Here is a 54,858-nt window from a genome sequence, read left to right as displayed (position 1 = left end):
TTAGTTATACTGATTTGATAAGGAACGCAAATGGATAACTCAATTTATTCTTATTGGTAAAAACCAAGATCGTCGATATATAGTTTATCGCCACCGCCGTTGTTAAACTCTTGGAACACGATTTCGTTGATGGTTCCTGGATTCCCACCTATTTCCGACCATGGAATGTTGAAGGTTGTCCAGCCTAGATTATTAAACGATATTTCTTTACCTGCGCCGTAGTTTCCGTTGACAACGATTTTAAATTTCCCTGTTTCTTGAGTGCTTTTCAGCGAAACTCTCAAACCTGCGAAACCTGCAGTACTTGCTGGAGCTGCGAACAGTGGAAATTTGAATCCTACATAACCGCCGTAATTGGCTTCGATTGAAGACTCGCCCTGAATTTTTTCGGCGGTACTTGCAGTAAATCCGCTGCCATCCCAAGGTCCGAGCCAGTTTTCTACAAATGAAGCCGGAGCATCGTCGTAAATTCCAGTTCCAATAACTTGCGGCGCAGTTCCGTCGCCAGAAAGGGTTGTTACAGTAACTTGTTTGAATTGTGAATTTGGAGGAAGCGTGAAGGTAATTTTATCGAAAGCTACCGATAATATCGTTGCAGGCGTATCTCCAACGGTAACTTCTGGATTGATAAAATAGGATCCATAGATCGTTACTGTATCACCTGTTTGTGCATTTACGGGATTGATGCTGCCTACCTGTGGTGCTGGTGGTGCGATGGTGAAATCGTATTCGGCAGAACCGTTTTCTGTTTCAATTCGCAACTTATTGCTTTGGTCTTGGTATGGCGTGGCCAGAGGAACCGTTACAAAGATTGTTGTATCGGTAACAAGATTTGGATTGAAAGCCGCTTCGAAATCGTTGAAATAGATTTTTTTCAAACCGGTAAAACCCTTTCCTTGAATAACATACACGTTATTTGCAAACCCAACATTGGTTGGCTCTAATTGCGACGGGTTGCCGTCGGCATCAACTGCTGCACTAACTTTATCGATTACAGGTGCAACCGCTACGGACGAATCGTCGGACGAGCAAGCAACGTTTTGGATTAGCACCCCAAAAACGAGCATCCAACTCAAAAGTTTAAAAATTGATTTCTTCATGATAATTAGAAAGTTTAATTAAAAGTATAAGGTACCGGTGGCTCTGTAAGTTTTGGATTTTTAGCCACGTCGTTAGTAGGATAAGGCAAGATAAAGTCGCTTTCTTCTGGAGTAAAAGACTGTGCAGTTACACGATCACCACGGTTTTGAGCCGACATGATGGCGATAGCTTGTGCGCGAGGAATTCTTCCTAAATCGAACCAATAATCTCCTTCGAAGGCAAGCTCTTTTCTGCGCTCGACGAAAATATCGTTAAAAGTGATTGAAGTAGCTGGCGATAAACCTGCGCGGGTTCTTACGGCATTAAATGAACTTAGTGCAGAGGCATCAGAAGTACTTCCACCACCAGCTAATATAGCTTCGGCATGAATTAAGAGAAGTTCGGCATAACGCATGATGTACGTATTGTTTTCCATCATAGCCCATGGATCAGCGCTACCTGTAGCATTACCATTTACGATACCAATACAGTATTTCTTGATTGCTGCTCCGGCATTTTGACCGCCAATTTGATCGGCTGGTGGTACAACCAGCGGTCCGAAATCTGATCCAATTTTTGCAAGCACATTTGGATATACAGCACCTGGAAACATAATAGTTTCTCTTCTTCGTAAATCTTCCGTAGTATAAAGAGATAAAATATCTTGTGAAGGTCCGAATACGCCGCCGTAAGAAGCATTTGATGTACTTACAGTTCCGTTGCTAATGCCAAATTGCGTATTGCAGTTGCTTGCGTTTCCATACACACCGACATTTTTCCACTGAAGTGCGAAAATAGACTCTTCGTTATTGTTGTTTGGAAATGTAAAAAGATCTGCAAATGATTTATTCGGCAACTGTGCACCACCAAGTAGTTTAAATTCACCTGAACTGATTACGTCTTCGGCCATTGCTCTTGCTTCGGCATACTTCTTTTGATAAAGGTACACTTTAGCCAACATCGACTTAGCAGAGCCTTTAGTAACTTTTGCATTCTCTGCATAATTTCCGCTGCGTACACGGTCGTACAATTTTTCGATGGCAGTTAAATAATCTCTTTCGATTAAAGTATAAACGTCTTCTACGCGGTTGGTGTTGATTAAAGGATCGTTCACGTAGTCTACGTTGTTTTCGATGATTGGAACCGCCCCCCAAAGACGCACTAGGTAGAAATAGGCTGTTGCGCGCATGAAGTATGCTTCGCCCACGGTATTTTGCAATACTTCTGGAGAAACGCCACTGCCTACGCGCGCCTCTAAGTAGTTAATTATGGAATTGGCTTGTGCCACATTTGCCCACAAAGATTGCCATCCAACTAATAATTCGCCATCGCTACCTGTGATAGAGAAATTACGCATGGCATTCACATCAGGTGAGTACGACATCATGTTACCAGAGCCTACTTCTGCAATAGCGAAAAAGAATTTATTGTGAAAATAAAACCAAGTACGATTGTACATCGCATTTGTAGCCTTAGCAACTTGCTCATTCGTGGCATAAAAAGACTCAAGCGCAATTGAATCTTCTGGCGGTCTGTTGGTAAAATCGTCGTTACAAGACGAAAGCAGGAGCGCAGACAAAAGTAGCGCTGAAAAGAATTTGCTTTTTAAAGAATATATAGAATTCATATGCTTAATTAATTAAAATTCGATGTTAACGCCTAATGAATACGTTCGCGGTGTTGGATAGCGGCCATTGTCGACATTACTCAACAATACATTTTGGTTAAAAGATCCAATTTCTGGATCATAACCGCTGTACTTCGTAAACGTGTACAAGTTTTGAACAGAACCATAAATGCGTACTCGGCTTATTTTCAATTTAGAAATGGATGCCGACGGCAGGTTATAACCCAAAGTAAGGTTCTGAATTCTCAGATAAGAACCATCTTCCACATAGCGATCTGAAATCTCTTGATTCGGGTTAGAAAGCGAGTTAATTGGTCGTGGAATATTGGTATTTGTATTATCCGCAGAATAAAAATTTGCTGCTTCCACAAACATGTTCTGCCATAATGTGTTGTTTGCTATACCATTTCTGTAAGTTAAATTCAAGATGTCATTTCCAACTGAACCTTGACAGAATACTGATAAATCGAAATTTTTGTATCTAAAGTTGTTGGTGAAACCAAAAGTGAAATCTGGATGCGGATTGCCGATAAAAGTTCTATCGAGATCGTTAATCTCTCCGTCGTCGTTAATATCTACATACTTCACATCGCCGAGGTATGTTTGCCCCGGTACCGGACCAAAACCTTGCCCAAATTGTACTGGCGCATCCACAAATTGTTCATCAGAAGTAAAAAGCCCATCCGTTTTGAAGCCCCAAAACATACCAATAGGCATACCTACAACTGTGTTTGTAGCAGAAACAGGTAAAAATCCATTTGTATTTACCGTTTGATTTAATGATAGACCTGCGAGAAGCGAGTTTACATTGTTTTTATTAAGTAGAGAAAACTAAATTGCTGGTCCAATTGAAATCTGTTTTCGATTTTAAATCGAAGTTTACAGTTATATCGTAGCCCACATTTTGAACTTCTCCAATGTTAGAATAGGGTGCACTTATTCCCCCGTTGAATGCGTCGCCTCCTGTTAAATAAAATGGAAGTGGCACTACAAATAGAAACCCGTCAGACAATTTCTTATAATAGTCTATAGATACAGATAAGCGACTGTTAATAGTCGTAAAATCCAATCCTGCATTGGTTTGCCGCATCGATTCCCAAACTAAATTTGGATTATTGAAATTTGAGATCAAGAAACTATCCGATTGCGGACCTAATTGTGCTGAATACGCGTTGTTAGGAATTTGCTGATTTCCAGTTTCTCCATAGCCCAAGCGAATTTTAATGTTGTCCACATATTTGCGAAGTGGCTGCATAAAACTCTCGTTTGATACTTTCCAACCCAACGCAACCGCAGGGAAATATCCTTTTTGATTATCTGTTGTTGGGTCGAATTTAGAACTTTGATCTTGTCTGATCGAAGCAGTAAAGCTATACTTATCCTTGTAATCGTACATGATTCGCCCGAAGTAAGATACCAAAGATTGACTACCTTTATAGCTGGTTACTTGACGCAAATCTGGATCGGATAAATTCAAACCATAGATATCATTTGTCTGAAATCCTTCTGCATTTGCAAGGATACCTTCCCAATGAGAGTCGTTAGCTTCCTGCCCTGCCAAAAGGGTAAATCTGTGGCTACCAAGAGAAAAATCGTAAGTTAATGTGTTAGAAATGTTTGTCGCGTACCAATTTTGTCTTCTTTCGATTAAGTCGGCGGTAAGATTCACTTGCGAACCTCGATCGTAAGAAGGCGTAAATTCGGTATTTTCAGAAAACTCCGTGTTGGCGTTTCCATCGATGCGGTAACGTAATCCTTTTGCGAGAGTTATTTCCGCGAAAGCGCTACCCATGAAATTCTTTCTAATCAATTTGTTATCCTTAATCAAAGCTTCTGCAACCGGATTAAAGTATGCCACGTTCTGACCTGCTGGTGGTGCTGCAAAATCACCATCTAAAGTACGAACCGGAATATCGGGAGCTTGAAGTAACGTATTCGTAATTAAACCCACGAAGCTCTGATTCACAGTGATATTCTCGTTCGAAATACCCGCATTTACATTCGCTCCTACCTTTAACCAATCTTTTACGCGAGAATCAACGTTGATACGAGCCGTATAGCGCTTGTATCCAGAACCTATAATTACGCCCTCTTGATTAAGATATCCTCCTGATAAATAGTAATTCGTTCCGTCTTTTCCACCTGAAAAAGACAAATTATGACTAATTACACGTGCTGTTCTGTAGACTTCGCCCTGCCAATCCGTACCATCTCCTAATAATTCTGGAAATGCGAACTCAGCTCGTAGGGGTTGCCCAAAAACTTCTGCTAAACGATTTTGGTGTCTGGCATATTGCTGTAAATTCATTACATCTAATTCCTTTGATATTGAAGTAATCCAGGTAGAATTTTCGTACGAAATCTTACCTGTACCTTTTCTTCCCGATTTCGTTGTAATGATGATAACACCGTTTGAACCTCTTGATCCATAGATCGCTGTTGCAGAAGCATCTTTAAGAACGTCAATCGATTCGATATCATTGGGATTGATCAACGACAGCGGACTTGCAGCGACTGCTCCAGAACCACCGCTTGAGCCAAAATCATTTCCAGCAATAGGACGACCGCTGGTAGCTTTTCCTGTGGCATCGCCCGTTATTTGAACTCCGTCAATTACATATAAAGGTTCATTAGTACCTGAAATAGAAGTAACTCCGCGAACACGAACGTTTGCAGCTGCGCCAGGCTGACCGCTACCGTTTGTAACCGAAACTCCAGCAAGCTTACCTTGAAGCATTTGATCTACAGAAGTTTGCTTCAAATCAGCAATGTCACGTCCTTTGATAGAAGAAACTGAAGAATTTACATCATTCCTTTTCACAGAACCATATCCAATAAGAACAACCTCTTCTAAGTTTTCGGCCGATTCTTCCAGTTGAACAACAATTTTTTGTCTGTCTCCAACGGTAATTTCTTTTGTCTTAAAACCAATAAAAGAAAACACCAAAACATCGGTTGGTTTGGCATTAATTTTAAAGTTACCATCGAGATCGGTCATTACGCCGTTGGTAGTACCTTTTACAGCAATCGATACCGCAGGCATACCAAGGCCTTTGTTATCAGTAACAGTTCCCGAAATCTGCGATTGCGAAAACGCTGTAGCAATACATCCGAAAAACATCAAAATCACATACAACTTAAGTTGTTTGTAACCCTGACGAAAAGCATGTCGTGATTCATTCATGATTTTTTGTCTAGATTTAGTTAATGGTTTGATTAATTAGCATTTTTTCAAGTTTTAAATTCTACTATTTGTAATTAAGCAGAGTTAAAATTGACGATTATAAAATTATCTAGACATCAACCTCAGATGTTAATATTATTTTATCATTTAGTACTATTATTTTCTCTATCGATTTCGTAAAAAATTTGATAGTATTTGACAAAATAATACCAATAAAAAATGAAGCTATAAGAAGCGCTTCATTCCATAAAACTCGTCGCGGTACTGACTTGGAGTAGTCTTCTTCAAACTTTTAAAAATACGATTGAAGTTCGCGATATTGTTGAATCCGCACTTAAAAGCAATCTCTGAAATACTCCAATCGCGTTCGATCAACCAGCGCGCAGCATAGCCAACTCGAATGTCGTTTACGTAGTTCACAAAAGTTTTTCCGGTGCGCTTTTTTATGAATCGATTAAACGAAACTTTGCTCATCGAAACGAAGTCGGAAACCTCATCGAGTGTAATCTTATCTGAAAATTTACGCTGCACGTAATCGTAAACCAACTTCATTTTATCGGAATCATCAAAACGATCGGTTTCAACCGTGTATGTAGACAACAACTTCTGATTCCTTGAATTTGCCATGTCGTGCAAAAGCGAAATCGTCTCTAAAAAATAATCCATTCCATCTAATTTAGAGAGATTTAAGATGCGTTCTTTTAAATCGATTGCCGTTTTCTTCGAAAATAAAATGCCGTGATTTGCCCGATTAAACATCTCTTTTATAGGTAGCATAATCCTTCTGGATAAAAGCGCTTCATCAAATAAATCACCATGAAACTGAATCGTTATTTCATGAATATTCTTATTCTTGCAATGATACAGTTCCCAGCCGTGCGGCAAATTAGGCCCAACGAGAACCAATTCAATTTCGTCGATTTCATCGATGTGATCACCAACAACCCGCTTGACTCCTTTTCCATTGAAAATAAAGTTAATTTCAAACTCCGGATGAAAGTGAATAGGAAAATCGAAGGTGTCTTTAACTCGGTCGAAAACAAGAAAACTGTCGTCTTTAGACAAGGGTGTAATCTCTCTGTGAAACGTTTGCATAACTAATTAGTGTGAGAATGACTGCAATTATATGATATAAAAATGATAAAATAATATCATTTTGCCTGAACATCAAAAACTAAATTTGAAAATCTTAAATTTTGACACACATATTTTAAGTAAAACACAAACTTTTACCACATAAATTTCAGATATCCGAAAAAATTAAAAAATAAATGAAAAGGTACTCCTTATATAATGTAGGAATTAGTTTGGCGCTTCTGTTTCTAGTGAGTAATTGTCAGGCACAAAAACAAGTGATTACGCCTGCAAACAAAAATGCTACTCCCGAAACCCGTTTGCTGCTTCAAAACTTAAAAATTCTTGCAAAGAAAGGTGTTATGTTTGGCCACCAAGACGCGTTGGCCTATGGAGTAACTTGGCGTTATGAGGAAGGACGATCAGACATTAAAGATGTTGTAGGCGATTATCCTGCTGTTTACGGTTGCGATTTAGGCGGTATGGAACACAACGAGGTAAACGACATCGACGGAGTTCCTTTCGCCAAAACAAAAAAATGGATTACCGAAATTTACGACCGGGGCGGAATATCAACGTTTAGCTGACACATGGATAATCCGTTGACTGACGGCGACTCCTGGGATGTAAAACCTAATTCACTCAGCAGCATTTTACCCGGCGGCAACAAACACGAGCTTTATAAAAAATGGCTCAACAACGCCGCTAATTTCTTAGGAGATTTAAAAGGAAGCGACGGAAAAATGGTTCCAATTCTATATCTCGCGTTTCACGAACTTACCGGAAATTGGTTCTGGTGGTGCCAAAATGTTGCAAGCGCTGCTGATTTCAAAGCAATTTGGAAATTTACTTTCGATTACCTTGTTAAAGAAAAGAAACTAAACAACTTACTGTTTGTTTACAATACTGCCGATTTTCAATCAATGGAAGCTTTTGAAGCCTATTATCCCGGCGATAATTACGTTGATTTAGTCAGCTACGACAAATACGCCAACCAAGGAGGCAAAACGCTTCCAGAATGGGTTACTGATTGTCGTAAACAACTAGAAATCATGGCAAAATTCGCTGAAAAACATAGAAAAGTTATCGCAATTGCAGAGATTGGTTACGAACAAATTCCCGAACCAACTTTCTGGACACAATCGCTGCAAAAAATAACAGACGGATTTCCCGTTTCTTTTGTTTTAGTTTGGCGAAACCACGGCTGGCAAGAACACGAAAAAAAGATGCACTACTACGCGCCTTAAGCCGGACATCCTTCAAATCCTGATTTTCAAAAATACTACGACCAAACCAACACCTTTTTCCAGAAAGATCTAAGTAAGCTCAAGATTTATTCTGAACTTTTAAAGCAATAAATCGGCCGCTATGAACCTAACCACTTTTGATATTTCTATAATTGTCGTCTATTTTATTATGATGGTTGTCATTGGCATCATCATGAAAAATCAAGCGAAAAAAAGCAAAGACAGCTATTTGCTTGGCGGAAAAAAGTTGCCTTGGTACATGCTTGGTCTAAGCGACGCCAGCGACATGTTCGATATTTCAGGAACGATGCTACTGGTGAGCATGGCCTTTCTGTACGGATTTAAAAGCGTTTGGATTCCTTGGATGTGGCCCGTTTTCAATCAGGTCTTTCTGATGGTTTTTCTCAGTAAATGGCTTAGAAGAAGTAACGCAACCACAGGCGCCGAATGGCTTGGAACACGATTCGGATTTTCAGACAAAGGCGTTCGCGGAAGTCATGCCATCGTTGTGATTTTTGCGCTCATGCTTTGTATTGGTTATATGGCATACGCTTTTGTTGGCGTTGGCGAATTTCTCGAAATTTTTATACCCTACGAAACCATTAAAGAAGTCGTTCCTTTTCTCGACTTTTCAATCGACACCAATCCAGTAACCAACCCGAACTTCGCTGCCGAATTAGATCATGCAAAAGATTTTACGGCCCAATTCTATGGAGTAAGCATTTGTTTAGTCGCTACATTTTACAGCATTATCGGCGGTATGCACGGGATCGTTTTAGCCGATTTCATCAAATACATGATAATGATCGTGTGTTCGTTATTCGTTGGTGTAATTGCGATGCAGCACTTAGCGGAATCGCAAGTAGTCCTAACCGACCGAATGCCTTTAGGCTGGGATTCGCCCTTTTTTGGTAGTGAATTAGGTTTGAATTGGGAAGACAAACTCGCTGCCGCAGCTTCTAAACTCGAATCCGACGGCTATAAGTTTTTCTCTGCTATCGTAGGAATGATGTTCTTCTCCGGCGTATTGAAAAGTATGGCAGGGCCAGCGCCAAATTACGATTGCCAGAAAATTCTAAGTACCAAATCGCCCGAGGAAGCTAGTAAAATGAGCGGATTTATCTCAATCATCTTACTGCCTATTCGCTATTTCATGGTTATGGGATTGTGTACACTCGGCATTTTATACTTCAACGAACTTCCATTGTCGAAAACAGGTAGCGACATCAACTTCGAAAGCATCATGCCAGCGGTGATAAACACCTATTTACCAACAGGATTGGTAGGTTTAGTATTAGCTGGATTCCTTGGCGCATTTATGAGTAATTTTTCGGGAACGCTCAATGCGGGACAAGCGTATATCGTAAACGATTTATACCTAAAATACATCAATCCGAGCGCAACTCGCTCAAAAACAATCAACGCCAGTTATTTGGCCGGAACACTAATGGTAATTCTCGGTGTCGGATTAGGCCTACTGATTAAGGACGTAAACATGATTTTCAACATCATAACGGCAGGTCTTTACGGAGGTTTTGTTTGCGCAAACGTACTAAAATGGTATTGGTGGCGCTTTAATGCCAGCGGCTACTTCTGGGGCATGCTGGTAGGTATTATTGCCAGCGCTATCCCTCCTGCCCTCTCGGTTTTAAACATCACCGACTACTTCGACGGAACGCGAATGCTGTATTTCTTCCCCATCTTTATCGTGATTCAGCTCATTGGGTGTATCGCCGGAACGTATGCGGCTCCCCCAACCGAGCGCGACGTACTCATTAAATTCTACAAAGACGTACGTCCGTGGGGTTTTTGGAAACCTATTCGCGATGAAATTTCTAAAACCGAATCTATTGAACCTAATAGAAACATCAAGTGGAATGCCTTAAATGTATTGCTGGGCATTACCGGTCAGATTTTACTAACGTTACTTCCTATGTACGTTATTTTATCCAACTGGTCGGCAGTGAGCATCATTTTAGCTGGATTCTTAACAATCGCTGTCATTATGCGAAAAACTTGGTGGAACCGATTATCTGACTATTAAAATTGTAAGGAATGATTACTGAACAAATCACACGAATTCCGAATTACGCTGAACTTATGAAACAGCACGAACAGTTCTTAGCTATTGAGAACCATAAAATTTTGCACGGAAATGGCATTTACTCTAGATACAACAATCCGGTAGTTACCGAAAATCACGTACCGATTCACTGGCGCTACGACTTAAACGCCGAGACAAACCCACACGGTATGGAACGCATCGGATTTAACGCGACCTTCAATGCCGGTGCTATGAAATGGAACGGTAAATTCCTTGTTTGTGTTCGTGTCGAAGGCAACGATCGCAAGTCTTTTTTCGCTATGGCAGAAAGTGATACTGGCGTCGATAACTTCCGTTTCTGGGATAAACCCTGCGTTATTCCAGAAATTCCGGGAAATCCCGACACTAACGTTTACGATATGCGCCTGGTTGCACACGAAGACGGTTGGATTTACGGAATCTTTTGTACCGAGCGCAAAGATCCAAATGCTCCTACAAACGACACCAGTTCAGCGGTGGCTAACGCCGGAATCGTACGAACCAAAGATTTAATCCACTTCGACAGACTTCCCGACCTCATCTCAAACAGCGGTCAGCAGCGAAATGTTGTCATTCACCCGGAATTCGTCGACGGAAAATACGCCATTTACACACGACCGCAAGACGGCTTTATCGACGTTGGTAGCGGCGGTGGCATCGGATTGGGATTCATTACAGATATGAAAAATCCGGTTGTCGAAAACGAACAAATCATCTTCGGAAAAAGCTATCATACCGTTTACGAACTTAAAAACGGTTTAGGGCCTGCTCCCATAAAAACCAACGAAGGCTGGCTACATTTAGCACACGGCGTTCGAAATACCGCTGCCGGATTGCGATATACGCTTTACTTGTTTATGACTGATTTGAACGATATCAGTCGGGTGATTTATAAACCAGCCGGACATTTTATGGCACCACAAAACGATGAACGCATCGGCGATGTGTCGAACGTTTTGTTCTCTAACGGTTGGATTGCTGAGGAAAACGGCGACGTTTACATTTACTATGCATCGTCTGATACGCGTTTGCATGTAGCTACCTCAACCGTCGAAAAATTAGTAGATTATTGCAAAAACTCACCTGTAGATACTTATACCTCGGGAGGATCTGTGCGAACGATACTCGACTTGATCGAACGCAACAAGAACTTCAAATAATAGCAACAGTTTTCATGAATACACCCACGCATCAAACCATAATAGATATAAATCGTTTGCAAGAAATGCTCGATGATATACTCGCGTATTGGATGCGAGAAACCATCGATGAAAAAAACGGCGGTTTTATCGGACAAATTGATGTGCACGAAAATAAAAATTGGCAAGCAGACAAAGGTTCCGTATTGCATGCACGGATCTTATACACCTTTTCCGAAGCATATCAGCTAACAGGAAATACCAAATATTTGTACGTGGCCGAATGGGCTTATCGGTACATAGAAACCAATTTCTACCATAAAAATGGCATTTATTGGAGCGTTACCGCAACAGGAGTTCCGAGCGAACGTAAAAATCAAATTTATGCACTTGCTTTTACCATTTACGGCTGTGCCTCGTACTACGCTGTAAGTAAAAATACGCAAGCTTTGGCGATGGCAAACGACCTGTTGACGAAAATCGAAAAATACAGCTTCGATAGCGAATACAACGGTTATTTTGAAGCTTTTACAGAAAATTGGAAACCGCTATCCGATTTTCGATTAAGCGATAAAGACGTCAACGAAAAAAAGACCATGAATACGCATTTGCATATCGTTGAAGCCTATGCAAATTTGTATAAAGTGGCACCATCAGCCGATCTAAAAGAACGCATTCAAAATTTGCTCGATGTTATCGAAGAACATTTCATCAACAAAAAACAATGGCATTTAAATTTGTTCTTTTCCGAAACGTGGACGGAAACCAAAAGCGTTATTTCGTTTGGTCACGACATTGAAGCAGCCTGGTTGCTGCTGTGGTGCGCCGAACAAATTAAAGACGAGAATTACGTAAATCGCTATCGCGAAATAGCCGTGGGTTTGGCACAGGCGTGTTTTAAAGGTGTCGATTCGGACGGCGGACTCTGGTATGAATTTGATCTAAACGAAAATAAGCTGATTCGCGAAAAGCACTGGTGGCCTCAAGCCGAATTTTGGTTGGGCATGCACTGTGCCTACAAGCTTACAAACGACGATAAGTACTTAAATGCCGTAACCGAAAACCTAGCTTTCACTGAAAAATACATTCTCGACCGCGAAAACGGCGAATGGCTTTGGGGTGTTTTAGAAGATAAGTCGAAAATGACCGAAGATAAAGTAGGTATCTGGAAATGTCCGTATCACAACGGACGTGCCTGTATGGAATTGATTAAAATTTTAAAAGAAAACAAATGAAAAAGCTGATTTATGTATTGTGGGGAAGTTTATTATGCATTGCTTGTTCGAGTGGCGGCGATGGTTCGGATACGCAAAATGAAGTACCTGAACCAGATCCTACGCCAAGCGACGCACTTACCGTGGCTAACGCCAGAACCTACATGGCCGATCCAAATGCTACCGAAGAAACCGTTGCACTATTCTACAACCTAAAAAAACTCTCTAAAACAAAAACGATCATTGGTCATCAAGACGCTTTCAATTTCTTTTATCAAGACAATCGGAACATGTCGGACATCAAAAAAACAACCGGTAACGAACCCGGATTGTTAGGCTCTGATTTCATGTTCATTACCGACAAAAACAATCCATCAAACAATTGGTTTGTTCAGCAGGAAAACAAAATTATTGCCGACACCAAAGAAGCGTACAACAAAGGCATGATAAACATTTTTTGCTGGCATTTACGCGAACCTTACAACGAAGAAAGTTTCTACGCCAGTGATATGACCGATCAGCAAAAGACAACTGCTTTTCGCGGATTGCTACCAAACGGTATATTCCACGATTGGTACAAAGCAAAACTCGATAAAGTAGCACAAGTGCTCAACAACTTAACAGCTCCCGACGGAACTAAAATACCCGTGATATTCAGACCTTTTCACGAATTCGACGGAAATTGGTTCTGGTGGGGACAAAACTATTGCACCGCTGAAGAATACAAAGCCGTGTTCCAATTCACCGTTACCTATTTACGCGACGTCAAAAACATTCACAACGTGCTCTACTCCTTCGCTCCCGACAATACATACAGCAATACTTCGTCGTATTTAAGCCGCTATCCCGGCGATGAATACGTTGACGTTTTAGGAATGGATAACTGCGGTGACTTAGGCAACGGACAAGGAACTGCAGGTGCCGACCGCGCTAACGCTAAACTAAAAATGATTTCCGATTTAGCTGTAAATAAAGTAAAAATTGCTGCATTTACCGAAACAGGATATCTAGTGAATAACAGCAACGCTCCCATCGACGGCTGGTTTTCGAATTACGCTTACACGACAATCAGCAAAAACAATCCAGAAATTGCGTTCATCATGTTATGGTATAACTATCAAAACAGTTACTACGTACCAACGCCCGCAAATCCGAATGCAGCCGATTTCTTAGTATTCTCAAACAAAGCGAAATGTTTGCTGCAAAACGATTTACCCGATTTATACACCTTACTACAAAATTAAGCTCATGAAAAAGTTTCCTTTCGCAATTCTAGCCTCACTAGTTCTGTGCATCAGCAGTTTTGCGCAGCATAGCTTCATCAAAATCGAAGACGGAAAGTTTATTCGTAACGGCAAGCCATACCACTATGTAGGCACAAACTACTGGTACGGAGCGCTTTTAGGAATTGGAACTGCCAATCAAAAACGCTTAATCAACGAGCTCGACCAACTTAAATCGCTGGGCATCGAAAACCTCCGTGTTTTAGTAGGTGCCGAAGGTGGTACCGACGATTTTACCGTTCGCGAAGCACTTCAGCCTAACCAAGGGAAATACGATGAAAAGTACCTGAAAGGACTCGACTTTTTAATGTCGGAACTCGGAAAACGCAACATGACAGCCGTTTTGTACCTCACCAATAATTGGGAATAGAGCGGCGGATTGGCGCAGTATTTAGAATGGAACGGCAAAGGCGAAATTCCAAATCCGAATATTCCGCCCAATACATGACCTCAGTTTATGGAATACACCTCAAAATTCCACAGCTGCGAGCCGTGTAAAACGGCTTTTGCCAAGTATATAACATTCATCCTTAAACGCACGAACAGCATCACAGGAAAAAAATATACCAACGATCCGAGTATTTTCGCTTGGGAAGTGGCCAATGAACCACGTGTTTTCACCAAAGAAAACGAAAAAGCTTTCACATCTTGGATTAACGATGTCGTTTCTTTAATCGACAAACTCGATTCAAACCATTTAATTACCACAGGTTCAGAAGGAAAAGCCGGAAGCAACGACGATTTAGAAACTTTTGAACGCACGCACAACAATCCAAAAATCGATTACTTAACCATGCATATTTGGCCCAAAAACTGGGGCTGGTATTCGAGTAGCGATGAAGAAAAAACAACGCCCATAGCCATCGAAAAAACGATGAATTACATCGATGAACACATCAAGGTAGCGCAAAGATTAAACAAACCAATCGTCTTAGAAGAATTCGGATTTCCAAGAAGTATGGAAAGCCTCGACCGAAACAGCAGTACTAAATACCGCGACGCATTTTACGAAGCCGTACTGCAACGCATGCTCACGGCAATCGAAAAAAATGAGCCGTTCGTTGCCCTAAACTTTTGGGGCTACGGCGGTTATGGAAAAAACGATCCGGACAACGGAAAATGGAATATCGGCAACGATTACACCACCGATCCGCCGCAAGAACCGCAAGGGTTAAATTCAGTTTTCGCCGAAGAAACAACTACACTTAATCTCTTAAAAAATTACATCGAAAAGCTCAATCAGTAACCTACTTAAAACCTATCCATACTACCCAACTAATGTGTTTAAAAGCGATGATTTCCCTGAATCGTCGCTTTTTTTATGGCGGCATTTCGCGCTTTTCGTTGCAATACCGCCTAGTTGCGGTGGTTTGGGCAGCTTTTCGCACAGCTTCCGTTGGTCGCTGCGCCAAAAACGCCCGCACACGCCGCCACTTCGGCGCTATTTCCACTGCAATCGCGGCCGCGGCAGCCGTTACCGAAAAATCGTAACCGAAAACGTGTATTTTATCTTAAAATGTGTTCTATTTCCGCTAATTCATCGGCGGTAAACAAGGTATTATCTAACGCCTGTAAATTAGCTAACAACTGTGCCTCCGAACTCGCACCAACCAAAACCGAAGTTACCCGCGTATCTTTCAACAACCACGCAATTGCCAATTGCGCCAACGACTGATTGCGCCCTTTCGCCACAGCACCCAAGGCCCTAATCTTTGCGAGCTTATCCATCGTTATTTCTTCCGGTTGTAAATGACCACTTTCTTTGGCCGCACGCGAATGTTCCGGAATTCCGTTCAAATACTTATCCGAAAGTAAACCTTGCGCCAGCGGCGAAAACGCAATACAGCCAACGCCTGCCTCATCCAAAACATCGAGCAAGCCGTTTTCAGGCTCGCGAACAAATAGCGAATACTTAACCTGATGAATCAAACAAGGCGTTCCCAAATCGTTTAAAATAGAAACCGCACGACGCGTTTGCTCCGGATCGTAATTCGAAATACCCGCATAGAGTGCTTTCCCGCTGCGAACCGCAAAATCGAGGGCCTGCATTGTTTCTTCCAAAGGCGTATTCGGATCGAACCGGTGCGAATAAAAAATATCCACATATTCCAATCCCATTCGCTGTAAACTCTGGTTTAAACTTGCTATCAAGTATTTACGCGAACCCCAATCGCCGTAAGGTCCTTCCCACATCTTGTACCCAGCTTTTGTAGAAATCACCAGCTCGTCGCGCCGATTTCCAGAGAAATTTCGTTGAAGTATCTTCCCAAAATTCGTCTCGGCCGAACCGGGAAGCGGCCCGTAATTATTCGCTAAATCAAAATGGGTAATGCCTTTGTTGAAAGCCGTTTTCACAATTCCTTCTGCCGTAGCAAAATCATCAACCGAACCGAAATTGTGCCACAAACCCAAAGAAATTTGCGGCAATAATAATCCGCTTCGTCCTGTTCTGTTGTATTGCATCGCCAATTACTTTAGCTCGAAACGGGCTTCTAAAACCGTTTGCGAACTGCCGCCAACAAACACCTGAAACACACCCGACTCTACTTGAAAAAAGCCTTCGTTATCAAAGAAACCTAACTCTTCTTTGCCCAATTTAAAACGTATGGTTTTTGTCTCGCCTTTCTTCAGCGAAACGCGTTCAAATCCTTTTAGTTCTTTTACCGGTCGCACCACACTTGCAGTAACATCGCGCAAATACAATTGCACAACTTCAATGCCATCTGATGCTCCTGTATTGGTAACATCTACGCTAACTTCGATGCGATCGTTTCGTTGATACGTCGATTTATCTAACTTCAAATTCTGATACGAAAATGTTGTATAGCTTAACCCAAAACCAAACGGCCATTGCGGTGTTTTATCGACATCAATAAAATGCGACCAGAACACGTTGTTGTCGACATTAGTTGGCCGACCCGTATTGTGATGGTTGTAGTAAATCGGGCACTGCCCCACGTTTCGCGGAAAGCTAACCGGAAGTTTTCCCGACGGATTGTAATCGCCAAAAAGAACCTCAGCAACAGCATTTCCGGCTTGAGTTCCCAAATGCCAAGCTTCCACGATACTCGGAATGTGCTCGGCAGCCCAAGGCAAGGCTAGAGGTCGGCCGTTATTCAAAACCAAAACCACATTTTTATTGACCCGATATACCGCTTCCAAAAATTCTTGTTGAAATCCGGGTAAACCAATTTCGGTACGTGTACGTGCTTCGCCACTCATAAAGCCGTGTTCGCCCATAACAAGCACCACCACATCGGCTTTTGCCGCAACTTCCAAGGCACGATCCATACCCGTTTTATCGCTGTAATTTATCTGAACTTCCTCTGTAAAAGCAGGTTTTCCCAGAAAGTAATCAGGCCCTTTTTCGTATATCAAATTCGAACCTACATACTTCTGCATACCTTCCAAAACCGAAACGGCTGTGTTGTCGTCGGCAGCAATGCGCCAACTACCCAACGGACTCGTTTTATCGGCAGCTAAAGCTCCAATGAGTGCAATTTTCTGATTGTTTTTCTTCAACGGTAAAAGTTGATTCTCGTTCTTTAGCAACACAATCGATTTGCGAGCCATATCCAAAACCGCAGCATGGTTTTCGGCGCTTCCTATAACAGCCTGCTCGCGTTTCTTATCGCAATAACGATACGGATCGTCGAATAAACCCAATTCGAATTTTACGGTTAGTATGCGCGAAACAGCATCGTCGATTAGAGCTTCCGAAACTTTACCAGAACGCACTAAATTCGCCAATTCCGCTACATATAAATACGATTCCATGTCCATATCGGCTCCTGCTTTCACAGCTTTTTCCGCGGCATCGGTACCATTCTCAGCGTACCCATGAACAACCATTTCTCGAATCGAAGCCCAATCGGTAATTACAAAACCGTCGAAAGCCCACGAACCTTTTAGAATATCGCGTTGCAGCATTTCGTTACCTGTCGCCGGAATACCATTCAATAAGTTAAAGGCATTCATAAATGTGCGCACACCGGCATCTTTAGCCGCTTTAAACGGCGGTAAAACCATGTTAAATAAGGTATTGTTACCCATTTCAACCGAATTGTATTCTTTGCCCGATTCTACAAATCCGTAGGCAGCAAAGTGCTTGGCGCAAGCTGCAATCGTGTTTGGCTTACTTAAATCGGCTGCCGTATCGCCCTGAAATCCTGTCACACGTGCTTTGGCGATTAAACTCCCCAGATACGGATCTTCTCCGGCACCTTCCATAATTCTTCCCCAACGAGCATCGCGGGTTATATCAACGTTCGGACCAAACGTCCAGTTAATTCCCGAAGCCGATGCCTCAGCAGCAGCCACTTGTGCTGATTTTTTAATGGCGTCTAAATCCCAACTCGCAGCTTCAGCCAGCGGAATCGGACTCAGCGTTTTATATCCGTGAATGACGTCAAAACCAATAATGAGCGGAATTCCCAATCGGGTTTCCTCCACAGCAATTTTCTGCACGGCACGTACCTGATCGACACCCCGAACAGTAAGCATCGATCCAACCCAACCTTTCTTCAAATGTTCGTATTTGGTTGCAGCGTTTCCGTCCTTGGGTGCGGGTCCGGTAACTTCCCAAAATCCGTTGTATTGGTTCATCTGACCAATTTTTTCCTCCAAAGTCATTTTTGCCAACAATTCGGCAACGCGCTTTTTAATGTTTTCAGGCTGTTTTGCAGTCATTTTTTGTGCTAGTGATAAAACCGAGAATAATAATGCGAGAGCTACAGTAATTTTTTTCATGATTTTTTAAGTGAAAATCCGGATAAAGGCATTCCTTGCGAAGTAAAAATAGTGGCAGAGGCCTCGTCTTGCCAGCCGTAACGTAGAGCTGTAGGTGCAAACTTGCAGGAAATGACCAAGGTGTTTTTTGAAACTTTGACAGGTGCTTTTACAAAATTTCCCGCCGCATCGGCCACTTCAAAAACGGCAGTTCCGGTTTTTTGTACGAAATTGAAAATCGAGTCGAACTCCAAAACAATTCCTTTCTTTTCCCAACGTACGTTTTTAATAATTGGATTGTTGAACGACTTATCTAAACTTTTATAGTGATGTACTAAAGCTAATGTTGCTAAACGCTCGCCCACTGTTTTCTTATCGCGCGGATGAATATCAGCTGCATCACCGGCATCTGAAATAACGGCCAAATGTGCGCCCGCATACTGCTCACAAAATAAGCGTTGTTGCTCGCGTAAGGCGGTGCCGTACTGCACATCGCCGTCGTAGTTGTAGGGTGCAAGTTGTACAACATAGACCTGAAAATCTAATTTCCAAGCTTGACGCCACGAATCGAAAAACGCTTGTAGCATGGCGGCGTACGTATCATTACCCACGTTGCTTTCTCCTTGATACCAGAGAACTCCGGCAATTGGAAAACCAACAATGGGATGAATCATGGCATTGTATACGACCGAAGCCTGATGCGGACAATAATCCGATGGTTTTAAATTAGCAGCTGAATTGCGCAAAACGTCACTTTTATCGACCGCTGGTTTTGGCACCCAAACCTCTAAAGGTGTTCCGCCCCACGCACTTACAATAACACCAACCGGCACGTTGCCTAGCTGTGCTTGCAAGCGTTTTGCAAAGAAGTAAGCCGTAGCACTTTTACTTCGAATGGTCTCGGGAGAAATAGACTCCCATTTGGCAGGAATTTGCTGTTGCGGAACGTCGGCGGCAACTTTATCGACCGTAAAAAACCGAATGTCGTTGTTCTTGTCGTTTGCAACTTCGCTGCTGTGCATTTCGCCCCAATCAAAAGTCATTTCCATATTCGATTGGCCGCTGCAAAGCCAAACTTCGCCCAACAACACGTCTTTTAAAATACGTTCCGAATAGCCTTTAATATTTATGGTTTGCGAACCGCGCTTATCGGGAACAGGAATACTAACTTCCCAGTAAGCATATGAATTCACCACGGTTTCTGCGGTGGCATCCGACCACGAAACCGTCACTTTTATCGGTTCTTTAGGCGTTCCCCATCCCCAAATTTTAAGATTGCTGTTGCGTTGTACAACCATACCGTCGGAGAAAATTTCGGGCAAACGCGGATTAGCATACATATTTTGTAGCAGCAAGAGTAAAATTCCCAAACTAATTCTCATTCAATAAAGCTTTTAAGGTTGGCGCTAACTCGTCGGACAAAATTTGATGATCCATCATATCGGGATGATAATCGCAGCCGCGCGGTTTCATTTCTTTGAACGAAAACAGTTGAACGTTGATGTTCTTACTTTTTAAATCGGCTTGAATACTGCGCAAACACGACTGTAATCGGGCTTTTTTCTCACCGTTAAGCATCGGACTGTCGAGCAATAAAATCTTGGCATTTGGATACTTTCCGTGTAATTTTTCTACGAATTGCGTGTAGTTGGAAATGAATTTAGCATCGTTAAACGGCAAGCGCTTTTTCTTGCCATCGCCATCGGAAAAGTCGTTTGTACCCAAGCAAATACTGATAATATCCGGAATTTGCGTGGCTTGATACGCTATTTTTTTAGCGTTGTTGAGATACAAGTTGTCGTACACTTGTGGCAGCGTGGGTTCGGCTTCGTTTTCGTCGTTCCAGTTGCGGTAAATTCCGAATCCGGAGACGGAACTGAGCAGAAAATCGGTTTTCAGTGCACGTGCTGTTATGGGTCCGTAGGCGTAATAGGCGTTGTGCTGGTCGAACCATTGATCGGTATGACACGGAATAGCCAAATCGTTACCCATGCCGCAGGTGATGGAATCGCCAATAAACTCGATGCGTTTTCGATTAGTGGCGGGTATTGGTTGCAGTTGGGTAAGTGGCGATCCGTCGAAGATGAGTTGTCCGATCGAGGCTTCGGTGGCTTTATAGACTTCCACGACATGCGTAGAACCGGGGTTCAAATCGAGCGTAATTGGACTTGGTTTTCCGGGTTCTACGGGATAGCGACCTAAGTAAGCGCCGTCGACAACGAGCACGGCATAATCGCGGTGTGCCCACGAGTCGACAGCTTGTAAGTTGAACGTCACTTCGGTTGCAGTAGTTGCAAACGCTACGCCCGATGCGGCGCCTACGAGTTCGAATTGTGTTGCCGATTTCGGATTGCAGCGACCGAAATGTTGAATATTTTGTGCAAAGTGCCCGGAGCTTAGCAACAAGAGCCCGAACAGCCATTTATTTGACATACATTGATTTTTAGTAACAAAAAACTAAGATACTGCCGAATGTGCATTGGCAGCGGTACTAAAATGTCAATTTTGCAACATTTATTTTCATTTGGTCGTGCCGGCGCCACAGGGGAGGGAAGATGCGGCAGGCGCCATGGGACAAAAAACAAGATTTCCGCTGCACCCTTTCTTGCGGAAACTGTGTATAGGAATCATTTGGTAGTAATCAAAACGCCTGAAAAACATCTTTGAATTGGATTAAAAGGGAGATGACATCTCCTTAATTGTAGCAGATATGCTGATAAAAATGCTTATTCCTAAAACAACTCAATGATTGCGAGTTTGTAGAACGTTCTTAACTCTTTTTCATTTTCACAACAAACTTTCACACAAATAATAAATACTTCTATTTAAAACTTTACATTTATGCACTTTTAACTAAAATCAAAATTTGATGAAAAAACTATTGTGTTCGATCTTTATTGCGACTTCGTTGCTTTTGTCTTGTAGTTCATCTGAGGAAGACACTAACAATAATCAAGGCGGATTTGCGACAACTCCGGTTTCTGGTGTCGTATACAGCAATCCGTTTACCATGGCAGGCGGAAAAGCGAGAAGTCTTACCAGCAATAACGTCGAAGTTTTTTACATTTACCTCACGGAAACTGCGATCAATTGTAATGAAACTGAAAATTTAGGTCCGTTGTGGATTATTGTTCCAGCCGCAGTTGGCACATACGATTTTGCGGGTGGAGCGCGCATTCAGTTTAAGGATCCTAATTCTGGAGATTTTGAAGGAGCAACTGATGCAGAAATTGAAATTACCGCGATTTCGACAACGACAATCACTGGGAAGCTAAAAGGTAGCGGCTTTAATGCTGCAGAAAACGAGATTAATGGAACCTTCAGCGTTCAGGTTTGTCCATAACCGAGTTTTAAAAAAAATACAGGCCCGACGTTAATTGCGTTGGGCTTTTTTGTTACTAAAATACAGGTTATGTCAAAATGCAAGATTTCAGCTGCAACGCCTGACGCTGGGACAGTGCACGGGGAGACGATTTGGAACTTACATGTATTTTTACTGTTGCGCTTCTATAAGAGGCGTAGCCTGTGTTACTCGTCGTATTTGTTTTTGAGTCGCGCTTGAATCCAGTTTTTAATAGCTTCAAACTTCATTTCCCCGATACTTGCAGATATAACCATTTTGTACTTATCATCTTGATTGGTAAGAAAATCTAGTCCATAGTCGAGAAGTATCAGACGCATAAGCACATACGCTGTTCCTTTATTTCCGTCAAGAAATGGATGATTAATCAATTAACTTTCTAAAATTGCTGCCGCATTATCTTCGGGATTTGGATAAAGATTCTGTTTATCGAAAGTAGCAAAAGGTCGATTAATAGCCTACTCGAGCAAGCCTTTGTCTCGCAGACCCTTGCTTCCGCCAAATTTGTCGATCAAAATATTATGAATGTTGAGAACATCTTGTAGATCAATCATTGAGCCAACTTTTCAAGTAAATCTTTGTCGTTTGCAAGAATTTGACGTAGGTTCATTGCCAGCCGAGTTTTATCTGCTGGTTGTTCTTTCAGCTCTTTTAAAAAGTCTAAAACGTCTTTTAAGACAGTTTCTGGTACGCTGTCTAGGACTTTTTGGATTTCAGACTGTATCTCTGTCTTGGTTATGTTCAAATATACAAAAAATAGAAAAATGTTTCTTGGTGTGTACAATTAAGTAGGTTTATTGTTTTTTTGGCGCGCTGTGTCAGCCTCCCCTAATTCGAACCGTTCTTAAATCAAATCTATCTTATTTACGTTTTAAAATAACTTGGCTTTTGCTGCGGTTATTGAACTAAAACAAAATAATTCTGCAGATTGGATCTTTAAAATAAGTTGTTTTTTGAAGTGATATTGATGGAGTGATTTTTAGTGGGGTTGTGCAACGGTTAAACCTAGTGCAGGAAGTGGCAATTTTTGTTTTTTTACAACTTATACTATATTTTTTATCTTTGTAATGTTTTGATGACACGAAAATGAAAAAGATCGTAGTAAACAGAGAAGTTGTGATTTCTTCGGTAGCTAAAATGGTTGCTGATAAGTCTGCTGTACGTTCGTTTTTGAAAGGCCAAACATCTATTGAAACTTTGACTCGAAAAGGGATTAAGTTTGCCAAGCCCGTATAATTATCATTTTAACGAAATAGCACAATCTTATATTTTTACCACAGTTAATGGTATCGAATATAAGGTTGCTTTTATTTTAGATTATACATTCTCTGCGGTTTCCAATATTGAGATTGATCATATTTATCAATTAATTATTGAAAAAACTACTGACGCCAAGGAACCGCTTGATCGCAATGTATCAGCGACAATTTGTGCGCTTTTATCAACTTTCTTTGATAACGAAAGAAATACCATTCTTTACATTTGTGATGATGGTGATCAGAGAGCCGAAGTAAGATTCAGAAAATTTAATATTTGGTATGCCGAAAGTGAATTAACAGACATTGTAACTAAAGTCGATAATGTAATTGTTAGTGAAAATATTGCAGGCTCTGTAAAAATATACTCATCCTTATTGTATCACAATGAAAACACAAATAAGGAAACCATACTAGATATTTATCATTCTATCGAGCAAATTTTGAGCGAAAAGCCCTAATTGACGGCCTCCTCTATTTCTAACCGTTCACAAATCAAATCTATCTTATTTGCGTCTTCAAATGAATTGGCTTTTGCTGCGGTTTTGAACTAAAACAACACAATTCTGCAGATAGAATTTTAGCGCTTTGCGAAGTCGCCCGACTTTTAAGTATGCTTAAAAAAGTTTATCCCAAAACTAGCTGACTTATTATTAACACGATAGCACGACAACGGAAGGACTTATCTAGCTTGTTTTTTAGTTTTGAAAGAATACTCCGAAGTCGGGAGACTTCGGAGAGCGAGGAGTTGTGGAAGAGTTTCGATGCTTAACATTTGTTATTTCACCAGAGTGTATTTAATCAATTCGTTTGCGTTTTCGTCAATTAAAGTTAAACTCCCATCATTGCCATATATATAACTCCAGCCAAAAGGTTCGGTTTCTAATCGGTAAATTTTAGATTTATTATATGTTTGAATCAATTCAAGCTTTTGAATTCTTCCGCTTATTTTTAAATATAAATTATCATCTGACATTTTTACGAACGAAAATTCACCTTCATCAGTATGGTCCTTGAACGACTGTAAATACCAGCTATTGAGGACTCCAACTTCACTCAGTTTACGCAATTCATTTTGGTATTGGAAAGATTTTAGAAGTTCGTCAACAATATTTACAGTTTCTATTTCGCTTAATTTATCAACTAGAATTGGATATTTCTCTTGCTGGTTGAATAATGAGTAATTGTAAAAAGTTAGCGATAAACATTCGAGTTGATAGGCAGGATAATTTCCTCCAAAATTTTCGATAGCTCCTCCAATTTTTGCACACTTTTCAATTATTGGCCAATACGCTATTTGGCTTTGTCCAATATGGTTATGAGAAAAATTTAATATTGGTAAAAAACCACTAATACCTCTCGAATTGTATCCTTTAGTTCCGTGGATATCAAAAATTAAAGCTGCTTTAATCATATTCGATATCGAAATACTGTCAGCAATTTTTAAGTCAGTTGTATTGACCAGAATTTGTTGATCAATTTTATATAAGTTATTCCAATATTCATTTACAATATCATCTGTTTTTAACTGTTCAATTTCCCTACGATACTCTTCAATAGGGATTTGCGAAAACCCAAAACTAACTGTAAGCAATACAGAAAATAAAATGACAATATTATCTTTCATAATAAATGCTAAATTAATAATTGGCGAAGTTCCCTTACACGTTCCATTTTTCTAAAAAAATCATAAATTATTGTTTAACAACGTATTGCAACAACAAATTTATACGCATCCTGAAGCTAGTAAATATGACTTTTGTTTCGCCTTTTATATTTCACGAATTTACAATTTTTCCACTAAACGTTAGTAACGTATTTCCCAGCCCCGGTTGCAGCGGCAGCCCGGAAAAAAAGACGCTNCATTTTTCTAAAAAAATCATAAATTATTGTTTAACAACGTATTGCAACAACAAATTTATACGCATCCTGAAGCTAGTAAATATGACTTTTGTTTCGCCTTTTATATTTCACGAATTTACAATTTTTCCACTAAACGTTAGTAACGTATTTCCCAGCCCCGGTTGCAGCGGCAGCCCGGAAAAAAAGACGCTTGTTTGAACCGCAACTGTGGTGGCGACGCCAGAAGCCCGCCGCAGTGCGCGTGAAAACAGCGTATTTTTTGAGGACTACAGCGGAAAACGGGATTAGCTGCATAAAAAAACTTCAAAAAAAGCCATCGCTTGTGGGCGAAGTAGCTTCTTTTGAAGTTGGTGTGTACAGTTTGCGCGACTTTTAAACCTCCTACTTTTCTGTTTGTAAATTTAGGAAGTACATCGTTAAATCGTTATCGTTTTTCCACACTTTATACGTGTCAAATGTATGTTTGTTGTACTTGTCGGCGGCTTCGTGCCACACAAAAATTACCACATACGCAGACTCGCTGGGCTTTGCAATTGTTTCGTTGAAATAAACATTCAATTCGTCTAAATTGGGAAGGCTTTTGTGGTAGCTTTTCTTGAGTCGGCTCACATCGCCTTTACCACAAGCGCTTTGTAAAACATCTAATCTGTGTTTTAGCAGTTTTCCTGTGTTGTCGTAAATCAAAAACTTAGGAAGTTCAAATCCTTCTTTTTCTTCAAACTCTTTGATAAATGCCTGAAACTGCTCCTTGGATTTGAAGGTGAGTTCTGCGATCGAATCTTTCGATAACGAATACCGCTTCAAGTAAGCTTCAGCACTGCTTTGTCCTAAAGAAAGCAGCGAATAACCCATGAAAAAAAGAACTAAACTCCACTTCATAAAAGTCAGGTGTTTGTTTTAAAAATCGAGCTTATTTTTTACAAATCAACATTTACAACTTAGCGCACTAGTTTTTCACAATTACTGAGTGAGAATAGCGCGTGAAATCACAATTTTTTGGATCTCGGAAGTGCCTTCGTAAATCTGCGTAATCTTGGCGTCGCGCATGAGTCGTTCTACGTGGTACTCTTTCACATAACCGTTTCCGCCGTGTACTTGAACGGCCTCGATCGTAGTATCCATGGCTACTTGCGATGCGAAAAGTTTGGCCATAGCGCCGCTGATGTCGTAATTTTCGTGCATATCTTTATCGTACGCCGCTTTTAAACACAAATGTCTGGCTGCCTCGATATTCACATACATATCTGCCAATTTAAATGCAATGGCTTGATGCTGTGAAATTTCCTTTCCAAAAGCCTTGCGGTGTTTGCTGTACGCCAATGCTAATTCGTAAGCACCCGAAGCAATTCCCAAAGCCTGAGCAGCAATACCAATGCGTCCACCGGCCAAAGTTTTCATAGCGAATTTAAAGCCGAAACCTTCTTCGCCAATACGATTTGCCTTAGGAACTTTCACATCGGTAAACATCAACGAATGTGTATCAGAGCCGCGAATACCCAACTTTTGCTCTTTTAAACCAACCTCGAAACCAGGCATGTCTTTGGTCATAATCAAAGCATTGATTCCTTTGTGCTTTTTCTCGACATCGGTTTGTGCAATCACGATGTAAAAAGAAGCGGTATTTCCGTTGGTGATCCAGTTTTTAGTTCCGTTAACCAAATAGTGATCGCCCATATCGATGGCTGTGGTTTTTTGGGAAGTGGCATCGCTACCTGCTTCTGGTTCCGACAAACAAAATGCGCCGTGAATCTCGCCTGAGGCTAATCGCGGCAACCATTCTTGCTTTTGCTCTTCCGTTCCAAACTCCTGCAAGCCCCAGCAAACAAGTGAGTTGTTCACCGACATAACCACCGAAGCCGAAGCGTCGATCTTGGAAATTTCTTCCATCGCCAAAACATATGAAATGGTATCTAAGCCGCTGCCTCCGTATTTCGGATCGACCATCATACCCATAAAACCGAGTTCGCCCATTTTTTTTATTTGCTCGTAGGGAAACTCTTGCTTTTCGTCGCGTTCGATAACTCCTGGTAAAAGTTCGGTCTGCGCAAAGTCGCGCGCAGCTTTTTGAATCATTAAATGTTCTTCAGATAATTGAAAATTCATAGGTTTTATACTTTTGGTCTTAAGAAAACGTTTTCGTGCGCCCAAATGTAGGTAATTAACACAAAATTTTTTATTGAACAGTCGCTAATTTTGTTCCATGCAAAAATCAACGTATTCGATTTTGGGTTTGATGTCGGGAACTTCGCTCGACGGACTCGATTTAGCCTTTGTTCAGTTCACGCAGGAATATTCCGTTTGGAGCTACAACATTCAAGTTGCCGAAACTATTTCGTACAGCTCTGATTGGGTAAAAGAACTGTCGGAAGGCATTAATTTAGCTGAATCTGAACTCGCTTCGCTAAACGAGCGTTATACGCTTTTATTAGCCCATTTAGCACTGGCATTTATCGAGAAACACCAACTTAAACCCGACGCCATTTGCAGTCACGGCCATACCATAAAGCACCAGCCGCATTTAGGTTACACGCTGCAAATTGGAAATTTACCTCAACTGGCCGAATTATTGCCGTTTCCGATTGTGTGTGATTTTCGTGTGGGCGACGTAGCTTTAGGCGGACAAGGCGCACCTTTGGTTCCGATTGGCGACGAGCTGTTGTTTTCAAACTACGATTTTTGCTTGAATCTCGGCGGATTTGCCAATGTATCAACAAATACCCACGCGCAACGAATCGCCTTCGATATTTGCCCGGTAAATACCGTTCTGAACTATTTTGCGCAAAAGCTTGGCTTGGAATACGACGCAGGTGGTGCAGTTGCCGCAACGGGTATTGTGAACGAGCAGTTGCTTGCAGATCTAAACGCACTGTCGTTTTACGAAACGGCGCACCCGAAATCGCTCGGAATTGAGTTTGTTAATCGGGAAATCATGCCGATATTGACTTCGTATTCGCTGGCAATTCCCGATGTTTTGCGCACTTTCGTGGAACACATTAGCGATCAGATTTCGTTGCACATCAAACGTTTTGATGGACGAAGTGTTTTGATAACGGGCGGTGGAGCACATCACGAATTTCTAATTAGTAGGCTACGCGAAAAACTACCCGAACATGAACTCACGGTTCCCGACGATTTGACGGTAGCTTTTAAAGAAGCGCTTATTTTTGGTTTTTTGGGCGTTTTACGATTGCGAAACGAGGTAAATGTGTTGGCGTCGGTAACGGGCGCGCGGCACGATCATTCGAGTGGTGTGGTTTATAACAGTCAGCTCTTATAGCAAATTACTTCTGGAATTTTTTAATTAATCCTTGCGCTTCTTCGTAGAGGAAATCGCTGGGTGGGATGGTTTGGAGTTCAGAAACAGCTTTTTCGACTTGCTTTAGTTTGAAAAGCGATTCTGCTTTTCGAATGTGCAATACGGCCGAGTTAGGTAACTTTCGCAAACCGATTTCGGCCACGGCAACGCAAGTGGTATAGCTTTTTGGATGTGCCGACAAATAATTGTAAATGAAGTAATTGAAATCGTTCTCCGAGAAGTTTTTCTTTAGAAATTCGACTTCTGCTGCTTCAAACTGCTGTTGTTCAATTAATTCGTTTAGTGTGAATTCATTATCAAGCATTCGTGGCATGTACGATTGCTCCCAATCGTATTTCAAACCCGTAACATTTTTAGTATTCGAAATTTGAAACTGACCTTTTATGTTGTAATCTGAAAACACGATTTCATTGTCAGCAGTAAATACCACCGGAATTTCTTTTCCTGAATTAATCCGCTCCATTAAAAAACCATCGGATGCTGTCAGGTAAATTACCTCATTATCGCCTTTACGATAGCGACCAACATAGCGTTGCAGTTCGGACGTAGATTTGCGAATCATTTTAATGGGTTCAGGAAGAAAGTCCGACCATTGGTAGGCCTTTGCCACCGCGCGACGCACTTCTGCTGCAAAGCCATTGAAATCGTCGCCACTATTGATCATAATCACCACACCTTTTCCCAATTTCAAACTTCCAAAGGCGTAAGTAACATAACCAGCATTTACACCTTGATGTTCAAAGTACTGTTGCCGACTGTCGGTGCGGCGCAGTAAAAATAAACCCGTTCCCGTTTGCTCGAGATAGGTTCCCGAACTCACCTCGGCAACAGGCTGCGTCATTGTTTCGAACGACCGGCGGCTCAAAATCTGAGATTCGTCCTTTTCCGCTTTCATCATTTCTGCCAAAATAGTGGCTAAATCGGTTGCTGTGGTATTCAATCCAGCCGCAGCTAATTGCGGATACACATATTGTTCGGCAACAAACCACGGCGCAGCAGAATATCCAACAGCAATATTATTCGATAACTGATTGTTTAACGGCTGCTGGAAATTTGTTCGTTGTAAGTGTAATTTATTGAAAACGTATTGATTTGCCAGGACTTCAAATGATTTTCCGCTTACTTCCATGGCAACTAATTGTGCAACCAAATAACCGCCTCCGCTGTAGCGAAATTTACCTACTTCCGAATTCTGCACCACCGGATTACAGCCCGTACCTGGTGCACCTGATAAGATTTCAACGAGACTGGGATAGGTGCTGCGACCATCGGTAAATCCGAAGTACGACGACTGTGAAGTACCGGAACTGTGGCTGAGGAGCATCCGTAAAGTGGCACTCGGATTCGCCATTTCGCTACTGCTTTTCAACTGCCACGACTTTAAGTACGAATTTACAGGTGTGTCTAAATCTAGTTTGCCTTCCTCGACTAAATTCATGATTACAATTCCTAAAATCATCTTAGAAACCGAACCGGCTGAAAATATCGTTCGTTCGTTAACTTTACGCTTTGAGAGCGTGTCGGCATATCCATACGATTTGCTCCAAACCACCTTGTAATTGTCGATAACAGCTATCGATGCTCCTGGAATTTTGTGAAAGTCCATGCGCTCGTGTAGATTCCATTTCGGGAAATCTTCTATCGGAACGTAGGGAATTAAACTCGATTCAACTTCTTTGATTTTCTTGGATTGTGCCGTACTTTGATCAAAACAAATAACTGCCAACGACAAAAGGATGATTTTTAAAACGAAACGTGACATAAAAATATTTTTGAGCAAAACTGACGGTTTATAAGGTGTCGAGCGCTTCAATTTATGATTTGGCACTACTTTTTGAGATTGTTTGCGCTACAAATTGACTTGGCGTAAGACCTGTATGCTTTTTAAAAACGCGATTGAAAGTAGATTTGGAACTGAAACCACATTCTAACGCTAAACCCAAAAAAGTGAGTTCGGTTGATTTTCCTTGTGAAACGTGCGTTTTAAAATGTGTGATTCGTTTCGCATTGATGTAATCGTTAAAATTATAACCACTGTGCTGATTAATAGCCGCCGATAAATAGGTGCTATTGGTTTGCAGTTTTTGCGCCAAAATGGGTAAAGTGGCTCGTTCGTCTAAAAACATTAAATGTTGATTCACTAAGCTGTCGAATGCTTCAAACTGCTGCTGGCTTACGAGTGTTGTATTTTCAATCGTTTCCGTACGAACAGTTTCGTCTCTAATCGCTTGAATACCGGGTAATAAAACTTGATTTCGAAACAAATATGCTTTCACGGCAATGAGTAACAGTAAAACCGCAAATACAAGATAGTAGTATCCGTGAATGAAGTAAAACGTGTAGTCTGGAAAAAAAATGAGATAGAACAGTTTGCAAACTTGAATGATCGTTAAAATTAACAAGAATTGAGTAATCCATTTGATGCGTAGCTCTTCAACAAACGAAACGACATTCTCGACTGAATTTTTGAATTTGAAAACATGTCTTATGCTGCATATTAAATAAATACAGATGGAAACAAAACCACTGATCTGATACCACGAATCGAGTTCTCGATCCCAGCCATCGCCATAAAACTTAGGTTCGTTTCGCAACACGACGTCTGAGATAAACATCCACAATGTAAAAAGCGCGTACAAAACGGCAGGCAAAAAGTGTAGCTTCGAAAACTTGGGTAAATGAGGCGTTGGAAACTGTTTCTGCACATATAATAAAACCAAAGGTCCTAATGCATATAGATGTTGAAACGGCACGTAAAACATGAATGTTCGATACGGCTCAAAGATGTACCAACCCGCGTATCCCAACATCCATGGGGCAAAGTACAAACATCCTAAAACGAGAAAAGCCGAAAGTAGTCGACCGGAATCGTCGGGTCGATTTTTCGACTTTACAAACAAAAGCGTAGCTAAAACCGTAATCAGAAAAAAGATTACAAGCAGTGCTACGCTATAAAAAGTGATACTGTATTGCAAAAGTTACTTCCTACAAAAACGTAGCCTCCGAACTAATAGGCACCTGAAGTGCTTTTGAGATTATGCAATTCTTTTCGGCATCTTTGACAACGGCTTCAAATTCTTCGGCAGTAATGCCCGGCACCTTTCCAGAAATTACCAAATGAATGGCAGTAACTTCAAGTTTTTGCATATCGAGATCTAAAATCGCTTCGGTATCTAAACTTTCAGCAACAATTCCTTTTGCTGTTAGGATTGCTCCAACGGCCATCGTAAAACAACCTGCATGCGCTGCTGCAAGTAATTCTTCAGGATTTGTTCCGGCACCCGATTCAAATCGCGTCTTAAAAGAATATTGCGTGTTGTCTAAAATTGTGCTTGGAGTGGAGAGCGTTCCAGCTCCCGTTTTTAAATCGCCAGTCCAGTGGGCTTTTGCGGTACGTTTCATAATCAAAAATATTTACTGGTAAAGATACGTGAGTTGGTGTAGAAAATGGTAAGTGCTATTTGAAATTATGGTTAAAGAATGGATGAAATACCATCGGAAAAAGTTTTCACTTTCACCCCTACCTTCATTTAACTAGAAAATGTACTTTTACACGCCCAAAAAAACGATTTCGTAACGGGCGTTTCTTACAAAAAATCGCATGAAAGAGCTACTCAAAAAATTCGAAAACAAAGAACCTGAAATTGTATTCCATTGGAAAGATCCTGAAACCGAAGCCGAAGGGTGGACCGTTATAAACTCGCTTCGTGGCGGTGCTGCCGGCGGGGGAACCAGAATGCGAAAAGGGCTCGATATGAACGAAGTACTCTCGCTTGCTAAAACCATGGAAGTTAAATTCTCGGTCTCTGGCCCAGCGATCGGTGGCGCCAAATCGGGTATCAACTTCGATCCAGCCGATCCACGCAAACAAGGTGTGCTACAGCGCTGGTACAAAGCTGTGGCGCCGCTGCTCAAAAGCTATTACGGTACTGGGGGCGACCTCAACGTTGACGAAATTCACGAAGTGATACCCATGACCGAAGATTGCGGTGTCTGGCATCCACAAGAAGGTGTTTTTAACGGCCATTTCAAACCTACCGAAGCCGATAAAATTAACCGCATCGGGCAATTGCGCCAAGGTGTCGTTAAAGTTATCGAAGACGCGCAGTTTACTCCCGATATCTACCGAAAATATACTGTGGCCGATATGATTACAGGCTACGGAGTAGCGCAAGCAGTGAAACATTTTTACGAACTTTCGGGAGAATCGGTTGCCAAGAAGCGCGCCATCGTTCAAGGTTTCGGAAATGTGGGTTCGGCAGCGGCCTTCTATCTTGCGCAAATGGGCGCTTCTGTTGTTGGAATTATCGATCGCAACGGAGGCGTAATCAACGAAAACGGCTTCACTTTCGAAGAAATAACTCAGTTTTTTCTCAATAAGAACGGCAATCAGCTTGTGGCAGATAATATGCTGACGTTCGAAGAAATCAATACAAAAATTTGGACAGTTGGCGCCGAAATTTTCGCACCTTGTGCCGCATCACGACTAATAACTCAGGAGCAAATCGACCAACTTATTACCAGTGGCCTAGAAGTGGTTTCTTGTGGTGCCAATGTGCCGTTTGCCGATAAAGAAATTTTCTTCGGCCCCATCATGGAAAACGTCGACAGCCGCATTTCACTTATCCCCGATTTCATCAGCAACTGCGGTATGGCGCGCGTTTTCGCCTACTTCATGGAGCGTCGCGTTGCCATGAGCGATACCGCCATTTTTAACGACACGTCGAGCATCATCAAAACGGCAATAGCCAACATAAAAGCAGAAAATTCCGGAAAAACAGGCGTTAGTGCTACAGCGTTTGAAATTGCTTTAAGACAATTGATTTAAGTTTTTTGGGCAGCATTTCCGGCTTTCGGCTTTATCTTTTTGCTCTGCTGCGCGCCTCAAAAAGGATATCGCCTCTATCCGGGCTGCGGCAATCGTTACCAAAATGAATTTTACAATTTATTTTTGGTATTTTCGTTATCCATAAAACGCTTCGGGCATGACCACCAACGAATACAATCACAATAAAGAATCCTTTATCGCAACAACAGTGCTTTTTGCGTTGCTTTTGCTCGGTTTGTATTTCTTTAAATTCAGCAACACCACCAACCTACTCGAATTTGAAGGCGGTGGCGGTGGCGGCGACGTGGCCGTTAACTTCGGCGATAGTGAATTCGGACGCGGCGACAATTACGATGCCGTTGATCTGTCCGCGGCAGCGCCTCAACCCAAAGCCAACGAGGTACAAGAAGAAGAAATTATTGCCACCGAAGACGATGCTGCCGATGTTCCGGCGGTAACTTCAACTGCCAAACCCAAAGAGAAAGAAAAGGAAAAGCCCAAAGAAAAAGTTGTTGAACCTGTAAAACCAAAACCCAACCAAGCTGCTAACGACGCAATGGCAAGTTTACTCGGCGGCAAAGGAAAAAGCGGAGACGGGAACGACAAGCAAGGCGGAAACAAAGGAAAACAAAACGGCGATCCGAATGCCTCAGGCTACTACGGCGGCGGCGGTTCGGGAACCGGATCTGGCGGTGGAAACGGTAGCGGACAAGGTATTGGTAGCGGTTCCGGCTACGGATCAGGTTCCGGAAATGGCCGTGGAAGCGGTGTTGGAAATTACACACTCGCCGGTCGTAAAGCACTTTCAATTCCAAATCCGGAATATACCTGTAACGAAGAAGGAACAGTAGTTTGTGAAATAACCGTCGACAATTCAGGTAAAGTAATTGGTGTTGTTGCGGGAATTCGCGGCAGTACCAATGTAGCAAAATGCTTACTCGACCAAGCAAAAGCCGCAGCTAAAAATGCACGCTTCGATGCAAAAGACGATGCACCCGGAAAGCAAGTCGGAAAAATAGTTTACAATTTCAAACTCAACTAAGTGACCTATTCGGAAGCGGTACAGTGGCTGTTTTCACAACTGCCCATGTTTCAACGCATTGGTGCAGCCGCGTACAAAGCCAATCTCGATAATATTTTGGCGTTTGCAAAACACTTAAATCATCCCGAAAAAAAACTTAAATGCATTCACATTGCCGGAACCAACGGCAAAGGCAGTACCTCGAACATGACGGCTGCCATCTTGCAACAACACGGATTTAAAGTAGGACTTTACACCTCACCACACTTAAAAGATTACCGCGAACGTATTCGCATTAACGGTGAAATGATTTCTGAAGACGACGTTGTGGCGTTTGTTTCAGAAAACAAAGCGTTCATGCAAGAGCAACAATTAAGCTTTTTCGAAATGACCGTAGGCTTAGCCTTTGATTACTTCGCTAAACAAAACGTAGATTATGCCGTAATTGAAGTGGGTATGGGCGGCCGATTAGATGCCACCAATATCATCTCACCACTGGTTACTGCCATTACAAACATCAGTTTCGATCATACGCAGTTTCTAGGCGATACACTTGAAAAAATTGCCATCGAAAAGGCGGGAATCATCAAAAACAACACGCCTTTATTCGTTGGAAGAAAGCAAATAGAGACTGCTGGAGCATTTGAGAAAATTGCTGCAGACCGTCAAGCAGAAATTCATTACGTGCATACCGATACAGTTTCGAAATACAAACTACAGCTGCAAGGAAATTACCAACCTGAAAATGCGGCCTTGGCATTAGCAATCTGTAAAGAAGTGGCTCGAATCGAGAATTTCGAACTGAAAGAGCAGGAAATCACAACTGCATTTGCACGCGTTCAAGAAATCACGGGATTTCAAGGACGTTGGCAAATTCTCGCGCAAAATCCGCTCACCATAGCCGATACGGCTCACAACTCCGACGGATTACAACGCACTTTAAAGCAAGTTCTGCAACAAACCTACGACCAACTTCATATAGTGCTTGGCGTAGTAACCGATAAAGATTTACCTTCGATTTTACCCTTTTTTCCAAAATCGGCAACCTACTATTTCGCAAAACCAGATATTCCACGCGGATTAGCTGCGGCAGATTTACAAAAAACAGCAGCAAGCTTCGATTTAATTGGAAAAATTTACAATTCGGTTCCTGAAGCTTATGCGGCTGCAAAACAACAAAGTAGCCCGGCCGATTTGATTTTTATTGGTGGCAGTACCTTCGTGGTTGCCGAAATTTTATAGAAATACGTGATTTTTATTTGCAGGATTAAAATCTTAGCCTATATTTGCACTCGCAAAAGCGTTACGGCGCAGCTGCAAAATAAGGGCGATTAGCTCAGCTGGTTCAGAGCACCTCGTTTACACCGAGGGGGTCGGGGGTTCGAACCCCTCATCGCCCACCACAAAGGACAAAGAAGTTTTAACTCTTTGTCCTTTTTTTATGCTTGTGTGTTTCGGCGCAACTGTTGAAATTTACCCTCGAAACAAGCAGCCTTGAATTCTTATACATCACAATTGTTTTCTTTAATTAATTTTCTTCCTTCAACAAGCTTTGTCTGCAGCCTGCACAGAGCATTCTTGATCTTATTTATTTGCAGCAGCACTTTACTCGGCAACGCCCAAGAACTAACCGAAGAAGAAAATAAACAAACGCGTCGCATTCAGGAACTGCTCGTTACAGCGCCCGAGAAAGCTAAAGAAGAAGCCAAGAAGCTGTCGCAGTCTGCAAGTCCGTTTGCGCGTTATTGCGGCCAATACTACACCGCAAATTACTACTACGTAAAATCGAATTACGATGAATCGAAAAAAATACTAACTGCGCTTTTAGAAGAAATCGACCGTAACCCATCGTTAAGTAAGCAGAAAAATTACCAAGACTTGATGGGAATGTGCGTCAACAAATTGTTTTATCTCTATAAAAATGTCGGCGCATACAATCAGGCTTTGGTTTTAATGACGACTTACAAGGATAAAATTCCGAACGACCGCTACGAGCAGCAACTTGGAATTTTAAAGATTGCCATGGGCGAATATGAAGAAGGAATTGTTTTATTGAAGAACGATTTGCGCGCATTTAAAAACCTCGACTTAGGCGTAGCTGAACGAAAGGAAATGCACAATAAGCTTGTTGCAGATCGCTACAACGAAATTGGAGAAGCCTATCAAAAATATTACGTCGGCAACCGGCAAAACAAGCATCTAGATTCAGCTAATGTGTATTTCCAAAAAGCGGCCAAGATCATGCTTGACGAACCTTCGCAAGCCGATTTTACCCGCGCTCTACTAAATATGCACCAAGCGAAGAGCGCAGCATTAAAAGGTGACTACAAAACTGCGCTGCGATTTTATCAACGCAGAAACGCTTATCCAGAAATCAACAAGAATTTGCGCACTGTTCAAATTTTTGATTTGGGAATGGCCGATTGCTATTTCCATCTAAAACAACCCGACTCGGCTATCTATTATGCCAAAGCGTTCGTCAGAAATTATCAGCAAACGCAAGTATCCAAAGAGAATCTGCTTCTAGCCTATTCCCTACTTTCTAAAAGCTATAGCGAAAAGAAAAATACCGAACAAGCGTACAACTATGCGCAGAAAAGTCTGGCACTTATTGAAGAATTAGATCGAATCAAAAGTAAGTCGGTCGACTTTCTACACAACTATACGGTTTCCACAATTAGAAAAGAAGCCGATTCGATTTTAAACCGGCAATTTACATTTGTAGGAATAATGATCGGACTGGTTCTCGCTTTAGGGATCGTATTTTGGATGTTTTATCGCTACTCAAAAAAACAAAAAGACAAGCACAAGCGATTTCTCTCTATCATACAAAGATTAAAGGAGCCAAAACCAATTGAACCGATAACTACAATTTCGATTACCGAAGATTCGTCAACGAAAATGATGGATGATGAATTGATTGACAAAATTAAGACGGGACTGGAAAAATTGGAGCGTAGTGAAACTTTTCTCAAATCGGAATTCAAATTAGCCTTTGTGGCAAAAAAGTTAAATACGAACACGGCGTATTTATCACAGTACTTGAATCAGGTTTTAGGAAAATCATTTTCAGATTACACACAAGAACTTCGAATAAACTTTGTGTTGCGAAAGCTGAGTAATTCTCCTCAGTTTCGGAACTTCACTTTACAGGCTATCGCCGAAGAAGTAGGCTATAAAGACGCAACCACATTCGTAAAAGTGTTTAAAAAGCACACCGGACTTTCGCCGAACTACTATATCCAACATCTGCAAGAAAAATACCTGTAAACCAAAAGATTAAGCCTTTATAACCGTAAGGGTTTTTATAAAATCTCCAATACTTTAATTGTGCGATTAAAGCCACAATGGTAGTTTTACTTCCAGAAAGCCATCAGTATTAAAACGACCAGACTTCCATTTACATCTTATCCCAACAAAACGAACACGTATTTTGACTTCATTTTTTCTTAAAACAAAAACTACTACAGCAAATTCTCAAGGTCATTTCAAAACTTACAGAATACAAAATCTAAAAACTTAATCAACTAAATACAATTCATGAAGAAACTCTATTCCGCGCTTTTACTTTTAATTTCGATAACCTTATGTGCACAAACGTACACGTTTACCACTTTCAACACCAACAATTCGGGTATCGCATCCAACAATATAAACGATTTTGAGAGATCTGCCTCTGGAACCCTCTGGATTACTACCAATAACGGCTTTTCAAGAATGATCGGCAACTCGTTTACAAATTACAATACATCGAATTCTAGCATCGGAACCGACATGTTGAAAGACGTAGCGGTAGCTGGCAGCACTATCTGGATTTCTACCTACGGAAACGGCATAATTCGCTACAACGGAACCACCTTTACAAATTACAATACCAATAACCCGAACATGCCTAACAATTCGGCTACGAGCATTGCAACCGACGGCTCCGGGAACTTTTGGATGGGATCAGCGTCGGGACTAAGTAGATTCAATGGTACTTCGTGGACAACCTACAACACGTCGAATTCGCAATTGATTTCAAACAACGTAACTTCGATTGCAGTCGATGCCAACAACAATGTTTGGATTGCTACCGACGGTATGTTGCAACGATTTAATGGCACTACCTTTACAAGCATCACCGACGGCGTTTCTAAAATTCTTAAAGTTACAACTGCTGGTCTTTATGTAAGTACTGGCGATGGTCTAGGAATTATTGTAAACAACGACTACACTAATATTTATTGGACGAATAACTCCTGTTTGGCGAGTTGTAATGTAAATGCACTGGGCATTGATGAAACTAATAAAGTTTGGCTTGGGCTAGATATTTGTGGAAACGCACCCGGTGGCGTTCAAAACTTTACGAACTGCGTTACGTATTCTACATCAAATTCAGCTTTACCAGACAACAGTATTACGTCGATAAATGTTATTGATTCTAATGTAATCTGGGTAGGAACCTTAGAAGGTGGATTAGTGCGCATGAACCAAACGGATGGACCGATATGCGCCGCGCCAACTGGTTTAAACGTGGCACAGTTTGGACAATCTTCAGCTTATTTGGCATGGACATCGGCAAACCCGGCTCCTGCCAATGGGTACATTTATCGCTACAGCACAACAAACAATGTAACTGGCGCTACAGAAAGCAGTACCTCGCAAACTGGCGCAGGAATCGACCAATTGCAACCAAACACAACGTACTATTGGTGGGTAGCTTCTGCCTGCGAGCCCATAACTTGGGTATCAGGAGGTAGTTTTACCACCGCACCGCTTCCCGGATGTACAACTGCAAACTATGGTTTGTTTCCCGCGGCAACATATACGCCAGGCTGCAGCGGTACTGCCGAGTTAATTGCTTCAAATGCGTGGGCAGGCGAGTATACCAATGTCAATATTTTAGCCGACAAGCAATATATCTTCTCTAGTTCTGTAGCTACAGACTACATAACAATTACCAATGCTAATGCAACGGTTATTTATACGAGTGGTCCAACGCCCTTAACTTGGACGCCAAGCAACATTTCAGGCGTAATTCGTTACTTCTTACATACAAACTCTAACTGCGAAAGCCAAAACACGAATCGAATACGATACATTACTTGTTCTAATATTGTGGCAAACTGCGGCGCACCGACCGGATTATCAGCTACAAATATTACATCCAATTCAAGTAGAATAAATTGGAGTGCACCCACCACCGCACCCGCTTCTTACGACCTTTACATTGCAACGAGCAGTACTGCACCGGGAGCAAATACGGCACCTAATGTAACTAGCGCTATTGCGGGCATCGATGTTTTGAGCGGTTTAGCTGCATCAACTATTTACTACTTCTGGATTCGATCAAATTGCGGGGCTTCAAAAAGTGCTTGGGTTTCGGGTGGAAGTTTTACTACAAATGCCGCACTGAACTGCAACGGCGCTAGCAACGGTTTATTTCCCGAAGCAATTTTTACACCTGCCTGTACCGGCAATTTTGAAACTATTGTTACAAATGCTTATGGAGGAGAGTATACGCACGTAAGTGTGGTTGCCAATAAACAATACACCTTCAGCAGTTCCGTTGCAACCGACTATATTACCATAACCAATCTAGCTGGAACCGTTGCTTTAGCGAGCGGAACTACACCAGTTATTTGGAACTCAGGAAGCACTTCTGGCGTTATCAGATACTTTTTGCACTCTCAAAATTGCGGCAGCGAAACTGTACCAAGAGTTCGTTCTATCAAGTGTATTGACGCACAAACGACAGCCTGTCCACCACCGTCAGCTGTAATTGGCCAGAATATAACATCAAATTCATTCCTAATCAAATGGACTGCACCTGTGAATGAACCAACTATTTACGAAGTTTATGTATCAGCTTCAAGCACAGCACCAACGGCTACAACAACCGCTACAGTTTCAACGAATAATATACTAACAACTTTCGAAAACGCACAGCCCGCTACAACTTACTACTTTTGGGTACGCTCAAACTGCAATATCAATAAAAGTAATTGGATAGCTGGTGGAAGTGTAACCACACTAAATGCTTTAAGTTGTAATGGAGCTCTATACGGCTTATTTCCAAACGAAACGTATACGCCTGCTTGTACGGGAGTTAATGAGCAAATTGTTACTAACGCTTGGGCTGGCGAGTACACTAATGTAAATGTTACAGCCAACAAGCAATATACCTTTTCAAGTTCTGTTACAACCGACTTCATAACTATAACAAACACTGCGGGAACTATCGTTTATGCCAGCGGACAGACACCAGTAAGTTGGAGTTCGGGTAACCTTACTGGAATAATTCGTTATTACATTCATACCAATGCAAATTGTGGCAATCAACCTACGTCAAGAACACGTTTTATTTCCTGTACAAATCCAGTAGTTGTCAATTGTGGGATGCCAGGAACACCTGTTGTTTCTAACATTACCTCGAATTCGTGTCGCATAGCGTGGACTGCCCCAGATGTTGCGCCTTCCAATTACGAAGTGTACATCAGTACCAGCAGCGCATGGCCAGAATTCAACGCTAATCCCGTAGCTTCTCCAATGAGCGCAATCTTGAATTACTACAGTTTCTTAGATGCCTCGACAACCTATTATTATTGGGTTAGGTCGGTTTGCGGAACTAGCCAAAGTGATTGGTCTTTAGGCGGAAGCTTTACGACACTTGCTTCGTTAATTTGTAACAGTGCGTATTTCGGATTATATCCGGAAGATACTATAGTACTTCAAAATTCGGGGGCAATTGAACCTGTTGCTTACCAATCGTATGCCGGTCAATATTCAAATGTAACTTTAGGAGCCAACAAACAATATCAGTTTACAAGTTCTGTGGCAACAGATTTCATTACCATTACCAACCAAGCAGGAACCATTGTTCTGGCAAGCGGGCAAACTCCACTTAATTACGCTACCGGCAACTCAGTTGTTAATGTTCGCTATTATTTGCACGCCAATACCACTTGCGACCCAGACGACATGCCACGCGATAAATTTGCAAAAGCGAGTACACTAGGTTTGGATGACTCTGCGGTTATCAATCGTTTTAAAGTGTATCCGAATCCAACTGCTGGCCAATTTAATGTCGACACCGGAACTGTTATTGCTGATAAAATTGAAATTTTCGACCATGTTGGCAGAATAATCCTTACGCAGCTTACTTCTTCAACCAAAACAACTTTAACGTTGAACGGACTTTCAGATGGTGTTTATCTTATCAAGATATATTCGCAAGACAAAACAGCAGTCGAGAAATTAGTTCTAAAAAAGAATTAACTTCTTATGTAATATGCAACTACAAAAGCCGCTTCAGTATTTGAGGCGGCTTTTTTGTTTGCTTGCATCCGGTTGATCTTGAAATTAGTTGTGTGATCCTTGGTTGAGATCTTCGCATAAAAAACCTTTAAGATTTTATTAACTTTTTTTAAAAATTCCTTTTGACGTTATATATTAGCATTAAAATTCAAACCTTGAGAAATCTCTTCACTACGATTTTCATCGCAACTTGCAGCCTCGTATTAGCGCAGAAGAACATTGATCCGACCCCAGAAGAAATAGCGCTTGCCGTTAAATGGCGGGGAAAACACCCAACTGTTGATCTGTTGGAGCGCAATTACCGAGAAAAGGTCACATTTTTTGACAACGCTAACTCGGATGGTGTAGGCGTGTTGAACGAGATAAAAGCAAACCTGATGTCGCTTAGCAAGCGTTTAGACATGGCATACTCGGAAGGTTACGATCAAGAATCTGCGGTTGAAGTTTTTAAAATCTTGCATCGCAATGGAAAAAGCACTCGATTCGAAATACGGGACGAATATTATAAATCAGATGGTCTTTTTTATAACGATTTTCGTGTAAAATGGGCTCAAATCGATTTCCCCGTTCAGGGCTATAACTACCTTGTCGAAACTGCCACGCGCTACAAAGACGCCAGATACTTTAGTAAAGTATATCTCAGCGGATTAGGCTTGCGAGCTAACTTTGAATTAGAATTTATAATTCCTAAAAACATAGAAATCAGTTTACTCGAATACAATTTTCCTGAAAATCAGATTCAAAAGAAAGAGACAATTGACGAACAAGGCAATAGACATATACTGTATACGGCCGCGGAAATTCTACCTAGAATAGACGAGGATGATGCTCCTGGCGACAGTTACTTATTTCCGCACATAATTCCTGTAGTAAAAGCAATTACAAAGAATGGAGTTCGCAAAACACTATTTGAAAATGGCGATGCTGTATATGCTTGGAATAAATCGATGATAGAACTCACTGAAAATAAACCGAAAGAACTAAAACCCTTTGTTGATGATTTGGTGAAAGGCTTGACAAAAGATGAAGACAAGATAAAAAAAATGTACTACTGGGTTCAAGACAACATCCGATACATTGCTTTTGAAGATGGCATTGCCGGATTCAAACCCGATGAAGCACAAAACGTCTTTAACAAACGTTATGGCGACTGCAAAGGAATGGCAAACCTACTCGCGGAAATGCTAAAACTACAAGGATACGACGCCAGGCTTGCATGGATTGGTACAGATCACATCGCATATAAAGCCGATTTACCTGCACTAGCAGCGTTTAACCACATGATCTGCTATCTTAAAATAAACAACAAAGAGTATTTCCTCGATGGAACGGAAAGCTATACTGGCCTCGGACTTAATGCGAGTCGTATCCAAGGAAAAGAAGTCCTCGTAGATGGCGGCGCTAAGCCGTTGCGAACTAAAGTACCCGTTTCAAATCACACAAACAACACCTCGATTTCGAAAGGTAATTTTAAAGTAGAAGGTGAAAAACTAGTTGGAAAAATGTCGCGAGCTTTTGACGGTGAAAGTCGTACAAATTTCTTTCAACAGTTTCATGCATTTGCAAACGACTTTAAATCAGAAAATTTGACCAACTACCTAAAACGTTATGATAAAAATATAGAGATTAAAGATTTGGGTTTTTCTGACCTAAACAATCGCGATCAAACACTAAAATTAGATTTCGAAGTAATCGCTTCAAACAAAGTAAATTCGTACGAGGGTGAGCTCTATGTTGAGTTTCCTTACGAGACCGAATTAAATCTAGAGCTCTTAAAAGATCGTAAATTACCTTTTGTCTTTGAAATTCTCGGAACTAGTAAAACCGAAGTAATCATTGAAAATCCTCCAGGCTACCAGTTGGTGAAATTGCCCGAGAGTTTTTCTGTAGCAAATGATATATTCGAAATTTCAGTAAAATTCACTCCGGTAACTTCAGGTGTAAAACTGGAATCTCAGTACATTATCAAACAAAAAACACTACCTACCAACCAGTTTAAGAACTACGAAGAAACCGCTAAAAAATACAATCAAAAAATTCGTCAAACGCTTACCTATAAAAAATGAATCCAAAAATCAAGTTCCTGATTACTGCACTAACCCTGATTGTAATTGCTCCAGTGAAAGCTCAGAAAAAAGAAGAAGTTAGAGACTTTTTCTGGGGAAATAGCAACAAAACTAAATACGACACTACTATACCTGAAAAGTACAAAGACGAATCAGCAGTAGTAATCAATAGATACGACTACTATGACTATAGTGAAGGATTTGGCAAAGTAAAATACACGTCGGCGGCTATGCGAACAGTAAAAATTCAAGACGCCGCAGCTCTAAAGTTATTTTCTGAATTTGAATTCTATCAAAACTTCCGCAAATCTTATGGATTTTTCTCGTTAAGAGACAAAACGCTTTTCGGAGTGCGAATCATCAAACCAAACAAAAAAATTATTGAAATCGATACAGAAAAGGATAGTAAAGAAATTGATAATAAAAAAATTCTAGCCATACCCAATCTTGAAATTGGCGACATCATAGACTATTACTACTATACAACTTCCAGTTTCATAGCCCCAATTTACCATTACTTCGACCCAGAAGAGGAGACTTTATGCGAACGCTATCCTGTGCTGAACTATAAATTAGCATTCAATACGGAAAATGATTTCTTCGTAAATTTCCAATCGATTAACGGAGCACCTCAATTAAAAAAAGTAGATACTGGAAAAAGTCGTGAGCGCCTATATGAACTTACAGCAACTGATATTCCAAAAGCAGATTATCCGCGATGGTTTTACCCACTTGTTGAACTTCCAGGATATAAATTTCAAGTATGCCTAGCACAAAATAATGCTGCGGAAGATCTCGTTTACTTTATCCATTCACAAAGCGAGCGCGACATCAAAAGCTCAGTAACAAAAGAAGAAATCAAATCTTTCTTTAACAAACGAATTGTCCCTTATTCAGGTTCAGTAAGCAAGAAAAATTTAAACGGATTTCTAACTGGTGAAAACGACATCGATTACATACATGCTATTTTTAAACAAAACCGGTTTAAGTTGGCTAAAAGTTACGATACTAGTATTGCCGAGGAAGCCAAAATAAATGTTCCCAACAGCCTTTATCAAGAGAGACCTCGCGATTTAGAGGTTTTAACAACTGCTATGCGTTACTGCCTATCCAATGATATCCCCTACGATTTAATCATCGGACTACCTCGCTACGACGGCAAGATAGAAGACAATATCTTAGCTACAAACTTTAGGATTTTAATGCGTATAAATTTCAAAGAACCTATTTATTTAAGCGGACTAACTCCATTTGCAGTATACGATGGTATAGACCCGATACTTGAAGGCACCAAAGCATACATTTTCGCGCAAAGAGGATCAGGCAAACTGACAAGTATGACCGAAGAAATACTGCCGACTTCGACAGCCGAAGAGAATAAAGAAAATGTTCAAATAAAAATTACTCCTTCATCCGATCTGCAGAGCTTTATTATCGAAGCCCGTAACTCATCGATCGGACATCTAAAGAGAGAAAATCAGTCTAACACAATCGCTTTTTACGACTTCCTTAAGGAAGAATATGCTGCAGCACCTAAACATCCCTACGAAGACCCAAGTAGCGAAAAACGAAAAATGGAGCAGTTTGTAAAAGAAATGACCTCGCTTGTTGAAAAAAGAATGGAAGAAGACAAAAAAGATTTACCTAAAGAAATAGGCGAAGAATTTGGAGCCACTGTACTCGAAGCAGAACGAAAAATTATTGAGTCTGCACGTAACGAGATTAATGCACCTTTTGTTTTTGATACAAAATTTAAAATTGGTGCCGACTTTGTCAAAAATGCAGGTGAAAACACAGTAATAGAAATCGGTAAATTCATTGGCTCTCCCGTTGAAATAGCAGAAAAAGAACGAGTACGAACAGCAAATATTTATATGAACTATCCCAGAACATTTGAGAATGTACTGACTTTTGAAATACCTGCTGGTTATGAAGTAAAGGGACTTGAAAAGCTAAATAAAAAAGTAGAAAACGAAACAGGGGGCTTTACCAGTTCTGCAACTATCCAAGGATCAACTTTAACAGTTAAAACAAAACGGTATTATTTACATAACTATGAAGCGGCAATGAACTGGCCTAAAATGCTAGCATTTCTAGATGCTGCCTTCCAGTTTAGCCAAGAAAAAATTCTACTTAAAAAGAAATAAATTTAAACCAAATACAATCTCAATTTTCTAAAAAGTTGCTCTTAGTAGCAACTTTTTTTGTCTCGAATCGCATCATCTAAATGCCTAAAACAAACAATATCTGGGCAAACAAACTACGTAAGTAACAAAAGCAACTCTAAATCTGCTTATTCTTCTGCTCGATGTATTTCGACAAATACTTAGCAGCGGTAAAGGCTTGCTGTCGCAAAATATCGCCTACCGGATTTCTTCGTCTATGCAGCTCTACATTAGTAATTACCTGACTCAATTGCTTGAAAAAGTTGTCAATGTATCTCGACGTGCCAAATTGCATCTCAAAATCCGACTGTAAATTCAGAGAAGTAGGAGTCCACAAATCAGCATCACTATACAAGGCTACGGCTTTCAATACAAAATCAGTATCGTCGTCGGCAGTAACTTCGTTTGGTTCCGTAAGTTCAAATCCTTCTACTCCAATAGATGTACTAACAAATGGAATTCCGTACAACATAGCTTCGTAAATTTTCCCTTTCAAACCGGCACCAAACGATAGCGGTGCAAGTAAAATTCGGTGCGCTCTAAGCATGTCCAAAGGCTTGTCGAATGCACCTGCTAAATGAAAACCTTGCTCTGGGGAATGATACTTTAGTAAGGCCTGCGGAACGTAATTTCCGTAAACAAACAGCTCGGCTTGGGGTAAACGCAGCTTAATATCGGGCCAAATCCGTGCTAATTTATGAACCGCAGCCGTGTTCGGCTTGTGACTTAGGTTACCAATAAAGTAAAAATCGGCAGTGTTATCAAACTGATTCGACTCTGCCTGATAATTTTCCTGCCAAAAAGGAAGGTAAGCCAATAAATCACCCGAGATCTGTAGAAATTCCGTTAAATAACGCTGCTCAAACGACGAGATAATTAGGGACAAATCCGACCGATATATCGACGCTAACTCGCGATTTCTAACCTCTGCTACTTTCTCAGGATCTGACGTTTCATCGCGATCCGTACGCAAAAAATGCAAATCCTCCGTATCCAATATATGAATGATCGAAGTGCTGACTTCTCTAACGCGCCAAGAAAACTGTTCCTCCGTATAATAGCGATCGTATACTACAACTCGTAGATCAAGAACTTTTACAAAATCTTGAAAAGTACTCGAATTCAACGCAATCCTATGTGTAACAACTCCTTCTTGATGCAAATCGGCGCTTCTTTGCGTCGGTTCTGCAGCAGTAGCAAAATGTACCTCGTAGCTATGTATTGCGAAGGCACGCATCAACTGCAAAATCCTGTACCCTGCCGCCGATGAAGCTGGCTCCGGCCAAACTTGACCAATAAACAAAACCCTATTTGCCATACTGCGAATTTACTCGGAATAGGTGTAAAAAGTAATGCTCTACTTAAATTATAAAATAAGAAAACCGCGTGCTGTGCGAATTGAATCGCTGTTGTCTTGCAAACCGATTGTTTTAANGTATCAAACTTCTTAACATAATGATCAGAGTTATGTTTTTTAACTGCTCCCCGTATCAAAGAAGAATCGATTAAAGAAATCAGCTGTCCGAAAACAGATTGTCCGAAAAAGTAGCTACTTTTATTCATGTAATTTTAGTTCGCAAAACCAAATTACAATAAAGCGGGAAATCTTGAGTAAGAAATCCCGCTTTTAAATTTTTATCGGACAGTAGTGATTTTCAATCTTTATTTTAGGGCTAAAATTATCCGCTTTATCTGTTTATTTGCCATCATTTTACAATTCTCTTGTTCCGTTGATAATGATATTATTAGAGAAGATGAGGCACAGTTTATGATCCGACGTATGGATTTTTCATCACTTTCGCTATTTCCCAAAGCTAAGACAACCGTAGGGAAATTTCCTGAATTAAACCAGATGCTTTTACAAAATGAGTACCAACAAAGAAACGCCATTAATACTGGATTTGGTTTTAGCATAGATACAGATGATTTTTTGTTTATCGGAACAGACGAAAAACACTCTTTAACATTTAAAGTTATACGACCGGAAGCTGAAAACAACTCCAAAACGGAGAATTTAGTTCTGAAAAAGTTGGATAACGGCGAGTATGCAACCTTTTTGCTTAGATACGATTTATCGGATGATGATAAAAACAACCTTTTGAATGGGCTGCCTGTAGATGGAATGGATGGTAAAACCGAGATCTCATATTTGAATGAGGAACAGCAAAGATTCACAACATTCATTACTGTAGAATGCGTACATACCTACTTATATAGCGATTTCCAAAGCAATGAACTGCCTAATGGTACTATTGAATTTATAAATAAAAATTTTTACAGCGTCGATTGCACGTGGACAGTTCAAACCTCATATATTGCAAGTGGTGAGGGAGAGAACAGCGGCGGTGGCGGTGCGCCTTTTCCACCTGGAGGAGGTGGCGACGGAAGTTCAGGAAACACGAGTCCGCCATCTTCGAGCGGGAGTACTAGTGGCAGTGGCAATACTCCCTCAGACAACAACCCGACGGATGCAACTAATGTGATTAATGACGAAAACAACCCGATTCAAACGATTCCCCTGATTAATGATTTTACGCGCGACTGTAACTTGGTAAAAAAAGTAAATACCATAAATCCGGCGTTCAAGCAGAAACTCTTAGACATTGCTAGCCCTTCAAGTTTAAACCTCAATTATGAAAAAGGCGTTTTACTCATGAAAGACAATCCAACTCCTATTGATATTGCAGGTTTACCTAATACTAATGAGATAGATATTACAGTACCAGCAGGAAAGTTAATGTTCTTGGCGCATAACCACCTGGGCGACAATACATATTCGGTTTTTTCGCTTGCTGATTTAGCTGGAATTGCAAGATTGATAAGGCAAGGTCGAATTTCGGTAAATAATTTTGTTGCGTATTTGGCAACTAAAAAAGGAACCTATTTAGCGATAACTATTTCCGACCCAGATAAATTGGTAAATTTGTTGTATTCGCGAACTTTTAATGATGACGGTACAGATATACCGGCTGATCAATGGCCAAAAATTGTAGAATCAGAAAAGAATTTTGATTACTTATACAAGCGTTATTGGAAAACCGAAAACCCGTCGAGACTAATTCAAGAAACCGATACAGATAACGAAAATGTTTTGACACAGTTTTTAAAATTTTTGCGCGATGCCGATGCTGGAGTAAACCTATTTGAGACCGATGCGACATTTTCTAACTTTAAAAAGCTGAATTTAACTAATAATAACGAAATCGACCGAACACAAGTTTGTCCTTAATCCTAATCTTATGAAGTCGAATATATTTTTTTTACTAATACTTGGTTTTGTTTGTTCACTAACCGTTTATTCCCAAACCAATGACCCCGTCAATGCGCCGTTTGTAGGAACGTGGAACTATCAAAATGGAAATCAGATTTTTCAATTAATAATATGGGAGGATCCAGAGCCAGATCTTAACGATGGCAGTTATTGCTTGAGGGGACATTACAAAATGATTGACCTGTCTAGCGGTAATCCTACTGTAATTTACAAATCTGACAGCGACGCGCCTGTAGGCTTGAAGTGGCCAAGTGCTTTTATAGGTCACGTATTCAGCGGTAATATTTTTGGCGCTACCTTTCATGAAATCCACTCGGGAAGCTCTTTTCTTTATGGTGACTTAAGTATTAGATTACTTGATGTTTGCCCAACTTGTCCAGCGAAAATTTCATTCAATCTTGTAAAGGAAAAAGGGATAAGATTTTACGATGTTGGCGAGCCTATTATTAGCGATTTTGTTGTGCCCAATAACATTGAATTAACAAAACAGTAAAAGTGAGTGTTTCCTTCGGTAATGTTTTAGCGTCTTTTATTTTGGTGAGTCTATAAAATATTTTTCGTTTTGTTGATTTTTCATTGAGTCGTTAGTAGCGACCTTTAGTAACAAAAAATCAAATGCTTATCGAATTCGCTAAAAATCGCGTTTATTTTTGAATGTTGAGTTAATATATAGGTTGAAATACCTGTAATATCTAAATTTATTTGCAATTTTAGGGAATCGAAACTAACCCAACTTTTTACATGAAAGTAGCGCTTTTTACGAATGAATTTCCACCTCACATTTACGGTGGCGCTGGTGTACATGTCGATTTTCTCTGTCAAGAATTATTAGCTCACGCAGAAGTAGAAGTTCGCTGTTTTGGCGATCAGAACGAAAGTAGCGAACAACTGCATGTACAGGGCATCGAAGCCAATAACGAAATACTGCAATCGGCTGCTTTTCAATCGAAGTTGTTTCAACATTTAATTCGAAACATTGATATTTCCGCAGCGACACCAACGGCAGACGTCATACACTGTCATACTTGGTACACCCATTTAGCCGGCGTTTTTTCCAGACAACTATTACAAGTGCCGTTGATTCTTACAACTCACAGTTTGGAATCGCAACGACCCTGGAAAGTTGAGCAGCTCGGAAACGGCTATTTTCTTTCACGTTGGATTGAGCAACATGCCTACCAGACAGCCGACGGGATTATTGCTGTTAGCCAGCAAATGAAACGCGATGTTGTTGATTCGTATCAGGTAAATCCCGATAAAGTCACGGTCATTCACAACGGTATTGATCCGGATTTTTATGCACCTACCTCCGACGATTCGCTGCTGGAGCGCTACGGCATCAATCCCAACATTCCGTTTGTACTTTTTGTAGGGCGCATTACTCGTCAGAAAGGTATTTCCCAACTCATAGCTGCAGCACATCATTTTGATGCAAATTGCCAAATAGTGCTTTGTGCTGGCGCTCCCGATACGCCTGAAATTGCTCAAGAAACCGAGCAGCTGATTGCCGAATTGCAGCAATCCCGTTCGGGTGTTATTCTAATTTCTGAAATGCTGCCGCGCGAGCAAGTTCGCATTTTGTACAGCAAGGCGCGCGTTTTTGCGTGTCCGTCGTTATACGAGCCGTTTGGTATTATAAATTTAGAAGCACTTTCGTGCGAAACTCCCGTTGTAGCTAGCGCAGTTGGAGGAATTCCCGAAATCCTGACCGAAGGAGAAACGGGCTTTTTAATTCCGTTGGAGCCGGTTTCAAAGTCGGATTTTTATCCCAAGGATCCGGCGGCTTTTCAACGTGCTTTCGCAGAAAAGATAAATGAGCTGCTGCGCGACGAATCTAAAGCTGTTGCGATGGGAAAAGCAGGTCGAAAACGCGTAATCGATCACTTCAGTTGGCGCGCCATCGCGAAACAAACCTTCGATTTTTATCGCTCCGTGCAGGCACAATTTAAACCAGAACAAGCCTAATCATTACAAACCTCAAAACAAAATACATTTCCATGAATACAAGTACTTTAGCTATAATTTTAGGTGGCGGACAAGGTTCTCGATTATATCCTTTAACCGAAACACGTTCGAAGCCAGCAGTTCCGATTGCTGGAAAATACCGTTTGGTTGATATTCCGATTTCCAACTGCATCAATTCGGATATCAAACGTATGTTTGTGTTAACACAGTTTAACTCGGCATCGTTAAACCAACACATCAAAAACACCTATCATTTCAGTCATTTTAGTACTGCTTTTGTGGATATTTTGGCTGCCGAACAAACGCCCGACAATCCGACCTGGTTTCAAGGAACTGCCGATGCGGTGCGCCAGTGCATGAACCACTTTTTAAATCACCAATTCGATTATGCACTGATTCTTTCAGGCGATCAGCTCTATCAAATGGATTTCAACCAAATGATTAAAGCACATCACGAAAGCGGCGCCGAGATTTCGATTGCTACCTTACCTGTTACGTCTAAAGAAGCACCCGAATTCGGAATTCTAAAAACCGATGCCCAAAGTTGGATTACTTCGTTTATTGAAAAGCCAGACGCATCGTTGTTGCCGGAGTGGACGTCGGATGTTAGCGCTGAATCGGCTGCTGCGGGCAAGCACTACTTGGCATCGATGGGTATTTATATCTTTAACAGACAGTTGCTTATCGATTTAATGTCGAATCCGAACACGAAAGATTTTGGCAAGGAAATCATTCCGCAATCTATCGGTAAACATAAAGTTCTGAGCTATCAATACGAAGGTTATTGGACCGATATTGGAAACATCGAATCGTTTTTCGAAGCTAATTTGGGATTGACAGACGATATACCACAGTTTAATTTATTCGATAATTCACAGAAAATTTACACGCGTGCTCGTGTACTTCCGCCTTCGAAAATTACTGGCGCAACGACTATCGATCGTTCTGTAGTAGCTGAAGGTTGTATCATTAATGGCGCGACCATCAAGCATTCGGTGGTCGGCATTCGGAGTCGGATTGGTTACGGTACTTCTATTTCCAATTCGTACCTGATGGGTAACGATTATTATCAAAATTTGGAAGAAATCCGACAAAACGTTGAAAAGCAAATCATCAACATCGGCATCGGCACGAACTGTGTTTTAAACAACACAATCATCGATAAAAACTGCCGGATCGGAAATGGCGTTGTTTTGAATGGCGGTCCGCATTTACCGAATCAGAATACGCCCTTATTTGCCGTAAAGGAAGGCATTATTGTGGTTAAAAAAGGTGCGATTCTGCCGGATGGGTTTGTGGTTTAGAGATTTGGAGATTTCGAGATTAAAAGATTTAGAGATTTAGAGATTTCGAGATTTCGAGATTAAAAGATTAAAAGATTGATAGGAGGGTATGTTAAGCTACAATTAATGCTATCAAATCTTTGTGATTAAAGAGTCGAGGCCTTAGTGGTTTTTGCGCAAAAGCTGTAGTAATTCGCGAAGCGGAGAACCCGTTTGGTCATTTATCAAACGTTAATTTACTTATTTCCACCTAACGTTAGTAACGTATTTTCGCAGCAGCGGCAGAGCGGATTACCCCACAGCGTTGTGCCCGGGGTTCGGGCGCAAGGCGAGGAGTATGAGCGACGACGCGGCCCCACTGAACTACTCTCTTCGTACGGACGTATTTTCGTGGGGGCTGCCCAAAAAAATAAAACTCAAGTTAGTTGAACGCTCGTGCTCCCCTAAATCCCAGCTTTTTCGCCCAATTCAAACCAGCGCATTTCCTTTTCCTCCAACTTGTCGATCACTGTTTTAAGTTCTAGTGAGGCTTTCTCTATGTCGGTTATCGTGCCGTCGGAAAAGGCTTGCTCCATCCGTTGCTTGTCGTCTTCCAACTGTTTAATCTCGCGTTCGAGCTTTTGAAACTCCTTTTGTTCAGCAAACGTTAGTGCCGACGCCTGTTGCTGTTTCCAACTGTTCTTGTCTGCTTTTACCTCGGTTTTTTCTGTCGGAACACTGTCTTCATACGCCCGAAAATCCGAGTAATTGCCCGGAAAATCTTCAATCTCGCCCGCTCCGCGAAACACAAAAAGGTGGTCGACAATCTTGTCCATAAAATAACGATCGTGCGAAACCACCAGCAAACAACCCGGATAGTCGAGCAAGAAGTTCTCCAAAACGTTCAAGGTAACTATGTCGAGGTCGTTCGTAGGTTCATCCAGAATCAAGAAATTCGGATTTTGTATCAAAACCGTACACAAATACAAGCGTTTTAACTCGCCTCCACTGAGTTTTTCCACATAATCGTGCTGCTTTTTCCGATCAAACAAGAAAAGTTCAAGCAAATGTCCGGCCGAGATGGTTTTTCCTTTCGTAAGCGGTATAAACTCGCCGTATTCTTTAATAACTTCGATGACTTTTTGTCCTGGCTTCGGATTGATGCCGCTCTGCGTGTAGTAGCCCAGTTTTATTGTGTCGCCTATAATCACTTTTCCACTATCTGCAGGTAGATTTCCGGCAACGATGTTCAAGAAAGTTGATTTACCCGTTCCGTTTTTTCCGATAATTCCAATTCGTTCGCCGCGCTGAAAGTTGTAATCAAATTGGTTTAAAATGGTTTTCTCGCCAAAGTTTTTACTCACTTTGTGCAGCTCAATAACTTTGCTGCCCAGGCGTTCCATGTTTATTTCCAACTCCACCACATTGTCTTTCCGACGTTGTTGCGCCTTTTCTTTGATGATGTAAAAGTCGTCTTGACGTGATTTAGATTTCGTAGTACGGGCTTTCGGTTGTCTGCGCATCCATTCTAATTCGCGAACAAAGATGTTCTTTGCCTTGTCGATGGATGCGTTTTCGGCGGCTATACGCTCTTCTTTCTTTTGCAAATAGTAGGCGTAATTTCCTTTGTAATTGTAGAGTTTCCCGTTTTCGAGTTCCAAAATTTCGTTGCACACGCGTTCCAAGAAATAGCGGTCGTGCGTAACCATAAACAGGGTAATGTTTTCTTTGGCAAAATACGATTCGAGCCATTCGATCATTTCCAGGTCGAGGTGGTTGGTAGGTTCGTCGAGGACGAGTAAATCTGGTCGGTCAATAAGAATAATCGCCAAAGCCAAACGCTTTTTTTGTCCGCCGGATAAGTTCTTTATTTTGAGTTTTAAATTGTCGAGTTTAAGTTTGAATAAAATCTGTTTGTACTGCGTTTCAAAATCCCAAGCTTGGTATTGTTCCATAGCTTCGAAAGCCGCCTGATATTTCTCGCTATCTTCCGGATTTTCCAGTGCTTTTTCGTACTGTTCGATAACTTTTAGAATCGGATTGTCGCTGGCAAAAATGCTTTCTTCGATGGTTAATTCGGCTTGTAATTTAGGTTCTTGCGGCAAATACGCCACTTTAATTCCCTTACGCATAATCACTTGCCCGGTGTCGGCCTCGTCGGTACCAATCAGCATATTCATCAAGGTCGTTTTTCCGGTTCCGTTTTTGGCAATTAGCGCAATTTTTTGGTCTTTATTGATGCCAAACGACAGGTCGCGAAACAGTTCACGCTCGCCAAACGATTTGGAGATATTTTCAACCGAAACGTAATTCATGGAGGATTTCTTTGCGGCAAAAGTAGTTTTTTGGGTGTTACCCTCGCCAAGAAATTTTTGTTGAAGTACATGTTGTCGGGGCTCGGGTCACGCCATTCGTTGCCCCCGATAGCTATAGAGGTGCTGCTCGGCAACGGCCGCTCGCAGCAGGATTTCCACTGCTGTCGTTAACACAACGTTGTTCTCAGAGAAAATTTCGTTTTGAAAATTC

At 41.2% G+C, this 54,858-nt stretch carries 42 protein-coding genes, 1 tRNA gene and 1 pseudogene; 24 read left to right on the top strand and 20 right to left on the bottom strand.

What is annotated here, in order from left to right; translation table 11 throughout:
* Window positions 1-50: 50 nt before the first annotated feature.
* The 5 genes from CHX27_RS11325 to CHX27_RS11310 form a co-directional block, all read right to left on the bottom strand.
* Window positions 51-1,100, bottom strand: a complete 1,050-nt coding sequence (locus CHX27_RS11325) for an IPT/TIG domain-containing protein (RefSeq protein ID WP_094486889.1) — start codon at window positions 1,098-1,100, stop codon at window positions 51-53.
* Window positions 1,101-1,114: 14 nt separating this feature from the next.
* The gene (locus CHX27_RS11320) at window positions 1,115-2,707 is read right to left on the bottom strand and encodes a RagB/SusD family nutrient uptake outer membrane protein (RefSeq protein ID WP_094486888.1); all 1,593 of its coding nucleotides are present in this window, start codon (window positions 2,705-2,707) and stop codon (window positions 1,115-1,117) included.
* A gap of 12 nt (window positions 2,708-2,719) precedes the next feature.
* Entirely contained in the window at window positions 2,720-3,424 is a 705-nt protein-coding gene (locus CHX27_RS15825) for a SusC/RagA family TonB-linked outer membrane protein (protein WP_243388991.1), read from the bottom strand.
* 100 nt (window positions 3,425-3,524) lie between these two features.
* A complete protein-coding gene (locus CHX27_RS11315; protein WP_243388990.1) occupies window positions 3,525-5,891 on the bottom strand; it encodes a SusC/RagA family TonB-linked outer membrane protein in 2,367 nt (788 codons plus the stop codon).
* A gap of 225 nt (window positions 5,892-6,116) precedes the next feature.
* On the bottom strand, window positions 6,117-6,986 hold the full coding sequence (locus CHX27_RS11310; RefSeq protein ID WP_094486887.1) for a helix-turn-helix transcriptional regulator: 870 nt from the start codon (window positions 6,984-6,986) through the stop codon (window positions 6,117-6,119).
* Window positions 6,987-7,162: 176 nt separating this feature from the next.
* Between CHX27_RS11310 and CHX27_RS15820 the strand changes: the two are divergent.
* The 8 genes and pseudogenes from CHX27_RS15820 (at window position 7,163) to CHX27_RS11275 (ending at window position 15,422) form a co-directional block, all read left to right on the top strand.
* Window positions 7,163-8,212 (top strand): annotated as a pseudogene (locus tag CHX27_RS15820) (glycoside hydrolase family 26 protein).
* Between the two features lie 121 nt (window positions 8,213-8,333).
* The gene (locus CHX27_RS11300; RefSeq protein ID WP_207758959.1) at window positions 8,334-10,256 is read left to right on the top strand and encodes a sodium:solute symporter family protein; all 1,923 of its coding nucleotides are present in this window, start codon (window positions 8,334-8,336) and stop codon (window positions 10,254-10,256) included.
* Window positions 10,257-10,267: 11 nt separating this feature from the next.
* Window positions 10,268-11,455: a glycoside hydrolase family 130 protein gene (locus tag CHX27_RS11295; protein ID WP_094486886.1), complete on the top strand. Its 1,188-nt coding sequence runs from the start codon at window positions 10,268-10,270 to the stop codon at window positions 11,453-11,455.
* A gap of 14 nt (window positions 11,456-11,469) precedes the next feature.
* Window positions 11,470-12,669, top strand: coding sequence for an AGE family epimerase/isomerase (locus CHX27_RS11290; protein WP_243388989.1), 1,200 nt, complete (start codon window positions 11,470-11,472; stop codon window positions 12,667-12,669).
* On the top strand, window positions 12,666-13,892 hold the full coding sequence (locus tag CHX27_RS11285; protein ID WP_094486885.1) for a glycoside hydrolase family 26 protein: 1,227 nt from the start codon (window positions 12,666-12,668) through the stop codon (window positions 13,890-13,892). Before CHX27_RS11290 ends, CHX27_RS11285 begins: the two co-directional genes overlap by 4 nt.
* Window positions 13,893-13,896: 4 nt before the next feature.
* Window positions 13,897-14,301: a glycoside hydrolase 5 family protein gene (locus tag CHX27_RS15815; RefSeq protein WP_243388988.1), complete on the top strand. Its 405-nt coding sequence runs from the start codon at window positions 13,897-13,899 to the stop codon at window positions 14,299-14,301.
* Between the two features lie 87 nt (window positions 14,302-14,388).
* Window positions 14,389-15,177: a glycoside hydrolase 5 family protein gene (locus CHX27_RS15810; RefSeq protein WP_243388987.1), complete on the top strand. Its 789-nt coding sequence runs from the start codon at window positions 14,389-14,391 to the stop codon at window positions 15,175-15,177.
* Between the two features lie 32 nt (window positions 15,178-15,209).
* Window positions 15,210-15,422 (top strand): hypothetical protein, encoded by a 213-nt coding sequence (locus CHX27_RS11275; protein WP_094486884.1) that lies wholly within the window; start codon window positions 15,210-15,212, stop codon window positions 15,420-15,422.
* Between the two features lie 15 nt (window positions 15,423-15,437).
* On the opposite strand, the gene CHX27_RS11270 is transcribed toward CHX27_RS11275, so the two are convergent.
* The 4 genes from CHX27_RS11270 to CHX27_RS11255 are packed head-to-tail and all read right to left on the bottom strand — an operon-like array spanning window position 15,438 to window position 21,092.
* Window positions 15,438-16,394 (bottom strand): aldo/keto reductase, encoded by a 957-nt coding sequence (locus CHX27_RS11270; protein ID WP_094486883.1) that lies wholly within the window; start codon window positions 16,392-16,394, stop codon window positions 15,438-15,440.
* Between the two features lie 6 nt (window positions 16,395-16,400).
* Window positions 16,401-18,680, bottom strand: coding sequence for a beta-glucosidase BglX (gene bglX, locus CHX27_RS11265; protein ID WP_094486882.1), 2,280 nt, complete (start codon window positions 18,678-18,680; stop codon window positions 16,401-16,403).
* On the bottom strand, window positions 18,677-20,041 hold the full coding sequence (locus CHX27_RS11260) for a sialate O-acetylesterase (RefSeq protein WP_094486881.1): 1,365 nt from the start codon (window positions 20,039-20,041) through the stop codon (window positions 18,677-18,679). The genes bglX and CHX27_RS11260 overlap by 4 nt, the downstream gene beginning before the upstream one ends.
* Window positions 20,031-21,092 (bottom strand): SGNH/GDSL hydrolase family protein, encoded by a 1,062-nt coding sequence (locus CHX27_RS11255; RefSeq protein ID WP_094486880.1) that lies wholly within the window; start codon window positions 21,090-21,092, stop codon window positions 20,031-20,033. Before CHX27_RS11255 ends, CHX27_RS11260 begins: the two co-directional genes overlap by 11 nt.
* A 436-nt stretch (window positions 21,093-21,528) precedes the next feature.
* Between CHX27_RS11255 and CHX27_RS15570 the strand changes: the two genes are divergently transcribed.
* Window positions 21,529-22,002 carry a hypothetical protein gene (locus CHX27_RS15570; protein ID WP_094486879.1) on the top strand — a complete coding sequence of 158 codons (474 nt, stop codon included), beginning with the start codon at window positions 21,529-21,531 and terminating at the stop codon, window positions 22,000-22,002.
* Window positions 22,003-22,187: 185 nt separating this feature from the next.
* On the opposite strand, the gene CHX27_RS11245 is transcribed toward CHX27_RS15570, so the two are convergent.
* Together CHX27_RS11245 and CHX27_RS11240 are read right to left on the bottom strand one after the other, a co-directional pair.
* Window positions 22,188-22,391 carry a hypothetical protein gene (locus CHX27_RS11245; protein ID WP_094486878.1) on the bottom strand — a complete coding sequence of 68 codons (204 nt, stop codon included), beginning with the start codon at window positions 22,389-22,391 and terminating at the stop codon, window positions 22,188-22,190.
* A gap of 179 nt (window positions 22,392-22,570) precedes the next feature.
* Complete coding sequence (locus CHX27_RS11240; RefSeq protein ID WP_133063464.1) at window positions 22,571-22,804, bottom strand: hypothetical protein; 234 nt, start codon at window positions 22,802-22,804, stop codon at window positions 22,571-22,573.
* Window positions 22,805-23,106: 302 nt separating this feature from the next.
* On the opposite strand from CHX27_RS11240, the gene CHX27_RS15565 reads away from it, so the two are divergent.
* Together CHX27_RS15565 and CHX27_RS11235 are read left to right on the top strand one after the other, a co-directional pair.
* A complete protein-coding gene (locus CHX27_RS15565; protein WP_165764503.1) occupies window positions 23,107-23,256 on the top strand; it encodes a hypothetical protein in 150 nt (49 codons plus the stop codon).
* Complete coding sequence (locus CHX27_RS11235) at window positions 23,240-23,737, top strand: DUF6169 family protein (RefSeq protein ID WP_094486876.1); 498 nt, start codon at window positions 23,240-23,242, stop codon at window positions 23,735-23,737. Before CHX27_RS15565 ends, CHX27_RS11235 begins: the two co-directional genes overlap by 17 nt.
* A gap of 317 nt (window positions 23,738-24,054) precedes the next feature.
* On the opposite strand, the gene CHX27_RS11230 is transcribed toward CHX27_RS11235, so the two are convergent.
* The 3 genes from CHX27_RS11230 to CHX27_RS11210 all read right to left on the bottom strand — a co-directional run bounded on the left by CHX27_RS11230 (window position 24,055) and on the right by CHX27_RS11210 (window position 27,242).
* A complete protein-coding gene (locus tag CHX27_RS11230) occupies window positions 24,055-24,903 on the bottom strand; it encodes a hypothetical protein (protein ID WP_094486875.1) in 849 nt (282 codons plus the stop codon).
* Window positions 24,904-25,520: 617 nt separating this feature from the next.
* Window positions 25,521-26,018, bottom strand: a complete 498-nt coding sequence (locus CHX27_RS11215; protein ID WP_094486872.1) for a hypothetical protein — start codon at window positions 26,016-26,018, stop codon at window positions 25,521-25,523.
* A gap of 81 nt (window positions 26,019-26,099) precedes the next feature.
* Complete coding sequence (locus CHX27_RS11210) at window positions 26,100-27,242, bottom strand: acyl-CoA dehydrogenase family protein (protein WP_094486890.1); 1,143 nt, start codon at window positions 27,240-27,242, stop codon at window positions 26,100-26,102.
* A 97-nt stretch (window positions 27,243-27,339) separates the two neighbouring features.
* On the opposite strand from CHX27_RS11210, the gene CHX27_RS11205 reads away from it, so the two are divergent.
* Complete coding sequence (locus tag CHX27_RS11205; RefSeq protein WP_094486871.1) at window positions 27,340-28,416, top strand: anhydro-N-acetylmuramic acid kinase; 1,077 nt, start codon at window positions 27,340-27,342, stop codon at window positions 28,414-28,416.
* A gap of 4 nt (window positions 28,417-28,420) precedes the next feature.
* Here CHX27_RS11205 and CHX27_RS11200 read toward each other — a convergent pair whose 3' ends face one another.
* The 3 genes from CHX27_RS11200 to CHX27_RS11190 are packed head-to-tail and all read right to left on the bottom strand — an operon-like array spanning window position 28,421 to window position 31,857.
* On the bottom strand, window positions 28,421-30,217 hold the full coding sequence (locus CHX27_RS11200; protein ID WP_094486870.1) for a serine hydrolase domain-containing protein: 1,797 nt from the start codon (window positions 30,215-30,217) through the stop codon (window positions 28,421-28,423).
* A 52-nt stretch (window positions 30,218-30,269) separates the two neighbouring features.
* Window positions 30,270-31,430 carry a helix-turn-helix domain-containing protein gene (locus CHX27_RS11195; RefSeq protein ID WP_094486869.1) on the bottom strand — a complete coding sequence of 387 codons (1,161 nt, stop codon included), beginning with the start codon at window positions 31,428-31,430 and terminating at the stop codon, window positions 30,270-30,272.
* A 10-nt stretch (window positions 31,431-31,440) separates the two neighbouring features.
* On the bottom strand, window positions 31,441-31,857 hold the full coding sequence (locus tag CHX27_RS11190; protein ID WP_094486868.1) for an OsmC family peroxiredoxin: 417 nt from the start codon (window positions 31,855-31,857) through the stop codon (window positions 31,441-31,443).
* A gap of 199 nt (window positions 31,858-32,056) precedes the next feature.
* On the opposite strand from CHX27_RS11190, the gene CHX27_RS11185 reads away from it, so the two are divergent.
* The 8 genes from CHX27_RS11185 to CHX27_RS11150 all read left to right on the top strand — a co-directional run bounded on the left by CHX27_RS11185 (window position 32,057) and on the right by CHX27_RS11150 (window position 45,816).
* Window positions 32,057-33,283 (top strand): Glu/Leu/Phe/Val dehydrogenase dimerization domain-containing protein, encoded by a 1,227-nt coding sequence (locus CHX27_RS11185; RefSeq protein ID WP_094486867.1) that lies wholly within the window; start codon window positions 32,057-32,059, stop codon window positions 33,281-33,283.
* 157 nt (window positions 33,284-33,440) lie between these two features.
* Entirely contained in the window at window positions 33,441-34,325 is an 885-nt protein-coding gene (locus tag CHX27_RS11180) for an energy transducer TonB family protein (protein WP_094486866.1), read from the top strand.
* Window positions 34,326-35,546, top strand: coding sequence for a bifunctional folylpolyglutamate synthase/dihydrofolate synthase (locus CHX27_RS11175; protein WP_094486865.1), 1,221 nt, complete (start codon window positions 34,326-34,328; stop codon window positions 35,544-35,546).
* 83 nt (window positions 35,547-35,629) lie between these two features.
* A tRNA-Val gene (locus tag CHX27_RS11170) sits at window positions 35,630-35,707 on the top strand.
* A gap of 175 nt (window positions 35,708-35,882) precedes the next feature.
* Entirely contained in the window at window positions 35,883-37,574 is a 1,692-nt protein-coding gene (locus CHX27_RS11165) for a helix-turn-helix domain-containing protein (RefSeq protein WP_094486864.1), read from the top strand.
* Between the two features lie 270 nt (window positions 37,575-37,844).
* Window positions 37,845-41,564, top strand: coding sequence for a fibronectin type III domain-containing protein (locus tag CHX27_RS11160; protein ID WP_094486863.1), 3,720 nt, complete (start codon window positions 37,845-37,847; stop codon window positions 41,562-41,564).
* Between the two features lie 194 nt (window positions 41,565-41,758).
* The gene (locus CHX27_RS11155) at window positions 41,759-43,669 is read left to right on the top strand and encodes a transglutaminase-like domain-containing protein (RefSeq protein ID WP_133063463.1); all 1,911 of its coding nucleotides are present in this window, start codon (window positions 41,759-41,761) and stop codon (window positions 43,667-43,669) included.
* Window positions 43,666-45,816, top strand: coding sequence for a DUF3857 domain-containing protein (locus CHX27_RS11150; protein WP_094486861.1), 2,151 nt, complete (start codon window positions 43,666-43,668; stop codon window positions 45,814-45,816). Before CHX27_RS11155 ends, CHX27_RS11150 begins: the two co-directional genes overlap by 4 nt.
* A gap of 136 nt (window positions 45,817-45,952) precedes the next feature.
* Here the strand turns inward: CHX27_RS11150 and CHX27_RS11145 are convergent, their stop codons facing one another.
* Both CHX27_RS11145 and CHX27_RS11140 read right to left on the bottom strand, forming a co-directional pair.
* Window positions 45,953-47,152 carry a glycosyltransferase gene (locus CHX27_RS11145; protein ID WP_094486860.1) on the bottom strand — a complete coding sequence of 400 codons (1,200 nt, stop codon included), beginning with the start codon at window positions 47,150-47,152 and terminating at the stop codon, window positions 45,953-45,955.
* Window positions 47,071-47,397, bottom strand: coding sequence for a DUF4372 domain-containing protein (locus CHX27_RS11140; protein WP_094486859.1), 327 nt, complete (start codon window positions 47,395-47,397; stop codon window positions 47,071-47,073). The genes CHX27_RS11145 and CHX27_RS11140 overlap by 82 nt, the downstream gene beginning before the upstream one ends.
* A gap of 85 nt (window positions 47,398-47,482) precedes the next feature.
* Between CHX27_RS11140 and CHX27_RS11135 the strand changes: the two genes are divergently transcribed.
* From CHX27_RS11135 to CHX27_RS11120, 4 genes are all read left to right on the top strand, one after another.
* Entirely contained in the window at window positions 47,483-49,063 is a 1,581-nt protein-coding gene (locus CHX27_RS11135; protein WP_133063462.1) for a hypothetical protein, read from the top strand.
* A gap of 10 nt (window positions 49,064-49,073) precedes the next feature.
* The gene (locus CHX27_RS11130; protein ID WP_094486857.1) at window positions 49,074-49,598 is read left to right on the top strand and encodes a hypothetical protein; all 525 of its coding nucleotides are present in this window, start codon (window positions 49,074-49,076) and stop codon (window positions 49,596-49,598) included.
* 248 nt (window positions 49,599-49,846) lie between these two features.
* Window positions 49,847-51,070 carry a glycogen synthase gene (gene glgA, locus CHX27_RS11125; RefSeq protein WP_094486856.1) on the top strand — a complete coding sequence of 408 codons (1,224 nt, stop codon included), beginning with the start codon at window positions 49,847-49,849 and terminating at the stop codon, window positions 51,068-51,070.
* Window positions 51,071-51,102: 32 nt separating this feature from the next.
* Entirely contained in the window at window positions 51,103-52,374 is a 1,272-nt protein-coding gene (locus CHX27_RS11120; RefSeq protein WP_094486855.1) for a glucose-1-phosphate adenylyltransferase, read from the top strand.
* A 422-nt stretch (window positions 52,375-52,796) separates the two neighbouring features.
* On the opposite strand, the gene CHX27_RS11115 is transcribed toward CHX27_RS11120, so the two are convergent.
* The gene (locus CHX27_RS11115) at window positions 52,797-54,647 is read right to left on the bottom strand and encodes an ABC-F family ATP-binding cassette domain-containing protein (protein ID WP_094486854.1); all 1,851 of its coding nucleotides are present in this window, start codon (window positions 54,645-54,647) and stop codon (window positions 52,797-52,799) included.
* Between the last annotated feature and the right edge of the window lie 211 nt (window positions 54,648-54,858).

It is taken from the genome of Flavobacterium aurantiibacter, assembly GCF_002251775.1.
Lineage (GTDB): Bacteria > Bacteroidota > Bacteroidia > Flavobacteriales > Flavobacteriaceae > Flavobacterium > Flavobacterium aurantiibacter.
Note: the sequence above shows the minus strand (reverse complement) of the source record. Positions and strands in the feature narration are given on the sequence as shown.

Excerpts from the sequence above, each read along its gene's own strand:
- CHX27_RS11210 (WP_094486890.1), bottom strand. The coding sequence starts at position 27,242 with ATGAATTTTCAATTATCTGAAGAACATTTAATGATTCAAAAAGCTGCG.
- CHX27_RS11275 (WP_094486884.1), top strand. The coding sequence starts at position 15,210 with ATGTGTTTAAAAGCGATGATTTCCCTGAATCGTCGCTTTTTTTATGGC.
- CHX27_RS11180 (WP_094486866.1), top strand. The coding sequence starts at position 33,441 with ATGACCACCAACGAATACAATCACAATAAAGAATCCTTTATCGCAACA.
- CHX27_RS11285 (WP_094486885.1), top strand. The coding sequence starts at position 12,666 with ATGAAAAAGCTGATTTATGTATTGTGGGGAAGTTTATTATGCATTGCT.
- CHX27_RS15565 (WP_165764503.1), top strand. The coding sequence starts at position 23,107 with ATGAAAAAGATCGTAGTAAACAGAGAAGTTGTGATTTCTTCGGTAGCT.
- CHX27_RS11320 (WP_094486888.1), bottom strand. The coding sequence starts at position 2,707 with ATGAATTCTATATATTCTTTAAAAAGCAAATTCTTTTCAGCGCTACTT.
- CHX27_RS11130 (WP_094486857.1), top strand. The coding sequence starts at position 49,074 with ATGAAGTCGAATATATTTTTTTTACTAATACTTGGTTTTGTTTGTTCA.
- CHX27_RS11145 (WP_094486860.1), bottom strand. The coding sequence starts at position 47,152 with ATGGCAAATAGGGTTTTGTTTATTGGTCAAGTTTGGCCGGAGCCAGCT.
- CHX27_RS15570 (WP_094486879.1), top strand. The coding sequence starts at position 21,529 with ATGAAAAAACTATTGTGTTCGATCTTTATTGCGACTTCGTTGCTTTTG.
- CHX27_RS11150 (WP_094486861.1), top strand. The coding sequence starts at position 43,666 with ATGAATCCAAAAATCAAGTTCCTGATTACTGCACTAACCCTGATTGTA.
- CHX27_RS15810 (WP_243388987.1), top strand. The coding sequence starts at position 14,389 with ATGGAATACACCTCAAAATTCCACAGCTGCGAGCCGTGTAAAACGGCT.
- CHX27_RS11215 (WP_094486872.1), bottom strand. The coding sequence starts at position 26,018 with ATGAAGTGGAGTTTAGTTCTTTTTTTCATGGGTTATTCGCTGCTTTCT.
- CHX27_RS11160 (WP_094486863.1), top strand. The coding sequence starts at position 37,845 with ATGAAGAAACTCTATTCCGCGCTTTTACTTTTAATTTCGATAACCTTA.
- CHX27_RS11190 (WP_094486868.1), bottom strand. The coding sequence starts at position 31,857 with ATGAAACGTACCGCAAAAGCCCACTGGACTGGCGATTTAAAAACGGGA.
- CHX27_RS11300 (WP_207758959.1), top strand. The coding sequence starts at position 8,334 with ATGAACCTAACCACTTTTGATATTTCTATAATTGTCGTCTATTTTATT.
- CHX27_RS15815 (WP_243388988.1), top strand. The coding sequence starts at position 13,897 with ATGAAAAAGTTTCCTTTCGCAATTCTAGCCTCACTAGTTCTGTGCATC.
- CHX27_RS11270 (WP_094486883.1), bottom strand. The coding sequence starts at position 16,394 with ATGCAATACAACAGAACAGGACGAAGCGGATTATTATTGCCGCAAATT.
- CHX27_RS11310 (WP_094486887.1), bottom strand. The coding sequence starts at position 6,986 with ATGCAAACGTTTCACAGAGAGATTACACCCTTGTCTAAAGACGACAGT.
- CHX27_RS11230 (WP_094486875.1), bottom strand. The coding sequence starts at position 24,903 with ATGAAAGATAATATTGTCATTTTATTTTCTGTATTGCTTACAGTTAGT.
- CHX27_RS11185 (WP_094486867.1), top strand. The coding sequence starts at position 32,057 with ATGAAAGAGCTACTCAAAAAATTCGAAAACAAAGAACCTGAAATTGTA.
- CHX27_RS11315 (WP_243388990.1), bottom strand. The coding sequence starts at position 5,891 with ATGAATGAATCACGACATGCTTTTCGTCAGGGTTACAAACAACTTAAG.
- CHX27_RS11295 (WP_094486886.1), top strand. The coding sequence starts at position 10,268 with ATGATTACTGAACAAATCACACGAATTCCGAATTACGCTGAACTTATG.
- CHX27_RS11120 (WP_094486855.1), top strand. The coding sequence starts at position 51,103 with ATGAATACAAGTACTTTAGCTATAATTTTAGGTGGCGGACAAGGTTCT.
- CHX27_RS11205 (WP_094486871.1), top strand. The coding sequence starts at position 27,340 with ATGCAAAAATCAACGTATTCGATTTTGGGTTTGATGTCGGGAACTTCG.
- CHX27_RS15825 (WP_243388991.1), bottom strand. The coding sequence starts at position 3,424 with ATGCCTATTGGTATGTTTTGGGGCTTCAAAACGGATGGGCTTTTTACT.
- bglX (WP_094486882.1), bottom strand. The coding sequence starts at position 18,680 with ATGAAAAAAATTACTGTAGCTCTCGCATTATTATTCTCGGTTTTATCA.
- CHX27_RS11260 (WP_094486881.1), bottom strand. The coding sequence starts at position 20,041 with ATGAGAATTAGTTTGGGAATTTTACTCTTGCTGCTACAAAATATGTAT.
- CHX27_RS11255 (WP_094486880.1), bottom strand. The coding sequence starts at position 21,092 with ATGTCAAATAAATGGCTGTTCGGGCTCTTGTTGCTAAGCTCCGGGCAC.
- CHX27_RS11115 (WP_094486854.1), bottom strand. The coding sequence starts at position 54,647 with ATGAATTACGTTTCGGTTGAAAATATCTCCAAATCGTTTGGCGAGCGT.
- CHX27_RS11290 (WP_243388989.1), top strand. The coding sequence starts at position 11,470 with ATGAATACACCCACGCATCAAACCATAATAGATATAAATCGTTTGCAA.
- CHX27_RS11200 (WP_094486870.1), bottom strand. The coding sequence starts at position 30,217 with ATGTCACGTTTCGTTTTAAAAATCATCCTTTTGTCGTTGGCAGTTATT.
- glgA (WP_094486856.1), top strand. The coding sequence starts at position 49,847 with ATGAAAGTAGCGCTTTTTACGAATGAATTTCCACCTCACATTTACGGT.
- CHX27_RS11325 (WP_094486889.1), bottom strand. The coding sequence starts at position 1,100 with ATGAAGAAATCAATTTTTAAACTTTTGAGTTGGATGCTCGTTTTTGGG.